At 57.4% G+C, this 41,564-nt stretch carries 39 protein-coding genes; 7 read left to right on the top strand and 32 right to left on the bottom strand.

Annotated features, from left to right (window positions below; translation table 11 throughout):
- The first annotated feature begins 162 nt into the window (after positions 1 to 162).
- Complete coding sequence (locus tag ACFFK0_RS27220) at positions 163 to 837, top strand: putative endonuclease domain-containing protein (protein WP_377473911.1); 675 nt, start codon at positions 163 to 165, stop codon at positions 835 to 837.
- 919 nt (positions 838 to 1,756) lie between these two features.
- On the opposite strand, the gene efp is transcribed toward ACFFK0_RS27220, so the two are convergent.
- The 4 genes from efp to ACFFK0_RS27200 form a co-directional block, all read right to left on the bottom strand.
- On the bottom strand, positions 1,757 to 2,314 hold the full coding sequence (efp, locus tag ACFFK0_RS27215; RefSeq protein ID WP_377473909.1) for an elongation factor P: 558 nt from the start codon (positions 2,312 to 2,314) through the stop codon (positions 1,757 to 1,759).
- Positions 2,315 to 2,332: 18 nt separating this feature from the next.
- Complete coding sequence (locus tag ACFFK0_RS27210) at positions 2,333 to 3,409, bottom strand: M24 family metallopeptidase (protein ID WP_377473906.1); 1,077 nt, start codon at positions 3,407 to 3,409, stop codon at positions 2,333 to 2,335.
- A gap of 5 nt (positions 3,410 to 3,414) precedes the next feature.
- Positions 3,415 to 3,864 carry a type II 3-dehydroquinate dehydratase gene (gene aroQ / locus ACFFK0_RS27205; RefSeq protein WP_377473905.1) on the bottom strand — a complete coding sequence of 150 codons (450 nt, stop codon included), beginning with the start codon at positions 3,862 to 3,864 and terminating at the stop codon, positions 3,415 to 3,417.
- A 77-nt stretch (positions 3,865 to 3,941) separates the two neighbouring features.
- Positions 3,942 to 4,469, bottom strand: a complete 528-nt coding sequence (locus ACFFK0_RS27200) for a YqhR family membrane protein (protein WP_377473903.1) — start codon at positions 4,467 to 4,469, stop codon at positions 3,942 to 3,944.
- A 219-nt stretch (positions 4,470 to 4,688) separates the two neighbouring features.
- On the opposite strand from ACFFK0_RS27200, the gene ACFFK0_RS27195 reads away from it, so the two are divergent.
- Positions 4,689 to 5,561, top strand: coding sequence for a DUF1385 domain-containing protein (locus ACFFK0_RS27195; RefSeq protein WP_377473918.1), 873 nt, complete (start codon positions 4,689 to 4,691; stop codon positions 5,559 to 5,561).
- 31 nt (positions 5,562 to 5,592) lie between these two features.
- The gene (locus tag ACFFK0_RS27190) at positions 5,593 to 5,844 is read left to right on the top strand and encodes a hypothetical protein (RefSeq protein WP_377473900.1); all 252 of its coding nucleotides are present in this window, start codon (positions 5,593 to 5,595) and stop codon (positions 5,842 to 5,844) included.
- A 91-nt stretch (positions 5,845 to 5,935) separates the two neighbouring features.
- Here the strand turns inward: ACFFK0_RS27190 and ACFFK0_RS27185 are convergent, their stop codons facing one another.
- Positions 5,936 to 6,217 (bottom strand): hypothetical protein, encoded by a 282-nt coding sequence (locus ACFFK0_RS27185; protein WP_377473898.1) that lies wholly within the window; start codon positions 6,215 to 6,217, stop codon positions 5,936 to 5,938.
- Between the two features lie 296 nt (positions 6,218 to 6,513).
- Between ACFFK0_RS27185 and ACFFK0_RS27180 the strand changes: the two genes are divergently transcribed.
- Positions 6,514 to 6,663 (top strand): hypothetical protein, encoded by a 150-nt coding sequence (locus ACFFK0_RS27180; protein ID WP_377473896.1) that lies wholly within the window; start codon positions 6,514 to 6,516, stop codon positions 6,661 to 6,663.
- A gap of 131 nt (positions 6,664 to 6,794) precedes the next feature.
- Here ACFFK0_RS27180 and ACFFK0_RS27175 read toward each other — a convergent pair whose 3' ends face one another.
- From ACFFK0_RS27175 to ACFFK0_RS27155, 5 genes are all read right to left on the bottom strand, one after another.
- Complete coding sequence (locus tag ACFFK0_RS27175; RefSeq protein WP_377473894.1) at positions 6,795 to 7,091, bottom strand: stage VI sporulation protein F; 297 nt, start codon at positions 7,089 to 7,091, stop codon at positions 6,795 to 6,797.
- 79 nt (positions 7,092 to 7,170) lie between these two features.
- Entirely contained in the window at positions 7,171 to 9,222 is a 2,052-nt protein-coding gene (gene recG, locus ACFFK0_RS27170; RefSeq protein WP_377473892.1) for an ATP-dependent DNA helicase RecG, read from the bottom strand.
- Between the two features lie 41 nt (positions 9,223 to 9,263).
- Complete coding sequence (locus tag ACFFK0_RS27165) at positions 9,264 to 10,127, bottom strand: fatty acid kinase binding subunit FakB (RefSeq protein ID WP_377473889.1); 864 nt, start codon at positions 10,125 to 10,127, stop codon at positions 9,264 to 9,266.
- Between the two features lie 21 nt (positions 10,128 to 10,148).
- Complete coding sequence (locus tag ACFFK0_RS27160; RefSeq protein WP_377473888.1) at positions 10,149 to 11,927, bottom strand: fatty acid kinase ATP-binding subunit FakA; 1,779 nt, start codon at positions 11,925 to 11,927, stop codon at positions 10,149 to 10,151.
- 35 nt (positions 11,928 to 11,962) lie between these two features.
- On the bottom strand, positions 11,963 to 12,322 hold the full coding sequence (locus tag ACFFK0_RS27155) for an Asp23/Gls24 family envelope stress response protein (RefSeq protein ID WP_377473886.1): 360 nt from the start codon (positions 12,320 to 12,322) through the stop codon (positions 11,963 to 11,965).
- A gap of 213 nt (positions 12,323 to 12,535) precedes the next feature.
- Between ACFFK0_RS27155 and rpmB the strand changes: the two genes are divergently transcribed.
- The gene (gene rpmB / locus ACFFK0_RS27150) at positions 12,536 to 12,724 is read left to right on the top strand and encodes a 50S ribosomal protein L28 (protein WP_041047225.1); all 189 of its coding nucleotides are present in this window, start codon (positions 12,536 to 12,538) and stop codon (positions 12,722 to 12,724) included.
- Between the two features lie 148 nt (positions 12,725 to 12,872).
- Here rpmB and spoVM read toward each other — a convergent pair whose 3' ends face one another.
- A complete protein-coding gene (gene spoVM / locus ACFFK0_RS27145) occupies positions 12,873 to 12,953 on the bottom strand; it encodes a stage V sporulation protein SpoVM (protein ID WP_014652194.1) in 81 nt (26 codons plus the stop codon).
- Positions 12,954 to 13,378: 425 nt separating this feature from the next.
- Here spoVM and ACFFK0_RS27140 point away from each other — a divergent pair, with 425 nt between their 5' ends.
- The gene (locus tag ACFFK0_RS27140; RefSeq protein WP_377473884.1) at positions 13,379 to 13,882 is read left to right on the top strand and encodes a C40 family peptidase; all 504 of its coding nucleotides are present in this window, start codon (positions 13,379 to 13,381) and stop codon (positions 13,880 to 13,882) included.
- A gap of 66 nt (positions 13,883 to 13,948) precedes the next feature.
- On the opposite strand, the gene rpe is transcribed toward ACFFK0_RS27140, so the two are convergent.
- The 17 genes from rpe to ACFFK0_RS27055 all read right to left on the bottom strand — a co-directional run bounded on the left by rpe (position 13,949) and on the right by ACFFK0_RS27055 (position 34,780).
- Positions 13,949 to 14,602: a ribulose-phosphate 3-epimerase gene (gene rpe / locus ACFFK0_RS27135; protein ID WP_377473882.1), complete on the bottom strand. Its 654-nt coding sequence runs from the start codon at positions 14,600 to 14,602 to the stop codon at positions 13,949 to 13,951.
- Between the two features lie 3 nt (positions 14,603 to 14,605).
- The gene (gene rsgA / locus ACFFK0_RS27130; protein ID WP_377473880.1) at positions 14,606 to 15,520 is read right to left on the bottom strand and encodes a ribosome small subunit-dependent GTPase A; all 915 of its coding nucleotides are present in this window, start codon (positions 15,518 to 15,520) and stop codon (positions 14,606 to 14,608) included.
- On the bottom strand, positions 15,520 to 17,685 hold the full coding sequence (gene pknB / locus ACFFK0_RS27125; protein ID WP_377473878.1) for a Stk1 family PASTA domain-containing Ser/Thr kinase: 2,166 nt from the start codon (positions 17,683 to 17,685) through the stop codon (positions 15,520 to 15,522). Before pknB ends, rsgA begins: the two co-directional genes overlap by 1 nt.
- Positions 17,682 to 18,434 carry a Stp1/IreP family PP2C-type Ser/Thr phosphatase gene (locus tag ACFFK0_RS27120; protein ID WP_377473876.1) on the bottom strand — a complete coding sequence of 251 codons (753 nt, stop codon included), beginning with the start codon at positions 18,432 to 18,434 and terminating at the stop codon, positions 17,682 to 17,684. Before ACFFK0_RS27120 ends, pknB begins: the two co-directional genes overlap by 4 nt.
- 17 nt (positions 18,435 to 18,451) lie before the next feature.
- Positions 18,452 to 19,558, bottom strand: a complete 1,107-nt coding sequence (gene rlmN / locus ACFFK0_RS27115) for a dual-specificity RNA methyltransferase RlmN (RefSeq protein WP_377473874.1) — start codon at positions 19,556 to 19,558, stop codon at positions 18,452 to 18,454.
- Between the two features lie 66 nt (positions 19,559 to 19,624).
- Entirely contained in the window at positions 19,625 to 21,424 is a 1,800-nt protein-coding gene (gene rsmB / locus ACFFK0_RS27110) for a 16S rRNA (cytosine(967)-C(5))-methyltransferase RsmB (protein WP_377473872.1), read from the bottom strand.
- 95 nt (positions 21,425 to 21,519) lie between these two features.
- Positions 21,520 to 22,452, bottom strand: a complete 933-nt coding sequence (gene fmt, locus ACFFK0_RS27105; RefSeq protein ID WP_377473915.1) for a methionyl-tRNA formyltransferase — start codon at positions 22,450 to 22,452, stop codon at positions 21,520 to 21,522.
- A gap of 14 nt (positions 22,453 to 22,466) precedes the next feature.
- Complete coding sequence (def, locus tag ACFFK0_RS27100) at positions 22,467 to 22,958, bottom strand: peptide deformylase (protein WP_377473869.1); 492 nt, start codon at positions 22,956 to 22,958, stop codon at positions 22,467 to 22,469.
- 51 nt (positions 22,959 to 23,009) lie between these two features.
- Positions 23,010 to 25,517, bottom strand: coding sequence for a primosomal protein N' (priA, locus tag ACFFK0_RS27095; protein ID WP_377473867.1), 2,508 nt, complete (start codon positions 25,515 to 25,517; stop codon positions 23,010 to 23,012).
- Positions 25,517 to 26,755 carry a bifunctional phosphopantothenoylcysteine decarboxylase/phosphopantothenate--cysteine ligase CoaBC gene (gene coaBC / locus ACFFK0_RS27090; RefSeq protein WP_377473865.1) on the bottom strand — a complete coding sequence of 413 codons (1,239 nt, stop codon included), beginning with the start codon at positions 26,753 to 26,755 and terminating at the stop codon, positions 25,517 to 25,519. Before coaBC ends, priA begins: the two co-directional genes overlap by 1 nt.
- Positions 26,756 to 26,866: 111 nt before the next feature.
- Complete coding sequence (gene rpoZ, locus ACFFK0_RS27085; RefSeq protein WP_377473863.1) at positions 26,867 to 27,085, bottom strand: DNA-directed RNA polymerase subunit omega; 219 nt, start codon at positions 27,083 to 27,085, stop codon at positions 26,867 to 26,869.
- 5 nt (positions 27,086 to 27,090) lie between these two features.
- Positions 27,091 to 27,732, bottom strand: coding sequence for a guanylate kinase (gene gmk / locus ACFFK0_RS27080; protein ID WP_377473861.1), 642 nt, complete (start codon positions 27,730 to 27,732; stop codon positions 27,091 to 27,093).
- Complete coding sequence (remA, locus tag ACFFK0_RS27075) at positions 27,722 to 27,982, bottom strand: extracellular matrix/biofilm regulator RemA (protein WP_036707683.1); 261 nt, start codon at positions 27,980 to 27,982, stop codon at positions 27,722 to 27,724. The genes gmk and remA overlap by 11 nt, the downstream gene beginning before the upstream one ends.
- Positions 27,983 to 28,012: 30 nt before the next feature.
- Complete coding sequence (locus tag ACFFK0_RS27070) at positions 28,013 to 28,894, bottom strand: YicC/YloC family endoribonuclease (protein ID WP_377473858.1); 882 nt, start codon at positions 28,892 to 28,894, stop codon at positions 28,013 to 28,015.
- Between the two features lie 70 nt (positions 28,895 to 28,964).
- A complete protein-coding gene (locus tag ACFFK0_RS27065) occupies positions 28,965 to 30,854 on the bottom strand; it encodes a bifunctional homocysteine S-methyltransferase/methylenetetrahydrofolate reductase (RefSeq protein ID WP_377473855.1) in 1,890 nt (629 codons plus the stop codon).
- Positions 30,851 to 31,723: a diaminopimelate epimerase gene (gene dapF, locus ACFFK0_RS27060; RefSeq protein ID WP_377473853.1), complete on the bottom strand. Its 873-nt coding sequence runs from the start codon at positions 31,721 to 31,723 to the stop codon at positions 30,851 to 30,853. The genes ACFFK0_RS27065 and dapF overlap by 4 nt, the downstream gene beginning before the upstream one ends.
- Positions 31,724 to 31,993: 270 nt before the next feature.
- Positions 31,994 to 34,780 (bottom strand): calcium-translocating P-type ATPase, SERCA-type, encoded by a 2,787-nt coding sequence (locus ACFFK0_RS27055; RefSeq protein WP_377473851.1) that lies wholly within the window; start codon positions 34,778 to 34,780, stop codon positions 31,994 to 31,996.
- Positions 34,781 to 34,998: 218 nt separating this feature from the next.
- On the opposite strand from ACFFK0_RS27055, the gene ACFFK0_RS27050 reads away from it, so the two are divergent.
- Positions 34,999 to 36,768 (top strand): Rqc2 family fibronectin-binding protein, encoded by a 1,770-nt coding sequence (locus ACFFK0_RS27050; protein ID WP_377473849.1) that lies wholly within the window; start codon positions 34,999 to 35,001, stop codon positions 36,766 to 36,768.
- Positions 36,769 to 37,307: 539 nt separating this feature from the next.
- On the opposite strand, the gene ACFFK0_RS27045 is transcribed toward ACFFK0_RS27050, so the two are convergent.
- From ACFFK0_RS27045 to ACFFK0_RS27030, 4 genes are all read right to left on the bottom strand, one after another.
- A complete protein-coding gene (locus tag ACFFK0_RS27045; protein WP_377473847.1) occupies positions 37,308 to 38,615 on the bottom strand; it encodes a UDP-glucose dehydrogenase family protein in 1,308 nt (435 codons plus the stop codon).
- A 33-nt stretch (positions 38,616 to 38,648) separates the two neighbouring features.
- Positions 38,649 to 39,542, bottom strand: coding sequence for a UTP--glucose-1-phosphate uridylyltransferase GalU (gene galU, locus ACFFK0_RS27040; RefSeq protein ID WP_377473845.1), 894 nt, complete (start codon positions 39,540 to 39,542; stop codon positions 38,649 to 38,651).
- Positions 39,539 to 40,396 (bottom strand): PHP domain-containing protein, encoded by an 858-nt coding sequence (locus tag ACFFK0_RS27035; RefSeq protein ID WP_377473843.1) that lies wholly within the window; start codon positions 40,394 to 40,396, stop codon positions 39,539 to 39,541. Before ACFFK0_RS27035 ends, galU begins: the two co-directional genes overlap by 4 nt.
- A gap of 92 nt (positions 40,397 to 40,488) precedes the next feature.
- A complete protein-coding gene (locus ACFFK0_RS27030; RefSeq protein ID WP_377473913.1) occupies positions 40,489 to 41,400 on the bottom strand; it encodes a selenium metabolism-associated LysR family transcriptional regulator in 912 nt (303 codons plus the stop codon).
- Between the last annotated feature and the right edge of the window lie 164 nt (positions 41,401 to 41,564).

Genomic DNA, 41,564 nt, shown 5'->3' with positions numbered 1-41,564 from the left:
ACATTATTAGTAAATATTTAATGTGGGTTTTTCGTGATAACTTTTATGCAATGCCAGTGATAAGCACAACGTTATTAACGGTCGTGAAGCACACGCCGTCTGCGAGGTCAGGGTATACCTGATTCGTAGGCGGCTTTTTTATTTTCTAGCGGAGGTTGTTGTATGTTTTTTTCCGAAGCATTCCAGCAATGGCTAGATCATCACGTTTCGTCACGCCAAAGCGAGGCGAAACGAAGATTGGCGAAAGGACTAGGCCATGCCGAGAAGTTGTTTCTTGAGAAAGTGTGGTGGCCGGCGTACGGTCATTTTCACGGTCTGATCCCGGAATATGAGGTGAATGATTTTCGTGACGGGAAGCGATTCATCGACTTTGTGTACATATGCGGTCCGCTCAAGCTGGCAATTGAAATTGACGGTTACGGTCCTCATCTGCAGAACATTACTAGAGATCAGTTTGCCGACCAATGTATACGGCAAAATCATCTGATTTTAGATGATTGGCTGATTTTGCGCTTTTCCTACGATATGGTGAATGAACGTCCACGTATGTGCCAGCAAATGATTCAGCAATTTTTGGGGAAATGGCTCGGAACGACGGCGGAAGCAAAACGCTCGTGGACAATTGAAGAACGTGAGGTGTTACGGCTGACGGTTCGTAAAGGATCGCATGTAACGCCCAAGGAAGCAGCCGAAGCTCTCTGTATTCCAGACAAACGGTCCCGCAAAATTATGCAGACCTTGGTTGCCAAAGGGGCACTTATTACGGCTGGCAAAGGAACCAAGAGAATATACAGCTATACTCTCAGTCCTAATATCAAGTTGGAAGACTTAAGATAATTAGCTCGCCCGCACGGACGTCCTTCGGATACCTGTTGCGTGCCATCTCACTTGCCCCCACCGCCAACAACGCCCTTTTGGGCTTTGTTGCGCCGCCTCTCACTCCTCCAGACTACCAACAAAGCCCTTTTGGGCCTTGTTGCGCCGCAACTCGCTCCTCCAGACTACCAATAACGCCCGTTTGGGCCTTGTTGTGCCGCAACTCGCTCCTCCAGACTACCAATAACGCCCGTTTGGGCTTTGTTGCGCCGCCTCTCACTCCCAGACTACCAATAACGCCCGTTTGGGCTTTGTTGCGCCGCCTCTCACTCCTCCAGACTACCAATAACGCCCGTTTGGGCCTTGTTGTGCTTCCTCTCACTCCCCCACACTACCAACAACGCCCGTTTGGGCCTTGTTGTGCCGCAACTCGCTCCTCCAGACTACCAATAACGCCCGTTTGGGCTCTGTTGCGCCGCCTCTCACTCCTCCAGACTACCAATAACGCCCGTTTGGGCTCTGTTGCGCCGCCTCTCACTCCTCCAGACTACCAATAACGCCCGTTTGGGCTTTGTTGCGCCGCCTCTCACTCCTCCAGACTACCAATAACGCCCGTTTGGGCCTTGTTACACCGCACCTCGCTCCTCCACACCGCCAACAACGCCCTCTTGGGCCTTGTTGCTATGCACCTCGCTCCTCCACACTGCCAACTACGCCCTTTTGGTCCTTGTTGCGCCACACCCCGCTCCGCCTCATTCCTCCACACTACCTACAACGCCCGTTTGGGCCATGACTGGTAAAATAAGCCTCAAGAAAGCCTTGCACCCTCCCGTCGTTCGGACTTCATTGAAAAAACAAATACTTTCAGACACCAAATAGCAAAAGAACCCCTCGCACAGATCATCCGATCCATGCAAGGGGTTCTCCGACACTACGCAAATTATGCGCGGGAGATATAGTTGCCTTCGTTCGTGCCGATCAGCAGAACGTCGCCTTCGTTAATGAACAGCGGCACCTGAACGTTCAGACCGGTTTCGAGCTTCGCGTTCTTCGTTGCGCCCGTTGCCGTGTTGCCCTTGATGCCCGGCTCGGTTTCAACAACCTTCAGCTCAACGGAGTTCGGCAGCTGAATACCGAGAATTTCGCCCTGATACTCAGCGATCTTAATGTTCATATTCTCCAGCAGGAAATTAACTTCCCACTCCAGCTGTTTCTTGTCCAGCGTAATTTGATCGTATGTAGAGGTATCCATGAACGTATACTCATTGCCTGTATTGTACAGGAACTGCATCTCACGGTGCTCGATCTGCGCACGATTTACGTTCTCGCCGGCGCGGAACGTACGCTCAACGGTATTGCCGTTGCGCAGGTTTTTCAGCTTGGAGCGCACGAATGCGGCACCCTTGCCTGGCTTCACGTGCTGGAAATCGATAACGGTAAACAAATCGCCCTCTACTTCAATGGTCAAGCCTGTCTTAAAATCGTTGACTGAAATCACTGGAGTTCCTCCTGACGGTTAGTCGAGTATAATGAATTGCTTCGTCGATTGGGTAAGAATGCGGATGCCGGTCTCCGTAAAGACTACATCGTCTTCGATGCGCACGCCGCCGAAGCCGGGCAAGTAAATGCCGGGCTCGACCGTCATCGTCATACCGGGCTCAAGCACGGTTTCGTCACCTGTCGACAGCCGCGGCGATTCATGGATTTCCATGCCGAGACTGTGGCCGGTGCCGTGCCCGAAATTGTCGCCGAAGCCGTATTTCACAATGATGTCCCTGGCCAGTGCGTCGCCCTCGCGGCCTGTCATGCCCGGCTTCAGCCCGTTCAGGCAGGAGAGCTGAGCTTCCAGCACCCGGTCGTAAATTTCTCTGTGTTTGTCGGTAGGCTTGCCAAGAACGACCGTACGCGTAATATCCGAGCAATATCCTTTATAATACGCGCCGAAGTCCAATTTGACAAACTCGTCCTTCTGAAGCACCCTCTCGCTGGCTCTGCCGTGCGGCAGCGCCGACCGTTCGCCGGAGGCGACGATCGTATCGAACGATGTGGAGGTTCCGCCGTTAGACCGGATGAACATTTCGATTTCCAGTGCGATGTCGAGCTCCTTCACGCCCGGCTTCAGCTTGGTCAAAATGTGGCTGAACGTCCGGTCCGCAAGCTCCGCCGCTTCCTGCATAATTTGCAGCTCGTTGGCGTCTTTGATCATCCGCAGCTTCTCGACGACGCGGTCCGTCGGCACGAGCTCTACACCCTGCAGCGCTGCCGAATAAGCGACATAAGCGCCGTAAGACACATGCTGCTGCTCGAAGCCGAGCCGCTTGACGCCTTCTTCCCGGAGAAGCTCGTGAATTTTGTCCATGTGCTTGCCGGCTGCGTGCTCGACGATCTCATAATCCGGCGCTTGCTGACCGGCTTGTGTCACGTAGCGGAAATCGGTCAACAGCACCGCTCTCCGGTCCGTGACCACAACGAAACCGGCCGTGCCGACAAAGCCAGTCATATAGGTCCGGTTCACATCGCTTGCGATGAGCATCGCATCGACGGAGAGCTCGGACATCAAGGCGCGAAGCCGTTCCAAACGCTGTACGTACATATCAATCACCCGTTCTTTTCTTGTGAGAAATAGTGATGCAGCGCCCGTAAGCCTAGCTCGTAACCGAAAGCGCCGAAGCCGGCGATTTGTCCGACAACGACCGGAGCGGTAACCGAATGGTGCCGAAACTCTTCGCGCTTATGGATGTTGGAAATATGCACCTCTACAGCCGGCAGCTGAACCGCCGATAGCGCATCCCGGATCGCATACGAATAGTGGGTGAAAGCCCCCGGATTGATTATGATTCCTTGCACCGTTCCGTATGCGGCATGAATACGGTCGATCAGGGCACCTTCGTGATTCGACTGAAAGAACTCGACTTCAAGACCCAATTCTGCGGCCAGCCGAGCAACCTGCTCCTCAATCGTCTTCAGCGTCACGCTCCCGTACACTCCGGGCTCGCGAATGCCGAGCATATTCAGATTGGGTCCGTTTAACACGAGCACCTTATTCACCGGCAGGCCTCCCGATCGCATGAAAGCTCATAAATAACCGATGCCCATTTTACCATAAGTTGCTTCATCGTGTATAGTCACTTCAGCAAGCTGCCCAGCACGTTATCCGATTCGCGGTTCCGCTCGTCGGTAAATTCAACGGAAATGGAGTACCCGATAAACAAACCCCACAGGGCATACAAGCATACGTCGGTAATGATCGAATTCCAGCCGATCTCGTAAAGCCACGGCAGCATGCCGGTCATCGGGCCAACCAATAAATACAGAAGTCCCCACCATAACAAGCCGTACATCAGTCCGATCCAGGGGCCTTTCACTTTAAATAGAAACGCCGCATACAGCTCCGCCGCAACGATGGAAAATATGATGAAAGCCCCCCATCCGACTACGCCTCCCCACGGCGTGGTCAAAAAGTCGTGCCGGAAAAAAAACTCGACCAGAAACCCGGGTACGACATCGGTAAAGCGAAAATAATATTCAACAATCCGCAAGCCCCCCCAAATGAGCCCGGCAAAAAAGCCGATGTAAGCCCCAAACAGCCACCGGTTTGTCGGTTTCTTGTTTTCACTCCAATTCCGAATGTGCCTCGTATACGTTTCCGACATATCCGCAAGTCACTCCCCTTTTTAATCCTGAATCAACTGCCCGAAGCCAAGGATGGCAGCCTTTAGTATGCGCAGGAGACGTTTCCCGTAACCGCCGCGGTGGCAAATGGCGTCCGAATTCGCTACAATAGAGCCATACCGTAATTCATAAAAAAGAAGGTGTCCTCATTGTCGCAACCTACAGCGATTTACGGCGGTCAGGCCGTGATTGAAGGCGTTATGTTCGCAGGCCAAACCGTACACGTGACCGCGGTGCGCAGGAAGGATCAGACGATCGACTTCCTGGAAGTGCCGAAGCAAGATAAAGCCTGGGTGAACTCGCTTAAAAAAATTCCGCTCATCCGCGGCATTGTCGGTATTATCGAAGCCAGTGCGAAGGGCGCGGCCCATCTCAACTTCTCCGCGGAGAAATTCGCCGAAGGCGAGAATGAGATTCCGGAGGAAGTCGAAGCCAAAGCCGGCTTCAGTCTGTCCATGCTGCTTGGCGTCGCCTTTGTCGGCGTTCTGTCATTCCTGTTCGGCAAATTCGTATTCACGCTCGTGCCGGTCTTTATCGAGCAGGCGCTGTTCGGTCACATGTTCGAGAGCCGCGTCGGCCATACGCTAATTGAAGGCGTCATCAAGATAGTGCTGTTGGTCGGCTACATTTACGCGATTTCCTTGACGCCGATGATCAAACGTCTGTTTCAATACCATGGCGCCGAGCATAAAGTCATCTCCGCTTACGAAGCCGGTGTCGAGCTAACGGTCGAGAACGTACAAAAATTCAGCACTCTGCATTACCGGTGCGGCTCCAGCTTTATCGTCTTCACGGTCATCGTCGGCGTGCTCATTTATTCGCTGGTCCCTTACGAAACGCTGTGGGAACGCGTCGTCCAGCGGCTCATCCTGCTCCCGGTCGTCATTGGCGTTTCCTATGAAGTGCTGCGCTTCACGAACTCCTTGCGGGACGTTCCGGTGCTGCGGTATTTAGGATATCCCGGACTATGGCTCCAGAAGCTGACGACGAAGGAGCCCGACAATTCACAGGTTGAGGTGTCCATTGCATCGTTCAACCGGATGCGGGAAGTCGACCGCCTCTCCGCACAATAACGTATGACTGCATGATGAAGGAGGTTTTCTCATGAGAGGCCGCTACTCTATCGGAACGTATATCATTTTCGGACTGCTTGCGATCGGTTTGCTCTTCAGCCTGACCACCATCTTTATTCCGATCCTCGTGCTCGGCGCGATATTCCTACTGTATAAATTTCCGCCTTCCACATGGAGAAAAGTAACCATGTACCGTAAAGACGACGGCAAACGGCACCGCAAGGCGCGCTACCGGGTTATCCACGGCACCAAACGCGACGATGATCCGCCTCGCTATCACTAATTCGCTGCTGTAAAACAAAAAAAGATCGCCGACCCGCTACCTGCGAGACGAGCGATCTTTTTTTGTGTGAATCGGTCCGTCAAGATGATGGTCAGCCAACCGCGGCGCCGGCTTCCGTAAAAATTTTGTCCGCGAATCCTTTGATCGTTCCACAGCCGACCAGCATCGGCTTGGAAACGCAAGTCAGCAGCAGCGTTCCGCTGCGGCTGTCCCAGCCGTATTGAAAGCCGACCTGCATGCCTGCCACCTTAATGTTGAAGCTTCCCGAAGGCGTCCCCGGAATGGAAAAGCCCTGCCGCCGTCCTAGCGCCTGCAGCGATTGAAATACGCCCGGCGTCACATTGCGATACGTCCACGCATTGCATGCTGCCATCGTTATCCGCCCTCTCATTTGGTAGATCGTTACCAGTATATGAGCAGGCGCTTGTACAACTTTCTTCCAAAATCTTTTCAGCTACCGAATGATCCCGGCAGCTCAGAATCAGCCCTACCACATCCTTCGGTACCTCTGCGCATATCATATGGCTTCCTGGGCGTCAAGCGAATGTCCGGCCAATACATAAGGAGGCTTCCTGCCCCGGTTGCGCCGCCGTTACCGTAACCGGACCGGTCGTAGACAACGATTTGGACATACGGCGAATAGCCGCCATACAGCGGGGAGAAGTCGACGTGCGGACCGGCCGTTCCCCAGCCGGCAACAAGGACGACGGTCTTGACACCCGTGCCTTGGGTATACAGACGCTTGCGGAAGCCATTGACGGTATCGAACTTACCGGGAGGCCGGTCACCTTGACGATCTTGCCTGCTGCCGGCCGTTGATACAGAACGCCGGAACCTCTCATCGGCGCAAACGGGACGACCGATCCCAATTTTAATACGCGAATGATGCGATACCGCTTGGAGCGGAGCCGATTGGTATATTTTTGGATGTGGTGCAGTATATCACACACCTAAAGCTTGCGAAACATGGCATATAGCTTGATCATATGCAGCGCATTATTCGGATCGATTTCTTGATCGACAATGAAGCGGGTCATCCGGTCCTGCTGCTCAGGAGAGATCGGCTCGCCGAGCGTACTTGATACGCGGCCGATCAGCTTGCGAACGGTAACCGCGTTTTGCAAATCCATCTTCGTCACGCCTTCGGCAATCCGCTTCACGCGTTCGCGCCCCGGCTGCTTCTTCGCCTTCTTCTTAAGCCGCTCCACAAGAGCAGGGTCAATGCCGTAATCGCGAAAATTTTGCACGATAACCACCTCCGTGGTTTATCGTATGAATAAAGCGCCGCTGCTTAGAATCGCGCGGCGCTTCTTCTTACATACACATTCAATCGAGCGGGTCCCCTTCAAACAGCTGCTGCCGCTGCAAATAATCGCGAAGCGGTATGTACACGGCCGCAGTCCAAAACTCCGAATCGGCCACAAGCGCGGCGGCATCGTCGCGGGCCCGCTCCATCGTCTCAAAGTCGAGCGACAAGTCCGCCACGCGAAAATCCGGCATGCCGCTCTGCTTCGTTCCGAAGAAATCGCCCGGTCCGCGCAGCTCGAGATCGCGGCGTGCAATCTCGAAGCCGTCGTTCGTCTCCGTCATCGCTTTCATCCGCTCCTTGCCGACGTCCGTCTTTGGATCAGAAATCAGCACGCAGTACGATTGATGCTCGCCGCGTCCAACCCGTCCGCGCAGCTGGTGCAGCTGCGACAACCCGAACCGGTCCGCATCATAGATGACCATCAGCGTGGCGTTCGGTACATCAACACCGACCTCGATTACCGTTGTCGACACAAGCACATGCAGCCCGTTATCTTTGAACGCCCGCATGACTTCATCCTTCTCGGCTGCGCTCATCCGTCCGTGGAGCAGCCCGACCCGCAAGCTCGGAAAATGCTGCTGAAGCTGAACATGGACGTCGATCGCATTTTGCACATCCAGCTTCTCGGATTCTTCGATGAGCGGACAGATCACATAGGATTGCCGTCCGGCCTCCGCTTCCCTTGCGATGAAGCCGAGTACCCGTTCCAGCATTGAATGCTTGACCCAGTAAGTCTCGATCGGCTTGCGGCCCTTCGGCAGCTCACGAAGCGTCGAAACATCCATATCGCCGAACGCGGTGATCGCCAGCGTCCGCGGAATCGGTGTCGCCGTCATCGTAAGGACATCCGGGTTCATCCCCTTGCGGCGCAAAATGCTTCGCTGCTGGACGCCGAAGCGATGCTGTTCGTCGGTGACGACAAGACCGAGTCGCCGAAAAAACACATCCTCCTGAATGAGCGCATGCGTGCCGACTACAACATCGATAAGCCCCATCTGCAAAGACGCGAGAACTTCACGGCGCTGCTTGTCCGTGAGCGATCCGGTCAGCAAAGCGGTTTGAATGCCGTAAGGTTCAAACAGCTTGTCGAGCGACCGCTTGTGCTGCTCGGCAAGAATTTCGGTAGGCACCATGAGCGAGCCTTGATTGCCTGCGGTATAGGCAGCATATAACGCTGCCGCGGCCACAACCGTCTTCCCCGCTCCGACATCTCCTTGCAGAAGCCGGTTCATCGCGTAAGGCTCTTGCAAGTCACGCAATATATCGGCGAGTACGTTCTTCTGCGATTCCGTAAGCGTGAACGGAAGCGCCCGCACGAAAGCCCGCACCTTCGGCAGATCGACCTGCTGCGCCAAGCCGTCCGTCCGCGACCGGTTCACCGCCCGGAACGCATGCAGCTTCAGCTGAAACAAGAACAGCTCCTCATAGACAATGCGCCGGCGCGCACGCTGGCCGTGCTCCGTCCCGTCCGGATGATGCAGGGCGGAAATCGCTTCACTACGCGGCATTAGATCGTATTTGCGCAGGAGAAACTCGGGCAGCACCTCGCGTACGAGCGCCCCGAACTGCTGCAGCGCCTGGGAGATCGCTTTACGGATCCACTTCTGGGTGATGGCTCCGCCGACGGAGTATACCGGCTGCAGCGTTCCCGCATTTGCGTTCCGTTTGCCGGGAAATTCCGTCTCGGACACGGTAATTTGAAGCCGCTTCTGGTCCCATTTGCCCGTCAAGACGAGCTCCAGACCGGACGACAGCTTGTCTTTCAGAAACTTCTGATTAAACCAAACCGCGCTTATAAAAAAACGATCCACGACCACTTTGCACAGCATTCGAGATTTCGAACGGCCGTACATCTGGAGGACGGGATCGCTGGCAAGCGTACCTTGAATCGTAATTTTCTCTCCATCCTTCACTTGGGACAAATCGCGAATGGAGTAATCCTCGTACCGGAACGGATAATATTCAATCAGGTCACCCACGGAGCGGATTCCGAATTCGGCAAGCTCCGCCGCCTTTTCCTTCCCCACGCCGCGGACTTCACTGACCGGAATTTGGTATAAATCTCTCATAAGACCTCCAGAGGGCAGGCCGCCAGGCAGCCTCCCCCTCGTTATACTTCAACAGGGCACACAAACGCCGCAACGACTCCAGGACCGGTATGAGCGCCGATAACAGGGCCCAGCGTAACGTAACTGACCTTATCGACAGGAATCCGCTCCCGGATCAACGCTTCAAGCTCCGCTGCCGCCTCGGGATGGTTCGCATGCGCGATATGAAGCTGAATCGGAACTCCGCTCAAGTCGGCTTCGAGCATCTCCACCATGCGCGACATCGCCTTCTTGTGTCCGCGTATCCGATCGACTGCAGCTACCTCTCCGTCTTTGTCGATGGACAAGATCGGCTTGATGTTCAGCAGTGCGCCGAGAATGGCGGAAGCTTTGCCGATGCGGCCGCCCTTCTTGAGAAATTCCAGCGTATCCACCAGAAAATAAATATGAAACTGCTCGCGCATCCGACGAATCAGCTCCAGGCAAGTATCCAGTCCGGCGCCGTCCTTAGCGGCTTCAGCCGCAGCAACGACTAGAGCGCCAATCCCGTAGGATGCCGACTTGGAGTCGACAACCGTCACCTGTTCTTCGCCTTCCAGCATCGATTTTGCCAATACGGCCGACTGGTACGTGCCGCTCAAAGCGGAAGAGAGATGAACCGAAACGATCTGTACGTCCGGCCCTTCCTCTTCAATAATTTTCTTATACGTATCGAGAAACTCCAGCGGCGACGGCTGCGACGTCGTCGGCAGCGTCGCGGACGCGGTCAGCTTCTCGTAGAATTGGTCCGATCTCAGGGTAACGCCGTCAAGATAGGCTTCGTCACCAAAATGAATTTTGAGCGGCACCATGGTGATATTAAGCCGTTCCAGCAGCGGCTGCGGAATATCCGCCGTACTATCGGTCACTAAACGAATCCGGCTCATGCGAACGCCTCCTTAAGCTAGCTACTCCACCGAGAAAATATAAGCATAGAGCGGCTGTCCGCCCGGATGCGTCTCCACTTCGACCGACGGCGCCGCTTCCGCAATATAAGCGGCGAGTGCCTCCGTATCTTCTTCCTTTGCGTCGGCCCCCGTCAGAATCGTGACAATTTCGCTGTCCTCCGTTATCATCGCGCCGAGCAGCTTCTTGCAAGCGTCCAGCAGCACCGGTTCGGAGGCAACGATCTGTCCTTCGCGGATCCCGATAAATTCGCCTTCCTTGATCTCCATCCCGTCGATCGTCGTATCGCGCACGGCAAATGTCACTTGCCCGGAGACGATACGGGTCAGCGCATCCTTCATCGCAGCTTCGTTGCGCTTGGCATCGGCATTTTCCTGGAATGCCAGCACCGCTGCAAGGCCCTGCGGAATCGTCTTGGTCGGAATGACGACGATCTGTTTGTCTTCTATCAGTTCCACAGCTTGCTGGGCTGCTAAAATAATATTGGAGTTGTTAGGCAATACAAACACCGTATCCGCCTCAATGCTGCGGGCTGCATTCACGATATCCTCCGTACTCGGATTCATCGTTTGCCCTCCGGACAGGACGACGTCAACACCGACGCTCGTCAATATTTCCGAAATGCCGTCACCCATGGCAACGGCAACAAAGCCGAATGGCTTGCGTGCCGCAGAAGCTTTGGCATAGGCGTTTACCGGCGTAATCGGCAGCCCGTATGCCGCCTCTTCCGCATTGTCCGCAGCTTCCTCCATAATGATATGAGCGTGCTGATCGCGCATATTTTCAATCTTGATCCGGCTCAAATCGCCGTATTTCATCGCCAGATTCATCACGTCGCCCGGAAGCTCCGCGTGAATATGCACTTTGACAAGCTCATCGTCGGATACGACCAGAAGCGAGTCCCCGAATTCGCTAAGCTGCTGGCGGAATTTGCCTTCTTCAAATGTAAAGCCCTTTGTTTTGCCCGGCGTCACGTGAAGCATAAACTCCGTGCAATAGCCATGCTCGATATCTTCGGCACTCATCTTCGCTTGTGCTCGCTTTGGCTCGTGCCCGCCTTGCCCATGAAGCTCGGCCGCCAAATTACGGCCTGCAACGGCCCCGGGCTCGGCGAATGAAGCGAAAGCGGCAACGGGCGCAATGCCTGTCGGCGCTTTATCTCCGCGGAGTACGGCCAGAAAACCCTCATAAATATAAATAAGGCCTTGTCCTCCCGCATCGACGACACCGACCTGCTTCAGCACCGGCAGCATATCCGGCGTTCTCGCGAGCGTCTCCTTGCCCTTATCCAGCACTTCCTCCATCAGTTCGAGTATGTCGGAAGCGCGCTTGGCTACTTGCAGGCCGTGTTTGGCCGCTTCGCGGGAAACGGTCAGAATCGTGCCTTCCACAGGCCTGACGACCGCCTTGTAAGCCGTGTCGACGCCATTCTGCAGCGCTGCCGCAAACTGCTGTACATTCGCCGACTCCAGTTCTTGAACACCTTTGGCGAAGCCGCGAAACAGCTGGGACAAGATTACGCCGGAATTGCCGCGCGCACCCATGAGCAGCCCCTTGGACAAGGCTTCGGCCGCTTTCCCCAGGTGTGACGAAGGACGTTTGCGAAGCTCCTCCACACCGGAGGTCACGGTCAAATTCATATTTGTTCCGGTATCTCCGTCCGGGACCGGGAACACGTTCAAGGCATTCACGTTCTCGGCGTGGGTGCGCAGCGCATCCGCGCCTGCGAACACGAGCTCCATGAAATCGTGGCCGTTCAAAGAACTAAAGCGCTTACTCAATCTAGTAGTCTCCTTCCATAGGTGAGCGCTAGGGGCTAACGGGCAACGCGGACCCCTTGCACGAAAATATTAACTCCATCGACCTGCAGCCCAATGACGTCGTTAAGCACATACTTCACGCGGTTCTGCACCTGATGAGCGACTTCGGAGATTTTCGTGCCGTAACTGACAATAATATATAAATCGATTTCAACCTTATCTTGTTCGCGGCGCACTTCCACACCGCGGCTTAGGTTATCTCGTCCAAGCAGCTCGGCAATGCCGTCCTTCAACTGCTTGCGGGAGGCCATGCCGACAAGTCCGTAGCATTCGAGCGCTGCGGAACCCGCCAAATTCGCCACCACATCGTTCGTGATCAGTACTTTGCCAAGTTCTTGCGTGAGTTCGATCGTCATCTGCGTTCCTCTCCTTCTTGGGGAGCTTTCCTTTGGGTAGACGGACTAATGTCATTGTACACTAATCGACAAAAGAAATAAACGTCAAATCCCGACGAATTGCGTTGACTCTGCTAATTTTATTATGCTATTATGGTTAAGTGTGTCTTAGCTGAAGCAAGAAACCGTCCTACCAGTGACAGGTTTGCAGCGATACTTGGAGGAGGTGGAGTCATGTCCCGCAAATGTTTCATTACCGGCAAATCCCGTGGAACGGGAAACCACGTTTCCCACGCGAACAACAAAAACCGTCGTACTTGGGGCGTTAACGTGCAAAAGGTGCGCATCATGGTTGATGGTAAGCCTAAGCGCGTATACGTCAGCGCTCGTGCGCTGAAGTCCGGCAAGATCGCCCGCGTTTAATCGTTATTCTTCCCAACAGAAGCAGCAAAAAGCACCGGATGCCGGTGCTTTTTTTTGCGTTGCAGCCATTCAGCCGCTGCAAGCCTCGCTTCATGAAGTACGCATGGGCGCTATGGTGCGTAAGTACGCGAAACGGCACAGACAGCGGCTAGTTTTTGCTGAACGTGTTAAGTACGGCTTTGACGAAACCTCCCAAAAACTTCGGGAGTTTGATCGTGTAAAATTTCATCCTCTACCCCTCCTCCAAAGTTCGCCTGTAGCAAACTCTTAATTCGTTACTGACAATATATGCCCACCCAGCGAAAACGTGCTTGGATCATCCCGGCAAAACATACAGGCGGTCCTAACACCGCTGCGCAGCCGCTGCCCCGTAACGACTCCAGAGATTGATGCATGCAAGAGGTCCGGCTCTCGTGTACATCTATATGCCGTCAGGGATGAGCTTATTCCTTGGCAGCTTGTGCAGCCCTCCGGGGCTTGTCAAGGGATTTTTCTCATTTCGTTCTAATCGAATTCTCATCAAGAGCGGTTCAACGCATACGGGGTCTGCTCCGGGACGCATTCTGACAAAATATAGCACCGGATGTTTGTGTTAACCTGTTCTCAGGCAACGAAACGCCAAGTTCAAGACATCGTTGAAGGAGGACACGGAACATGATGATCAGAAAGACCCCTTTGTACAAATGGTCGGTCGCGTTATCCGTGGCTGTCGCCCTCTTGACCGGCATGTCGGCCGGTGCTGATTCCGCAGCCGCTGCATCAACCTATACGCAGAGCGCAAGAACAGGAGCTCAAATCGTTTCAACGGCAAAATCGTACCTTGGCAAAGTCACCTATCGCTATGGAGTTCGCAATCCGGGCAGACTTCAATTCGACTGCTCCGCATACACGCAATACGTGTTCAAACGCGTCGGCATCACAATTCCTTGGGGAAGCCGAGCGCAAGCCAAAGCCGGCGTATTTGTGCCGAAATCGCGGCTGCAGCCGGGCGATCTCGTTTTCTTCAGCGTCGGTACGCCGGGAAGAATCGATCACGTCGGCATCTATGTCGGCGGCGGGCAATTCATTTCCAATTCGCCCAGCAAAGGAGTAAGCATCTCGAAGTTTACCGATTCGTACTGGAAAACCCGCTATATCACGGCTCGCCGGGTACGTTAAGCTGCAAAAAAGAAAGCGGCTGCCTTCATCATTCGTGTTGATGAAGGCAGCCGCTTTGGCGTCTGGTTAACGGACTCGAAGCCTTTGGATCGCATCGGCCCGGTCAGGCTCGGCGAAGACGGCGTTGCCGGCGACAAGTACATCGGCCCCCGCTTCGACGACGAGAGGCGCCGTCGATTCGTTCACGCCGCCGTCAACCTCGATGTGCAGGCCGCGTAAACCGCGCTCGTCGGCCGCGGCGCGCAGATTACGGATTTTCGGGAGTACGTTATGTATGAATTTCTGGCCGCCGAAGCCGGGATTTACCGTCATCAGCAGAACAAGATCAAGCGATTCGTCGAGCACATGCTCGATCGTCGTCAGCGGCGTTGCCGGGTTCAGCACGACGCCCGTACGGACGCCCTGCTCCCGGATCAGGTCCAGCGTGCGGTGCAGATGACGGCACGCCTCTACATGCACCGATATCAGATCGGCGCCCGCTTTGGCGAACGCCGGGATGTAACGCTCCGGCTCCTCGATCATCAAGTGCACGTCCAGCGGCAGCTTGGTATGCGGCCGAATCGCTTCTACAACCAGCGGTCCGAGCGTAATGTTCGGCACGAAGCGGCCGTCCATCACGTCGACATGAATCCAGTCGGCTCCGCCCCGCTCCACATCAGCGATCTCCTCGCCAAGCTTGGCGAAGTCCGCCGACAATATCGACGGTGCTATACGCAGCATCGTTCAGTACCTCCTTGGCCTGTCTCGAATGATTTGCAGGAATTGCAAATAATGCTCGTAACGGGAAGCCGCGACGCCTCCCCGCTCTGCGGCGGCGCGTACTTCGCAGCTCGGTTCGTGCAGATGCAGGCATCCGCGGAATTTACACTGCTCGGAAAGCGGTACGAATTCCGGAAAGCAGCCGCCGAGCTGCTCCGCCTCGATTTCGGCAAAATCAAGCTGACTGAAGCCCGGCGTATCCGCCACCCAGCCTCCGCCGCCCAACGGCAGCAGCTCCACATGTCGGGTCGTATGCTTGCCTCGGCCGAGCTTCATCGAGATCGCGTTCGTCTCCAGGTCAATACCCGGGATCAGCGCGTTAAGCAGCGAGGACTTGCCAACACCGGACTGGCCGGCTATGACGGTCAATTCCCCGGCCAGCCGCGCCGCAATCGGCTCCAGGCCTTGCTTGAACTTGGAGCTCGTCTCGAACATCTCATAGCCGATACTGCGATACAGCGACGCGGCGCTGCTCACCGCCTCGGACAGCTGTGCGTCCGCTGCTGACTCGAGCAGATCAAGCTTCGTAAAGCAGATGACCGGCGTAAGTCCCGCATGTTCAATATGAACCAGAAACTTGTCCAGCAGCTGTTGATTCAGATCCGGCTCAACAACGGAGAACGCCAGCAAAGCGATTCTCATATTAGCTATCGGAGGGCGGATGAGCTCTGACGATCTGGGGCTCACCTCGGTTACCGTGCCCTCGCCGTTCTCCGTACGTTCGAACTCGACCCGGTCGCCGACGAGCGGACTCAAGCCCTTTTTCTTGAAAATGCCTCTCGCGCGGCACTGCACTAGCTCTCCGTTTGCCAGCTCATTTCCGTCTTCCAATACATAGTAAAAGCCGCTTAAAGCTTTCACGATTATACCCTTGGCCATCAGTTCCGGCCTCCTGATGTCGCGGCGGTACCGCCTGTGCCCGTAGCCGGAGTGGCCGGCCCGTTCGGCGTCGATCCGCCCGGTGTCGTCGTTCCGCCGGTTCCCGGCTTCGTTCCGTTCGTCGATGGCTGCGTTCCGGTACCGGTTTCCGGCTTGGACTGCTGATTTAAGTAATCCTGATACGTCTTCGTTACGATATTCACCAGCTCGTTGTCTCTCTTCACTTGAATCGAAGCGCGTTTATCCGGCGCTACCGTAACTTTCACGTCAACCGATGTCGGCTTTGACGCTTTCAGCGTTCTGTAATCGAGATTATCGCCGGTTGCGTCGCTCACCGTAATTTTAAAGGTCGATTCTTTGCCTTCTTCCTTCGGTTCGAGCGTAACCGGTACGGTCAGCTGGCCCGAATCTGCGGGAGGCCCGCTGGAGACGGTCAGTTTGATCGTTTCGTTCGGTGAAACGTCCTCGCCAGCTTTATACGGAAATTGACTTACGACTTTATCCTTGGCCATCGTAAAGTTTGTTTCATACTTGATCGCGGCTTCGTCAAGCTTCAGCTTGTTATCGGTAAGAATTTTACGCGCCTCCGTCAACGTCTTGCCGACCAGGTCCGGCATCTTGAACGTTTCCTTCCCCTTGCTGACTTTTAACCGCACCGATACCGTCTTCGGATCTACGGATTCATCGACGCCCGGAAACTGCTGCATGACAGTGTCAACCGCCGCCGTATCGGAGAACTCCGAATCCACCTGAATTTGCGTGTTGGGATCCAATCCCAGACCTTGCAGCCTGTCGCGCGCATCCTTTAAATTCGAGCCGATCAAGCTTGGCATCTTTTGCTTCGCCGCACCGGTACTCACGTAAATCGTAACCGTGCGCGACTTCGTCTTCATGTTCGGTTCCGGATCTTGACGGATGACGGTGTCCTTCGGCACCTTCTCATCCGACTCCTCCTTCACCGATGGATCGAGATTCGATTCCTTGAGCTTCAGCTGCGCCTGAGCCGAATTCATACCGACAACGCTAGGGACCGTAATATCCGGCACCGTAAAGATTGATTTCACCCAGCCGACCGCGTACCACATCCCGCCCAATATGAGCAGCAAAATGACGATCCACACCGTCGGCTTAATCCAGCCGCGCCTTCGAACAGGCTCGTCGCGCCACTCGGCCCGCTGCTCCTGGAGAGGCTCGGAACGCTCGCTGCGTTCGGCTCGATCATTTCGCTCCGACCGTTCCGGCGGAAGGGTATATTGATTCGGGCGAATGGCCGGAATGACGCGCGTGCTCTCCTCATCGATACCGTCTTCATCGTGCCAAAACATAATTTTCGGCTCATTTCGACGATCCGGCTGCAGGCACGTCTCCAGGTCGGCCAGCATTTCGGTTGCCGACTGATAACGTTCCTCCGGCTTCTTGCGCATGGCCTTCAAAATAATGTTTTCGACGCTCTGCGGAATGAGAGGATTCACCGAACGCGGCTCCTCCACGTCCTCCTGCAGATGCTTCAGCGCTACCGAGATCGGGCTTTCGCCAAGGAACGGCAGCCGACCGGTCAGCATTTGATACAGGACGATGCCTAGCGAATACAGATCCGATTTTTCCCCGGTGGACGTCCCTTTGGCATGCTCCGGCGAGAAGTAATGGACCGAACCGACTACGGAACCCGTCTGTGTTATGGTCGAGGACGTAGCCGCGCGGGCAATGCCGAAATCGGTCACTTTGATGCGCCCGTTTTTCCCGATAAGGATGTTGTGCGGCTTAATGTCCCGGTGAATAATCTCGTTATGATGCGCGTGCTCCAGAGCGTCGCAAATTTGCGATGCGTACCGGACCGCTTCCTCGACCTGCAGCGGCGCACGCTCTTTAATGAGATCGTTTAACGTAACGCCTTCTATGTACTCCATGACGATATAATGGATATCGCCTTCTTGTCCAACATCATAAATACTGACGACGTTCGGGTGGGATAACGAAGCTGCGGCTTGCGCCTCGCGGCGGAAGCGGCGGATGAACTCCTCGTCGTGAACGTATTGCTGGCGCAGCACCTTAACGGCCACTTTGCGATGCAATAAATGATCTAGTCCCAAATAAACCAATGCCATGCCGCCGCCACCGATGCGCTCCAATATCTCGTAGCGTCCTCCGAGCTTCTTGCCGATCAACCCCGATCCCCTCCTTCCGCACCGTTCTTGATTAGGACAACCGTCACATTATCGTCTCCGCCCGCATCAAGAGCACTATGAATCAATCGCAGCGCCATCCGGTCGAGATCCGGCTCGCCGCGAACCACTTCCAGAATCGAATCGTCGTCGACAAGCCCATGCAAGCCGTCGCTGCACAACAGCAGCAAATTACCGGCCTTCCACGGCACCAGGCGCAGATCGACTTCAACGGTCGGGTCCGTCCCGAGGGCCCGGATAATCACATTGCGCCTCGGATGATGAGCAGCCTCCTCAGGCGTAATGTGACCGTTCTTCACGAGCTCGTTCACGAGAGAGTGGTCTTCCGTCAGCTGTTCCATCCCGGCGTCGCTGATCAGGTAAGCGCGACTGTCGCCGATATGTCCGATTATAGCGGTCTGTCCGTTCGCTACGGCGCTGACGACGGTTGTGCCCATGCCGTGGTAATTTTCCCTGCCCAGCGCAAACTCATATATGTTTTCGTTGGCGACTTCAATGGCGCGGCGCAGTTCTTCGGCGCAGTCGTCCGCCGCAAGCTCGGGGGACAGCCGCTGCAGCTCGCGCTGAATGATGTCGACAGCCATTTGACTGGCAACGTCGCCGGCCTGCTGACCGCCCATGCCGTCAGCCACGACCGCGACAGACCAGCCGCCCGGCACATGCCGGACGACCGCGCGGTCTTCGTTTACAAGACGAATGTTGCCGATATCGGTACGACTAACCAAATGCATTCGACAGCTCACCTCCGCTACTTCTTCAGTTCCAGATGCTTGGCCCTTAATTGTCCGCACGCTGCGGCGATATCGCTGCCCTGCTCGCGGCGGATCGTGGCGTTCACTTTATGATTCTGGAGAATGCGCTGGAAGTTGAAAATATCGTTCTTCGTCGAACGAACGAAGTTGCGTTCCGCCACAAAGTTGACGGGAATCAGATTCACATGGGACAGCGGCATGCCGGACAATACTTGCGCAAGCTCTTCGGCGTGCTCCGCCTGGTCGTTCACCCCGCCCATCAGCGCATACTCGAATGTGATGCGACGGCCGGTCTTTTCAATGTAATACTTGCAGGCGGCGATCAGATCGGCGAACGGAAACCTCCGGTTCACCGGCATGAGCTTCGAGCGCAGCGCGTCGTTCGGCGCGTGAATCGAAATCGCCAGGTTCACCTGCATATTCTCGTCGGCGAACTTATAGATATTCGGCACGATGCCGCTCGTCGACACGGTAATATGGCGCTGGCCAATATTCAGGCCCTTCGGATGGGTCATTACCCGCAAAAACTTCATCGTGGCGTCGTAATTTTCAAACGGTTCGCCGATCCCCATAATGACGATGCTCGATACGCGTTCACCGGAATCGTCCAGCATCTTCTGCGCCTTGATCACCTGCGCGATAATTTCGCCGGGGCGCAGATCGCGCTTCAAGCCGCCAAGCGTCGACGCGCAGAACGTGCAGCCGATCCGGCAGCCGACCTGGGTCGTGACGCATACCGAATTGCCGTAGCTGTGCTTCATGATCACCGTTTCGATCGCGTTCTTGTCGGCCAGCTCGAACAGAAACTTCACCGTTCCGTCCGTCGACTGATATTTGGCGATCTCCGTCAGCGTGACAAACTGGAAGCCCGCTTCCAGCTTGTCGCGGAGCGATTTCGGCAAATTGGTCATTTCCTCGAAGGAGGACACCCGTTTGACGTGCAGCCATTCGAAAATTTGGCCGGCGCGAAACTTGGCTTCTCCCGCCGCTGCGATCCAATCCTGCCAGTCCTCCAGTGTATAGTCGTAAACGAACGGCTTCAGGTCGGGCGGCAGCTGCTTCGACTTCGGGGGTGTGTTCGTTGCTTGATTTTGCTCTTCCATCGTTAATCACAACCTAACTGTTAGGCATTCAATCTATTGTACCACATTATGGCGCACGATGCGTTCTTATGAGCGGTTAGCTTTGCGCATGCGTGCAATAAAGAATCCGTCGCTTCCGAACTGATGCGGCAAAATGGTGACCATGCCGGTGAACGGCAAGAGCGGCTCTGGCAGCCGGACGGGACTGGCCTTGTCGAGCGCAAACTCGGTGTGATTCGCCAGAAAGGCTTGGACCGTATCCTCGTTCTCCTCGCGCTCGATCGTACATGTGCTGTAAACCAGCACGCCGCCTGGCTTCAAGAGCGGATGAATGCTCTCCAAAATCTCGCGCTGAATCGCATTGATCGCCGGAATATCGTCCGGCATCTTCGCCCACTTCAAATCAGGCTTGCGCCGGATGACACCGAAGCCGCTGCACGGCGCGTCGAGCAGAATGCAGTCGAACGATTCGGGCGGGAACCGGTGCGCGAGCTCTCGGGCGTCGGCACATATCGTACGAATGTTGGTCAGACCAAGACGCTGCGCCTGCTCGTCGATCAGCTTGATTTTGTGCTCGTGCACATCGCTCGCCCAGACGGCGCCTTCGCCGCGCAGCTTCTCGGCGATATGCGTCGTCTTGCCGCCGGGCGCCGCGCAGCAGTCGAGCACGGCCATGCCGGGCTCTGGCGCCAGCAGCTCGGCCACGAGCATCGAGCTCTCGTCCTGGATCGAGAGCTCCCCCGCGGCGAACTGCGGCAGCATCGCCGCCGAGCCGCCGCCGCGCAGCACGAGCCCCTGCGGGGCGAGCTCGCTTGGCGCGGCGTCGACGCCCTGCTGCTGCAGCTCGTGCAGCAGCTCCTCGCGCGAACCGCGCAGCGCGTTCGCGCGCACGCTGGTGTGCGGCGGGGTGTTGCCCGCCGCGCAGATCCGTTCGGCCGTCTCAAGGCCGAACCGGTCGATCCAGCGCTGGCACAGCCACGCTGGGTACGAATGGCGGAGCGCCAGCGCCTCCGCCGGAGTCAGGCCGCGGCCGTCCACGGTCAGGCCGCCGCCGTCGCGCTCGCGAATGACCGTTCGCAGCGTGCCGTTCACCATGCCGGCGATGCCGGCATGGCCGCGCCGCTTCGCGAGGTTCACCGCCTCGCTGACCGCGGCGTGATCCGGCACGCGCTCCAAATACGCGAGCTGATAGTAGCTGAGCCGCAGCAGGCTGCGCACCCACGGCTCCAGCTTGGCAAGACCGCCGCGGACGAACCGCCCGAGAAAATGATCGATCGTGTTCAGACGTTGGATCGTCCCGTAGACGAGCTCCGTCGCCAGCGCCGCATCGGGGCGGGACAAGCCGCTGCGCTGCAGCGTCTGGTTCAGCAGCAGGTTGCTGTAGGCTCCCTGCTCGTCAACGCCGGTCAAGACGTCGAGCGCAACCGATCTCGCCGAAGCGGGCCCTCCGCCTCGCTTCGGCCGCCTGCCGCCCACGGCCTTCCCCGCCGCAGCGGGCCCGCCTGCGGAGGCAGGTCCCCCGATCCTCACGGCCGGACCTCCGTCCTTGTTCGCCGAAACCCGCTGCCCGGCTGCCCCTAGCCCGGACATCCGCTCGGTCCGGTTCGCCGCGCCGATGCCGTCACCACGTTTTGATCCCGTGCCGTCGCCGCTAAAGCCAATGCTCCCAGCTCCAACGCCGTCACCGCGACTTGCTCCCGCAGCTTTGTCAGAGCCGCGTCCTGCAACCGCACGGCTGCCGGCACCTCTGCCTTTTCCGCCGCCGCTTCCGGAACCACGCACTTTTTCCATACTGTTGCCTGCATCGTTTCCTGCTCCCGCACCGGATTCGGCGCGTCTTGCTCCCGCACCAATCCGGTTCGCGGGCGTTGCCTTGTTGTCCGTCATGCCATCCCTCGGTTTCCCTGAATGTTTCTTCGGCGAATACAGGGGCAGGGAAGCACCCGCAAAGGGGCTTCCCTGCCAAAAGCTTATCGCCGCGATCAGCCCAGCACCGTGCCGGGCTTCATCGCCCCGCCGTTCCGCAATTCGGCCGCCGGCATCGCTTTCTTCCCGGCCGGCTGCAGCTCCTTCAGCCACAGCGTCCCGGCGCCCGTCTGCACCTCAACGCCGCGCTCCGTCACCTGCAGCACCGTACCCGGCGCCGCAGCCGCGGCCGCATGGGCGCCAGTACCGGCGGAAGGCTTCTCGCTTCCCCACAGCTTCAGCACTTCGCCGTTCCAAAGCGTATATGCGCCCGGGAACGGATTGAGGCCGCGAATATGGTTCCAGATCGCCACCGCGCTGCGGCTCCAGTCGACGAGCTCCTGCTCGCGCTTAATGTTCGGCGAATAGATCGCTTCCGCATCGTTCTGCGGCTCCGCCGCTATCGTCCCCGCCAGTAAGCCTGGCAGCGTCCGCCTCAGCAGCTCAGCCCCGGCGGCGCTGAGCTTTCCGAACATCGTGCCGGTCGTATCGTCGTCCCCGATCGGCAGCTCGACCTTGGAAATCATATCGCCGGTATCGAGGCCTTCCTCCATGTACATGATCGTTACGCCCGTCACCGGATCGCCGTTCATGACGGCATAATGAATCGGAGCGCCGCCCCGGTATTTCGGCAGCAGCGAAGCGTGCACGTTGATGCAGCCGAGACGAGGCGCCTCCAGCACTGCCTTCGGCAGGATTTGTCCGTATGCAGCCGTCACGATCAAATCCGGCTGCAGCGCGCGAATGCGCTCCACCGCGTCGGAGCCGCGCAGCTTCTCCGGCTGCAGCACCTCCAGTCCGTGCGCCAGCGCCTCCACCTTGACCGGTGGCGGCGTCAGCACCCGCTTGCGGCCCTTCGGCCGGTCCGGCTGCGTCACGACAGCGGCAATCTCGTGGCCCTCTTCAAGCAGGACGCGCAGCGGAGCGACCGCAAACTCCGGCGTACCCATGAATACGATTCTGCTCACTCCGCCTTCACGCCGCTTCCGTCTTCTTCCACCCGGTATACCGTCTGCGCCAAATCGGTGAACAGCACGCCGTTCAAATGGTCGACTTCATGCATAATGCAGCGCGCCAGCAGCTCGGTGCCCTTGATCTCGATCGGCTCTCCGAACCGGTTTTGCCCTTTCACGGTCACGTTCATCGGCCGCAGCACGTCGCCGCGCAAATTCGGTATGCTGAGGCAGCCTTCAGGACCCAGCTGTTCCCCGCTCGTCTCCACGATCTCCGGATTGACGAGCTCGATCAGCCCGCCGTGCTCCTCGCCGCAATCCATGACGATCACGCGCTTGAGAATGCCGACCTGCGGCGCGGCCAGCCCGACGCCTTCGGCGTCATACATCGTCTCGGCCATATCGTCGAGCAGCTTATGCAAATTGGCGTTAAAATTCCGCACCGCCACCGTCTTCTCCCGAAGCACCGGATCGGGGTCCTTCACGATCAATCGAATTGCCATGATGAACAGCACCTGCCTTTATGTTATCCAAAATTATTGCATTCATTTTCCTTACATGAGCAGCTGCGGGTCGACATCGACGCTGATCTGCAGCTTTTCCTTCGCCATCTGCTCCTCAAACGCAGCGACGGATCTTCGCACAATGCGGCTTGCGACCGCATCTCCCCGATATTTTACCATGCAGCGGAACCGATATCTATCTTTGATGCGCGCAATCGGTGCCGCTACCGGGCCAAGCACATCGAACGTGAATCCGTCCTCGCCGCTTTGCCGCGCCGCCAGCGCCTGCTCCTTGAGCCGCTGCGCCAGCGCGTCGGAGATTCTCATCAGCCTCGGCACTTCCTCGTGGGATAGCGTGATGTTGATGAGCCGGGCGTAAGGCGGATAGCCGTTCGCGCGCCGGTGCTCCAGCTCCGTCTCCAGAAACGCGGCGTAGTCGTGCCCGGCCGCCGCCGCAATACTGTAATGCTCGGGCGTATACGTTTGCACGATCACCTCGCCGGGCAGCGTATGCCGACCGGCTCTCCCCGCTACCTGCGTCAGCAGCTGAAACGTCCGTTCCCCCGCGCGAAAATCGGGCAGATTCAGCACCGTATCGGCGGCGATAACCCCAACCAGCGTCACATCGGGAAAATCAAGCCCCTTGGCTACCATCTGCGTGCCGAGCAGCACATCCGCTTTCTTCTCGCCGAACATTGTAAGCCATTTTTCATGGGAGCCCTTCTCGCTTGTCGTATCGACATCCATGCGGATGACCCGAATGCCCGGAAACAGCTTGACGAGTTCCTCCTCGACCCGCTGCGTACCGGTGCCGAAATGGCGGATATGCTCGCTCTGACAGTCCGGACATTGCGATTTCTCGCGTTCCGCATATCCGCAATAATGACAGCGCAGCGTACGCGAATTTTGATGATATGTCAGCGCAATGTCGCAATGCGGACATCCGGCGACGTAGCCGCACGAACGGCACATGACGAAGGTCGCATAGCCGCGCCGGTTCAGGAGCAGTACGATCTGTTCTTTCTTGTGTAACCGTTCTTCGATCGCTTTATGCAGCGCACCGCTGAACATCGACCGGTTGCCGTTCTTCAGCTCCTCGCGCATGTCGACGAGCTGAACGGGCGGAAGCGGCCGGCCTAGCGCTCTCGTATGCATTTCCAGCAGCCGGAATTTGCGGCCGCCTTCGCGCGTCGTTGCAAACACGCTTTCCAGCGACGGCGTCGCGGAGCCCAGCACGACGGCGGCACCGGCCGCCTCGGCACGGCGAATCGCCACGTCACGCGCATGATATTTCGGACTTTCCTCCTGCTTGTAAGACGATTCATGTTCTTCGTCGATAATGATCAGACCCAGCTTCGTGAACGGTGCGAAAATCGCCGAGCGGGCGCCGATAACGACGCGCACTTCCTTGCGGACGATGCGCCGCCATTCATCGTACCGTTCGCCGTGCGACAGCCGGCTGTGCAGGACGGCGACGTCGTCGCCGAACCGCCCCTTGAAGCGCTGCACCATTTGCGGCGTGAGCGATATTTCCGGCACGAGCACGATCGCTTCCTTGCCCAGCTCCAAACAGCGCTGAATCGATTGCAAATACACTTCCGTCTTACCGCTCCCCGTCACGCCCTGCAGCAGGAACACTTCATGCCGGCCGTCAGCCAGCGTTCCGCATACCGCCTCGTACACGTGCGACTGCTCCTCCGTCAGCGGCAGCGGCTGCGTGCGGGCGAAGTCCCGCTTTGCATACGGGTCCCGCTGCACCTCCACGTCCCGGAGCTCGACAAGACCTTTCGCTTCCAAGCTCTTCACAACCGACGACGTTACGCCGACGGCATGCAGCAGCTCTGTCAGACGCTGCGGCCTGAGCCCTTCCGCAAGCAGCGCATCGAGGACGTCCTTCTGCTTCTGGAAGCGGGCGGGAAGCGCGCTCGCCGCCTCGCGCAGCTCCGCTTCCGTACCGCATGGAAACACCGTTAGCGCCGTCTTCACGCTCATCCGGTCCTGCACGCGCTGACGTTCCTCCAGCACACCTTCGGCCAGCATCGATTTCAGCAGCGACGCCGAGCCCGGGAACCGCTCCAGCAGCGCTTCCGCCGTCGCCTCCCCGCGTGCCCGCAGCCAATCGGCCAGCTCCGCGCGAACAGGATCCGTCGGCAGCAGCTCCGGCTGTGCAGCCTCTTCCCTCCGCCGCCACACATCCTCGCGCAAGACGACGACTTTATCGTATTTCGCCTTGAGCGCCCCCGGTACCATAACCTGCAGAGCGGCGATCTCCGGACACAAATATTTGCCGCTCATCCAGCGGGCGAGCTCGACCAGCTCCGGCGTCAGCGGCGGTGTCATATCGAGCACCCGTCTCACCGTCCTCAGCTTTGAACGGTCGATTCCGGCAGGAGCCTCCGCCGAGACGCCGACAACGAACCCTTGCAGCACCCGAGGCCCGAACGGCACCTCCACCCGCGAGCCGACCTCGACGCATGCCTCCAGCTCAAGAGGCACTTCATAGTCGAAAGGCCGATCGGTCGGTCTGGCTGGAACGTCGACAATTACCTGAGCATACATTAGGAGCCCTCCAGGGGCGGCTCTGCCGCTTCCGAACGCCGCAAACGAGCGGCGGCGAGCTCCAGCAAACGCTCCGCCACTTCCAGCTTATGCAGCAGGGGCAGCGCCTCGACGTTCCCGTTACGATCGAATATCCGCACCTCGTTCGTTTCCGTCCCGAAGCCGGAGCCGGGCTTCGACACATCGTTCGCGACAAGCAAATCGCAATTTTTCCTTACCAGCTTGTCCATCGCATGCTCTTCGAGCCGCTCCGTTTCGGCGGCGAAGCCGACCAGCACTTGGCCGTCCTTTTTGCGCGACCCGAGCGTTTGCAGAATATCCGGATTTTTCACAAGCTCCAGCGTCATCGTGTGCTCGGATTTCTTGATCTTCTGATCAGCCTTCATCGCAGGACGGTAATCCGCTACCGCCGCAGCCTTGACGATAATGTCGCTGCTGCCGGCTTCCGCCAGCACCGCCTCCAGCATGTCCTGCGCCGACTGCACGCGAATGACGTTCACACCGCCGGGCAGCGGGCCCTCCGTGCGTCCGGCGACGAGCGTCACTTCCGCTCCCATCCGGCGCGCAGTCTCCGCAATCGCAAAGCCCATCCGCCCGGAGGAGTCGTTGGTCAGAAAGCGAACCGGATCGATGCGCTCTACCGTGCCGCCGGCCGTTATCAGCACCTTGCGGCCGGCCAGCAGCTGCGCACCCCCGGCATAGCGCTCCAATGCCGCCAAGATCGCCTCCGGCTCTTCCAACCGGCCTCGTCCGACGTAGCCGCAAGCGAGCTGGCCGACGCCCGGCTCAATGAAACGAACGCCCCGCTGGCGCAGCGTCTCCATGTTCTTCATGACGGCCGCATTCTCGTACATGTGCACATTCATCGCCGGAGCGATGAACAGCGGCGCAGTCGTCGCCAGCAGCGTCGTACTGAGCATATCGTCGCCGAGACCAAGCGCCAGCTTGCCGATCAGGTTCGCCGTAGCCGGCGCGATGACGAACAGATCGGCATGATCGGCCAGATCGATATGGGCTACGACGGACGCATCTTTCTCGTCGAAGGTGTCCACATACACATCGTGACGGGACAAAGTCTGAAACGTCAGCGGCGCTACGAACTGAACGGCCGATTTCGTCATAATAACCCGCACGTCGGCGCCGGCCTGGGTCAGCTTGCTGCATAGCGCCGCCGCTTTGTAAGCCGCGATGCCGCCGCAAACGCCAAGCACGATTCGTTTACCCCGCAAGCTCGACATCTCTTTTTTCCCCCTTCACCGTACCAAATCCCCCACAATTGACCACACTATCCACAGAAATATGGCTCGCGTAATTTCCTGTACAAGAAAAAAATAACAACCCTAAGGTTGTTACTCTTCCCCTGTTTCTTGCGGCTGAATTTTCTCGTAGGAAATGTAATCACCGTACATCTCTTCCAACGCGATGCCCACTTGCTTGTGCGACTTGTAGTTTTTCAGATCCGACTTCGCTCCGTCGCGCAGCCCTCTGGCACGCTTGGATGCGGCAACGACCAGCGAATACTTGCTGTCGACTTTGTCTAGCAATTTATCAATCGATGGGTACAGCATATTCGTCACTTCACCTCGTCAATCCACTCTGATATGTTCGGGAACAGTCTTTCGCGCCGGCAGTGCTCGGCCGTAATGATCGCCATGATTTTGCTGCAGGCATTCTCGACCTGATCGTTCACGACGGCGTAGTTATAATGCTCCAGCAGGGCGATCTCATCTCTGGCTACGGAAAGCCGGGAAGCGATCAGCTCGGCCGAGTCGGTTCCCCGGGTTACGAGCCTATTCTGCAGCTCGCTCAAGCTCGGCGGCATCAAGAAAATAAAGACGCCCTCCGGAAACTTCTGCTTCACCTTCAGGGCACCCTGCACTTCGATTTCAAGGATAACGTCTTTGCCGGTGGCCAGCGTATCCTCGACAAACTTGCGCGGCGTGCCGTAATAATTGCCTACATATTCCGCCCATTCCAGCATCTCTTCGTTCTCGATCAGCTGTTTGAACTCTTCCTTCGATTTGAAGAAATAGTTCACGCCCTCCATTTCCCCGGTACGGGGCATGCGCGTTGTGGCGGATACCGAATATATGAGCTCCGGCGCCGATTTGCGCAGCGCAGAGCACACGGTTCCCTTGCCGACTCCGGACGGACCGGAAATGACGACCAGTATTCCCTGTGTGCGCGTGCCGGAAGCAACTTTATTACTCGTCATGATCATCGTCCTTGCTAGAGAGTCGGTGTGCTACGGTCTCCGGCTGAACCGCCGAAAGAATGACATGGTCGCTGTCGGTAATAATTACGGCCCGGGTTCTGCGCCCGTAGGTGGCGTCGATCAGCATGTGTCGGTCGCGCGCTTCTTGAATGATCCGTTTGATAGGCGCCGATTCCGGGCTCACGATGGAAATAATTCGATTGGCCGACACGATGTTGCCAAAGCCGATGTTGATGAGTTTAATAGCCACCTCAAGCTCCTCCTCATGAAACCCGTCGTATTATTCGATGTTCTGCACTTGCTCCCGCATCTTCTCAAGCTCCGCCTTCGTCTCGATCACGCAGCCGGACAGCTCGCCGCTTGCCGATTTGGAGCCGATGGTGTTAACCTCGCGGTTCATTTCCTGTATGAGAAAATCAAGCTTGCGCCCGACCGCTTCGTCCGCACCCAGCAGTGTTCGAAACTGCTGAATGTGACTGCCCAGCCGGGTCAGCTCCTCATCGATGTTGGATCGGTCGGCCATGAAGGCGACTTCCGCGGCGAGCCGCTGTTCATCCGGAGCGGCCTCGCTCTGCAAGAGCTCTCGGATCCGTTCCCGCAGCTTGGCGGCGTATTCTTTCACGGATCGCGGCGCGATGGAAGACATCTGCTGTCTCCACCGTTCGACGGTATCCAGTCTTGTCTGCAAATCGGCAGCCAAATAACGCCCCTCCGCTTCCCGCATTCCATTCAAAGCGTCCAGCGCCGTCTGCAAAGCTTGAACCGCCGTATCGATGCCGTTGTCCTTATCTTCATGCGTTCCGCTCGGAACGACAATATTCGGAAGCGAGAGCAGGTGATTGAGCGTGAGCCGATCGTTCAGCCCGAACCTTGCTTGCAGCTGCTGCGCCGCATCGGCGTAAGCGTCCGCTAGCGCCCAGTCGATCTGTACGCCGCCGGCCCCGCCCGGTCCGCGCTCCAACGCTACGCTGACGTCAAACCGGCCGCGCCTAGCTGCGCGCTGTACCGTCTTCCGCAGCGGGTCTTCCCAGCTTTGAAATTCGCGCGGCAGCCGGAAGACCGTTTCCAAGTAGCGATGGTTTACAGATCTGACATCAATCGTCAGCCGATTCCCCGCCCATTCCGCCTCCGCTTGTCCGAATCCGGTCATGCTCCGCATCATATGGCGCTCACATCCATTACCCTATTGTAAAACATTTTGCAAGAGGGGACAAGTGGAAATACACCGCCGGTTATACGAGCTTCCGGTCGGGCGCCTTCTCCCAGACATAGCGGGTCAGCTCCACGCTCATCTCGTAATTCAAGAACGGGGTGATCAAATAAATTCCGTTAAAATACGACATTGCCGCATCCAGCAGCTCCTTGGCGATTTCGACGCCGACGCGTCTGCCGGTTTCGCCCTCCAGCCCGGCCATCCGCGCGCGAACCTCGTCCGACAGCTGAATGCCCGGCACTTCGTTGTGCAAATATTCCGCATTGCGTCCGCTTGCGAGCGGCATGATGCCGAGGAATATCGGCACTTTCAAGTGGCGGGTCGACTCATGCACGCGCTCGATCAGCTTCGGATCGTACACAGGCTGCGTCATGATGTAATCGGCTCCCGCTTCGATTTTGCGTTCCAGCCGTTCGACCGCCTTGCCCAAATGCTTCACGTTCGGATTGAACGCCGCTCCGACCACGAATCGCGCCCGCTGCTTGAGCGGCTTGCCGGAGAAGGCGATACCGTCGTTGAGCTGCTTGATCATGCGGATAATTTCGAACGAGGTCAGATCGTACACGGAGCTTGAGCCCGGCAAATCGCCGAACTTGGCCGGATCGCCGGTCACTGCGAGCACATGGTCGATACCGAGCGCGTGCAAGCCCATCATGTGCGATTGGGTGCCGATCAAGTTGCGGTCGCGGCACGCAATATGAATGAGCGGCCTAAGTCCGGCCTTCTCGCTGACAAGATAGCCAAGCGCCAAGTTGCTCATTCTTGTAACGGCCATCGAATTGTCGGCCAGCGTAAGCGCATCCGCTCCCGCTTCCTTCAATGAGGCCGCCCCTGCCATGAACTTCTCGATGCTCAAATCGCGCGGAGGATCCAGCTCGACGATGACCGTATGCCGCTCTTTGACAAGATCAAGAATCGACGGCTCCGCCGGACGTCCCGTCTCGGCCGTGTTCCCCTGAGCAGCTGCGGCTGGGGGCGCCGTAACCTGTACGGCAGCCGAAACATCGGCTGGCTTCACAGCGGCAATCGCTTCCGAACCCGGCTTATAGCCGCGCAGCGCGCTGGCGACGGCGGCGATATGCTCCGGCGTCGTTCCGCAGCAGCCGCCGATTATCCGCACGCCGAGATCGGCAAACCGCTGGGCGCTCGTGGCGAAATAGTCCGGCGCCGCTGCGAAGGAGTATTTGCCGTCTACGTAGTCGGGCATACCCGCATTCGGAAACACGGATGTAAACAATCCATCCGGAATGGCCAGCTTCTCCAGCGCGCGCATAATTCCGTTCGGGCCGCTGCGGCAGTTGAAGCCGACGACGTCCGCGCCGGCATCCCGCAGCCGCAGGAACGCCTCGTGCAGCGGCACGCCGTCCTGAGTCGAGCCCGTACCGTCTGTCGCGAACTGGCCGATCACCGGCAAATCGCTCGTCCGCCGTACCAGCTTGAGGGCGAGCAGCAGCTCCTCGAGATCGTAGAACGTCTCGAGCAGCACGCCGTCGACTCCGCTGTCCAGCAGAACGGCGATCTGCTCCTGCAGCGCCGCCTCCACATCCGCGGTACGGACATTTTTCCGCTTGCCCGCCCGGATGGAGCCGATGGCGCCGACCACATAGGCACGGTCCCCAGCGGCTTCCCGCGCCAGCTTCACGCCGGCCCGGTTGATCGCTTCGACGTCTCCCTCCAGCCCGAACTTGGAAAGCTTCTCCCGGTTGGCCGAGAACGTGTTCGTCTCGATCAGCTTCGCCCCGGCTTCCACATACCGGCGGTGTACGCCCCGAATGACATCCGGCTGCTCGACATTCAGCTCTTCATACGAGATGCCGACCGGAAAGCCCATTTGATATAAATATGTTCCCATTGCGCCGTCACCGACAAGCAGGTCTTGGCGCAGCGCCTCTCGAAGTCCCGCCATCATCGCGCACCCGCCTTTGCCAAGACGTTACCCGGCACCTCGCCTGTAAACACGATTTCCGCCGGCCCCGTCATGTAAATGCGGTTATTCCGCTCGTTCCATTCGATCAGCAGATCGCCGCCCTTCAGCGATACGGTCGCTGTCCGCTCCGTCTGCCCCGCCAGCACGGCGGCGACGAGCGTCGCGCATGCTCCTGTGCCGCATGCCAGCGTCGGCCCGGCGCCGCGCTCCCATACCCGCATTTCGGCATGGCTGCGGCTGCGCACCGTTACGAACTCGACATTGGCCCTGCGCGGGAAATACGGATGCGTCTCCAGCTTCGGCCCCCACGTATGGAGATCGAACTCGGCGGCATCGTCGACAAAAATAACGCAATGAGGATTCCCCATCGAAACGGCGGTGAAGCGGAACTGCCGTCCTTCGGCCTCTATCGGATAATCCTTGACCGGGTTGCCGTCAATCGTCGTCGGCACAAGCCTGCCTTCGAGTACGGGCTCGCCCATATCGACGCGCACCTGGACGACGCGGCCGTCATCGCCGAGCGTAAGCTGAACGGGCTGCGCCCCCGCCCCCTTCGTCTCGATAGTCAGTTCCGTTCTATTCCTGTCCACTAGAGCGTTATCGTAAACGTATTTGGCTACGCAGCGAATTGCGTTGCCGCACTGCTCCGCCTCCGAACCGTCTGCGTTGATAATGCGCATCGTATAATCGGCGATGTCGGACGGCAGAACGAACACGAGTCCGTCGGCCCCGATGCCGAAGTTGCGGTCACAGAGACGCACCGCCAGCTCGGCGGCATGCTCCGGCAGCCGCTCCTCGCCTCCGACAACGATAAAATCGTTCCCCAAGCCTTGCAGCTTCGTAAATTTCATGGCGACCACTCCCAATACCGGTTCGATAGATTCCGGTTCTATATTAGCCCCTATCATATCGCAAAAATTTATGTATATCTAGTCAATATCGCCCTGCAATCGTTCCGGCGACAGCCAACTTTCCTCATTTTCCGCTAATTTTCCATCTTTGCCGGGGCATCCAAGATATAGTTGATTGTAAGCATCCGGTGCGTTCGAATCAACTAAGAAAAAAAAGAATGACAAGCGCACGAGGGCGCCCGTCATCCTTAAGCAAGTCCTTTGAAAAGTTTAGCGCAGGCTCGGCTTGGCGTTGCCGCCTTTGACACCGAATTTCAGCTCCGGCTTGCGCGGACGGCTCATGACGCTGCCGATACCCATCAGGAACGTCGGAATGCCGGCGGCGATCAGCACCATAATCCAATCCTTCGTGCCCAGCGGCACCGTCTTGAAGATCGGCTGCAGCTGCTCGATGTACATGACGCCAAGCATCAATACGAGCGACGACAGCACTGCCAGCACCAAGTACCCGTTCTGCAGCGGATTGCGGTGGAAAATCGAGCGCGAGCTGCGGCAGTCGAACACATGGATCAACTGAGCCATAACGAGCGTGGCGAAGGCGACGCTTTGCGCATGGGCCAAGTTGTTCGGATGCTGCGGATCGTTCACCAGCGCGATCCAGAACGCCGCCAGCGTGCACAGACCAATCAGAATGCCTCGCGAAATAATTTTCCAGCCCAGCCGTCTCGCAAAAATATTTTCCTTCGCCGACCGCGGCTTCTGCGTCATCAAATCTTTCTCGGCCTGATCGATGCCCAGCGCCATAGCCGGCAAGCCGTCGGTGACCAGGTTGACCCACAGGATCTGGATCGGCAGCAGCGGCAGCGGCAGTCCGGCCATCATCGCGAAGAACATCGTCAAAATTTCGCCGACGTTGGACGCGAGTAAATAACGGATAAATTTGCGGATGTTCTCGTAAATGCCGCGGCCTTCCTCGATCGCCGCCACAATCGTGGCGAAGTTGTCGTCGCTTAAGATCAGCGCGGACGCCTCCTTCGACACGTCTGTGCCCGAGATGCCCATCGCGATGCCGATATCGGCGGCTTTGATCGCCGGCGCATCGTTAACGCCGTCGCCGGTCATCGCTACGACGTGGCCTTTGCGCTGCAGCGACTTGACGATCCGCAGCTTATGTTCCGGAGATACGCGGGCATATACGAAAATATCGTCGACGCGGCGGTCCAGCTCGTCGTCGTCCATCGTCGCCAGCTGCTGGCCGTTCACGACCAGGCCGCCCGCCGGCAGCATCCCTAGCTCCTTCGCGATCGCCTCCGCCGTCGTCTGATGGTCGCCCGTAATCATGACCGTCTTAATGCCGGCTTTACGGCACTTGGAGATCGCTTCGCGGACTTCGCGGCGCGGCGGATCGATCATGCCCGTCAGGCCGACAAAGACAAGCTGCTGCTCGACGTCGTCATACTCCGCGCACCGGTCCGTCGATCTCAAATCGCGGTAAGCCAGCCCGAGTACGCGCAGCGCCGACTTCGCCATCCCTTCGTTCGCCGCCATCACTTTCGCCTTGAGGGTTGGCGTGAACGGGATAACCTTGCCTTCCCATAGCACATAGGAGCAGTGCTGCAGCAGCACGTCCGGCGCACCCTTCGTGCATACCATCCGGCCGCCGCCGTGCGACACGATGACCGACATCCGCTTTCGCTCCGAATCGAACGGGAACTCGCCTGTCCGCTCAAAGCTTTCGCGAAGCTTCTCCGGCGTGAAGCCGGCCTTGGCGCCGAGAACGACCAGAGCTCCTTCCGTCGGATCGCCGTTAATCGTCCATGCGGTTTCCGGAGCATCCTTGCTCTTTTTCTTGCGTCCCTCCAGCTCCTCTTGCCGCAGCACGGCGTTGTTGCATAGTACCGACACCTGCAGCAGCTTGGCCAGCATCGGTTCCTTACCGGCTTCGACGACGGCCCCTTCGCTCGTGATCGACCCGTGCGGCGCGTACCCGTCTCCGCTCACTTCCAGCACTTGGCCGCTCACCCACAAGTGGGTGACCGTCATTTTATTTTGCGTAAGCGTTCCGGTCTTGTCCGAGCAAATGACGGAGGCGCAGCCCAGCGTTTCGACCGACGGCAGCTTGCGGACGATCGCCTTGCGCTTGATCATCCGCTGCACGCCCAATGCGAGAGCAATCGTTACGATCGCCGGCAGGCCTTCCGGAATCGCAGCGACCGCGAGCGATACACCGGCGAGGAACATCGCGTATGGCGGTTGACCGTGCAGTATACCGGCCAGTACGACGACAATCGTGAGGGCGACGGCGACACCGATCAAGATTTTGCCCAATTGCTCGAGTCTGTGCTGCAGCGGCGTTTCCATCGAGTCCGTGTTCTGGATCAGATCGGCGATCTTGCCCATCTCCGTCTCCATCCCCGTACGAACGATGACTCCCTTTGCCGTCCCCTGCGTCAGCATCGTCCCCATGAAGCCGAGATTCCGCTGATCGCCAAGCGGTACATCCTCATGATCAAGCGGCGAAACATGCTTCGCTACCGGAACCGATTCGCCGGTAAGCGCCGATTCTTCGACGTAAACACCGTTGGCTTCAAAGAAGCGAAGGTCCGCCGGAATACGGTCTCCGCTCTCCAGGAGGACGATATCGCCCGGCACCAGTTCGCTAGCCGCGATCTGGTGCACCTCGCCTTCCCGCAGCACTTTCGCGTTCGGCGCCGAAAGCTCCTTCAGCGCCCGCAAGCTGCGCTCCGCCCGGAACTCCTGAATAAAGCCGAGCACACCGTTCATGATAATGATGGCAATGATCGTGATCGCATCGAGATATTCCCCGAGCAGCCCGGAGATGAGCGTGGCTCCCATCAGCACGAGCACCATGAAATCCTTGAATTGATTCAAGAACAGCGTAACGGGAGAAATTTTCTTCCCCTCGGATAGTTCGTTGCGACCGATACGCTCCTGGCGGCTTCTTGCTTCATCCCATGGCAATCCCGTACGCGGATCGACGCCGTGCGCACGGGCAGCCTCCTCCGCCGTCATCTGGTACCACGTCTTCTGACTCATCGGATTCCCTCCTACTCTGATCGTGACAACCTGTCTTACGAGCTATATGTATTCAGACAAGCTGCAAAATATCCCAACCGATCGGCGGACGAAATCGTTCTCAGCCGTTCCTTCCCTTACGTTTTGCCGCGAAATGTGGCATTATAGGATACAGTGTCACAGCAGAAGCCCGGGATTCCGATCCCGGGGTCTCTAGAAATAGAACGGAGTTGTTTCCTTTGGCATTAGACGGCATTGTCATCCATGCGCTTGTTCACGAGCTTCAAGCTTTCGTCGGCGGCCGGATCGTCAAGGTTCATCAGCCGACCGATCACGATATCGTCATGCAGCTGCGGTCCCAACGGCAGAACGCCAAACTGCTGCTCTCGGCGAATCCGACCTATCCGCGCTTGCATATAACGGAGCGCTCTTATACGAACCCTGCCGAAGCGCCGATGTTTTGCATGCTGCTGCGCAAGCACTGTGAAGGCGCGGTCATTGAACGGATCGAACAGGTCGGCATGGAGCGGATCGTCCGGTTTCGTTTCAAGCAGCGCGACGAGCTCGGCGACGTCAGCGACAAATCGCTGATCGTGGAAATTATGGGCCGGCACAGCAATATCATTTTACTCGACAGCGCTACGGATACGATCATTGACGGCATCCATCATGTTACCCCTGCCATCTCCTCTTACCGGATCGTCATGCCGGGCACAGCCTATACGGCGCCGCCCGAACAGAATAAAGCTAATCCGCTCGAATTGAACGAGGAACGCTTTGACGCGCTCTGGCACGGCACCGTGCTCGGGGAATCGGCGGAATCCAGGCTCGTTGCGCTGTTCAGCGGGATTTCGCCGCTTATCGCGAAAGAAGTCGTGTTTCGGGCTGCAGGCCAAGCGAATGCCGGCGGCGTAGAACCGTCGCCCGACGCAGTTCGGCGGCAGTTATTGCTGCTGGCGGACGATGTCCGCGCCGATCGCTATGCACCGCAGGTGGCGGTCGATTCCCGTACGGGCCGTATGGCGTTTTCCGTCACGGAGCTGTCGCACTTGTCCGGAGCCGGCGGAGAAGTCAAGATATTCGCTTCCGTCAGCGAATGCCTGGAAGCCTTCTACGGAGAGAAGGCCGAACGCGATACGGTCAAGCAGAAGACCGGCGACCTGCTGCGGTTTTTAACGAACGAGCGGAGCAAGAACGTCAAGAAGCTGGAAAAGCTGGAGCAAACGCTCGAGGAAAGCCGCGACGCCGACAAGCAGCGCATCTACGGGGAGCTGCTCAATGCTCATCTGCATCAGCTGGCTAAAGGTGACAAGGAAGCGGAAGTCGTTAACTATTACGAAGAAGAGCAGCCTGTCATCCGCATTCCGCTTGACCCTTTGCTGACACCGTCCGAGAATGCCCAGCGCTACTTCAAGAAATATGCAAAAATGCGCAATAGCGTCGCCGTCATTCAGGAGCAGCTGAGCGAAACGCATGACGAGATCCGCTATCTCGATACGCTGCTGCAGCAGCTCGGCGCGGCTGCCCTCGCCGACATCGACGAAATCCGCGACGAGCTCGTCGAGCAAGGATATTTGAAGGAACGGGGACGCAAGCAGCCCGGACGCAAGAAGAAAAACGGCAAGCCGTCGCTGACGCGGTTCGAATCCAGCGAAGGAGTACCGCTGTACGTCGGCAAGAACAACACGCAGAACGAGTATTTGACGAACCGGTTCGCCCAGCCTAACGATACATGGCTTCACACGAAGGACATCCCCGGCTCTCACGTCGTCATCCGCGGCAGCGAATTCGGCGAAGCGACGCTGCACGAAGCTGCACTGCTCGCCGCCTACTTCTCTCAGGCGCGGGAGTCGAGCCAAGTGCCGGTCGATTACACGCTCATCCGGCACGTCCACAAGCCGAGCGGCGCGAAGCCCGGCTTCGTCATCTACGAGCGGCAGAAGACGCTGTATGTAACGCCGGACGAGTCGCTGTTCAAGGAGCTCGCGGTGCGGCAAAAGCGGGAATAAATTGAGCTGATACGCACGTGTCCTAGGACGCCATTTCCCCTCTCGCTTCCAGCAGGAAGCGAGAGGGTTTTGTTTTTGTTACGGGACAATTACCTTTGCTTCATGGGAAGAATTGACTCAGCAGTCACTTTCGCGATCAAGTGCATGCCCAAGCCGAGCATACCTCATTATTGCCGCTCTGTTGATTTGCTGTCAGCTTATTTCGGTGAGCAAAGTAACGTATTCATGTACTGCCAAGACCAATGGGTTTGCGCGCGCTGAATTTCGCTGCCCACTCGGATACCTGCGGGTAAGTGCCGTTACGCGATCATAACGATGTTTTACATCGTTAACGCACAAGCCAACGCCTAGCCTGATGTAAACGCCGTGTCTTTCCAGATCAAAATCAAAAGCTGACCGCAAAGGGCCGAAATCTCCCCTTTCGATCAGCTTCTTCATCTCCTGTATGTCATCTGGAGCGGTGCACTTACATCATTACAGAGTGGAACGGTGACTGACTTCCCGATCATATTGAGTCGAATCACCGTCAGTAGCAAGCATCATCGCTCTTCCCTGCCGACCGACACATAACGGAAGCCGAGCGTCGCCATATCGGAGGGCGCGAATACGTTACGACCATCGATAATGATCGGCGATGCGAGCAGCTGCTTCACCCTGGTGAGCTCCAATGCCCTTACCGTGTCCCATTCGGTCGTGATAATCATCGCATCGGCGCCCGTAATCGCTTCATAAGGATCGGTCGTCAGGATCGTCTCGGGCAGCAGCGGCCTCGCATGACCAACCGCCACCGGATCGTAAGCGCGAACGGCAGCTCCTCTTGATTGCAGCATTTCGATAATATCAAGAGCCGGAGCGTCGCGCAAATCGTCCGTATTCGGCTTGAAGGCGAGCCCCATAACCGCCAGCTTCTTTCCCTCAAGGGATCCGTTCAGCGCCGACGCAACCTTTTCCACAAACCGCTGTCTTTGCAGCTGATTGACTTCGATAACGGAGCGCAATATTTTGAAATCGTAGTCTACCGCTTCGGCAATGCGCAGCTGAGCTCTTGTATCCTTAGGGAAACACGACCCGCCGTAACCGATGCCTGCATTCAGGAAATGCGGACCGATCCGGCGGTCCATGCCCATCCCTTTGGCGACGAGCTGAATGTCCGCCCCTACCTTCTCACAGACGTGCGCCATTTCGTTGATAAATGAAATTTTCGCCGCAAGGAACGCATTGGAAGCATATTTAATCAGCTCGGCGCTAGAGTTGTCGGTATGCAGCACAGGTGCGCCAAACGGCTTATGCAGCTCTGCAATGCGTTCCGCCGCAGCTCTGCTGGCGGAGCCGATGACGAGACGGTCCATGTGGAACGTGTCGTGGATCGCGGAGCCCTCGCGCAAAAACTCGGGGACGGAGACGATATCGAATTCGATCGGCTCCGCCATCTTTTCCTTCAGCCATGCCGCGGCCGACGCATGAGTGCCTACAGGCACTGTGCTTTTGATGACAATGCATTTATACCCGGCCATGTGCTCCGCAATTTGCTCGAATACGGTGCGCACCTGGGTCATGTCCACATCGCCGTTGTCAAGAGGGGGAGTACCGACAGCGACGAATACGATGTCGGACGAAGAAACAGCACTGCCGATATCCGAAGTAAATGCCAGCCGTTCTTGCTCCAGGCCGCTGCGCACCATATCGGATAGGCCGGGCTCATAAATCGGTATGTCGCCATGCTTTAAGCGGGCAACCTTCGCATCATCCTTATCGACACAAATCACCTTATGACCGATTGCCGCCAGACATGCCCCGGACACGAGTCCGACGTACCCAGTACCGATTACAGCCACCTTCTCCGCCACCGCTATCCCTCCGCTTCGGTCATTGCTGTGTAATTATTGTCTGTTCAGCTTGTCCGCCAGTTCCGTCAAATACGTTCGTAAATACGGCGCCAGTTCTTCGCGCTGCAGCGCCAGTTCTATCGTCGCTTCAATGTAACCGAGCTTATCGCCGACGTCATAACGCTTGCCTTCGATCGGATAAGCGGTCATCGGCCGGCGGCTGTTCAGAATGCGCAGTGCGTCCGTAAGCTGGATTTCGCCGCCTCGTCCGGGAGGCAAGGCCTCAAGAATATCGAATATTTCAGGCTCGATCACATAACGCCCGATAACGGCCATATTGGATGGAGCTTGATCGCGCTGCGGCTTCTCTACGAGATCGAGAATGGATGGATACGCAAGGCCGTTAGCCCCCTCAGCCGGGCTGACGATCCCGTACTTGTCCACATCCTCCCAAGGCACTTCCTGCACACCGATGACGGAAGCCTGAACCTCGTTGTAGATGTCGATCATGCACTTCAGCGTCGGCGGCGTCGACTGGATGATATCGTCGCCCAGCAGCACCGCGAACGGCTCGTCGCCGATAAATTTCCGCGCGCACAAAATCGCATGACCTAAACCGAGCGGTTCCTTTTGCCGTATATAATGGACATCGGCCAGATTGGAGACGCTCTGCACGATTTCCAGCAGCTTGACGCTTCCTTTCTCCGAAAGCGTGCTTTCGAGCTCGGCCGATTTGTCGAAATGATCTTCTATCGCGCGCTTATGACGGCCTGTCACAATAATAATATCCTCAATGCCGGATGCCATCGCTTCTTCAACAATATATTGAATCGCCGGCTTATCGACGATCGGCAGCATTTCTTTCGGCTGCGCCTTCGTAGCCGGAAGAAATCTGGTGCCGAGTCCGGCGGCTGGTATAATCGCTTTGCGTACTTTGGATGTAATCATCGTTGTTTAATCCCCTTTCGCGTCTCTAGCTGTGCAATGACACTAGCGTCAATTCGTTTCGAGCCGAGCGCCGCATGAAACGGCGTACCGTCCCGATAACCGTGAAAATCCGAGCCTGCCGTCGCGAGCAGCCCCCACCGTTTTGCAATCGACGCGTACTTCCGTTCCTCCTCAGGACTGTGATCGGCATGGTACGCCTCGATGCCGGCCAAGCCGCGCTGCGCCAGCTCTTCTACCAGATCATCGTCGTCATATAACCCGGGATGAGCAAGCACGGGAGCGCCGCCGGCTTCGCGTATCCAAGCAATCGCCGTTTCCGGTGTAATCCGCTCGACATTCGCATAAGCGGCAGCTCCCGAAGCAAGAAACCGGTCGAACGCTTCCTGCACGGTGGCGACATAGCCCTTCCGCAGCAGCGCGGCAGCGATGTGAGGCCTGCCGATCGTATCATCCTTGCGCTTTACGGCAGCCGTCTCCGCCTTCACTTCCTCCATGGTCAGATGTATGCCTAACGCAGCGAGCTTTTCCAAAATCAATACATTGCGAAGGTCGCGCGTTTCTCTCAGCTCGGAAAGGCGTCGCAGCAGCGTCTCATCTTCGATATCGATCCAATACCCGAGCACATGGATATCTTGGCCGCCGGAAACGGTACTGATCTCAACTCCGGGCACGACCTGCACGCCCAATCTGCTTCCCGCCTCCAGCGCCTCGCGGACGCCCGAAACCGTATCGTGGTCTGTGATCGCGATAGCGGCGAGTCCGGCCTCCGCAGCCAGCCTAACGTTATCTGCCGGAGACTGGGTACCGTCGGATGCGGTCGTATGCGTATGTAAATCGGCGAAAATGCCGTTCATCTTCCAAGCTCCTTCATGAAAGTAGTCTCATCCTATCACTTCGGTGTTAACGGAAAGTTGTCGTAGCGTTAATAGATTGTAAATATTGGAGACTATAACCATTGTCCCAAATCGCGCTCACGCAAAAACGTCAGAAAGCTGACCGCCGAAATCGGCAGCAGCGTCGTGTTCAAGTATATGGAGTAGAAGCTGCGGCGGAAGGCCACCCCTTCGATGTCCAGCACCTTCACGAGACCGAGCGCCACCTCATGCTTGACCGATGATTGCGACAGAATGGAAATGCCTAAACCGTTCTCTACCGCCGACTTTACCGCCCCAGTGCTGCCCAGCTCCATAACGATGCGCATCGACTCTGTGTCGATCCCGCAGCCCGACAGCTCCTCTTCCATAACCCGGCGCGTCCCCGAGCCTTTCTCCCTCAGGACGAACGGATACTTGATCATTTCGGAGGCCGTCACCTTCTCTAACGCGCAAAGCGGGTGATTCGCCGGTACGATCAGCTTAAGCTCGTCGCTCAGCACAGGCTCGACGTGCACGTCGGGATGGTGTACCGCCGCCTCGACCAGGCCGAACGTGAGCTGGTGGTTCAAAATTTCCTCAAGAATCTGCGTCGTATTCATGACCTTCATCGATACGGAGATGTTCGGATATTCCTTATTGAACGGACCCAGCAGCCGCGGGAGCACATATTCGCCGACGGTCAAGCTCGCTCCGAGCTGCAGCCGTCCCTCCACCATCGTAGTAAACCTCGACATCGCAGCTTCCGTCTCCCTGACCAGCTCTATGCTGCGCTTGGCGTACGGCAGCAGCGCCCGTCCGGCTTCGGAAAGCTCGATCCGCTTCGTCGAACGATGGAACAGCTTTACGCCCAAGTAGTCTTCAAGCGACTGCACCTGCATGGTAACCGCCGGTTGCGTCATGTGCAATGAAGCAGCAGCATGGGAGAAGGAGCCTTTCTCAGATACGGTATAAAATATATGAAGTTGATGAAAATTGATCGCCACGCCGTACCCACCGCCCACGTTACGTTTTCCTCATTATAGCAAAAATCGGGCGCGAACTGAAAACGCTATTCCGCATCCGAAATAAAAAGAGCATGCGCACCGTTGAACTGCTCCCCGTCAAGTGGACAGTGGAAATAATATAAAGTTAATTAGGCGGCCTTAGT

Source organism: Paenibacillus chartarius, assembly GCF_042432825.1.
GTDB lineage: Bacteria > Bacillota > Bacilli > Paenibacillales > NBRC-103111 > Gordoniibacillus > Gordoniibacillus chartarius.
This window is presented reverse-complemented; position numbering and strand designations above follow the sequence as displayed.

Excerpts from the sequence above, each read along its gene's own strand:
- ACFFK0_RS27190 (WP_377473900.1), top strand. The coding sequence starts at position 5,593 with ATGAGAGGCCGCTACTCTATCGGAACGTATATCATTTTCGGACTGCTT.
- recG (WP_377473892.1), bottom strand. The coding sequence starts at position 9,222 with ATGAGAGATTTATACCAAATTCCGGTCAGTGAAGTCCGCGGCGTGGGG.
- priA (WP_377473867.1), bottom strand. The coding sequence starts at position 25,517 with ATGTATGCTCAGGTAATTGTCGACGTTCCAGCCAGACCGACCGATCGG.
- ACFFK0_RS27220 (WP_377473911.1), top strand. The coding sequence starts at position 163 with ATGTTTTTTTCCGAAGCATTCCAGCAATGGCTAGATCATCACGTTTCG.
- ACFFK0_RS27165 (WP_377473889.1), bottom strand. The coding sequence starts at position 10,127 with ATGAGCCGGATTCGTTTAGTGACCGATAGTACGGCGGATATTCCGCAG.
- fmt (WP_377473915.1), bottom strand. The coding sequence starts at position 22,452 with ATGGGTACGCCGGAGTTTGCGGTCGCTCCGCTGCGCGTCCTGCTTGAA.
- rsgA (WP_377473880.1), bottom strand. The coding sequence starts at position 15,520 with ATGGCCAAGGGTATAATCGTGAAAGCTTTAAGCGGCTTTTACTATGTA.
- rsmB (WP_377473872.1), bottom strand. The coding sequence starts at position 21,424 with ATGACGGACAACAAGGCAACGCCCGCGAACCGGATTGGTGCGGGAGCA.
- ACFFK0_RS27210 (WP_377473906.1), bottom strand. The coding sequence starts at position 3,409 with ATGTACGTACAGCGTTTGGAACGGCTTCGCGCCTTGATGTCCGAGCTC.
- ACFFK0_RS27185 (WP_377473898.1), bottom strand. The coding sequence starts at position 6,217 with ATGGCAGCATGCAATGCGTGGACGTATCGCAATGTGACGCCGGGCGTA.
- rlmN (WP_377473874.1), bottom strand. The coding sequence starts at position 19,558 with ATGGAAGAGCAAAATCAAGCAACGAACACACCCCCGAAGTCGAAGCAG.
- rpe (WP_377473882.1), bottom strand. The coding sequence starts at position 14,602 with ATGCTGCGTATAGCACCGTCGATATTGTCGGCGGACTTCGCCAAGCTT.
- coaBC (WP_377473865.1), bottom strand. The coding sequence starts at position 26,755 with ATGTCGAGCTTGCGGGGTAAACGAATCGTGCTTGGCGTTTGCGGCGGC.
- rpoZ (WP_377473863.1), bottom strand. The coding sequence starts at position 27,085 with ATGCTGTACCCATCGATTGATAAATTGCTAGACAAAGTCGACAGCAAG.
- gmk (WP_377473861.1), bottom strand. The coding sequence starts at position 27,732 with ATGACGAGTAATAAAGTTGCTTCCGGCACGCGCACACAGGGAATACTG.
- rpmB (WP_041047225.1), top strand. The coding sequence starts at position 12,536 with ATGTCCCGCAAATGTTTCATTACCGGCAAATCCCGTGGAACGGGAAAC.
- ACFFK0_RS27140 (WP_377473884.1), top strand. The coding sequence starts at position 13,379 with ATGATGATCAGAAAGACCCCTTTGTACAAATGGTCGGTCGCGTTATCC.
- ACFFK0_RS27055 (WP_377473851.1), bottom strand. The coding sequence starts at position 34,780 with ATGAGTCAGAAGACGTGGTACCAGATGACGGCGGAGGAGGCTGCCCGT.
- ACFFK0_RS27070 (WP_377473858.1), bottom strand. The coding sequence starts at position 28,894 with ATGATGCGGAGCATGACCGGATTCGGACAAGCGGAGGCGGAATGGGCG.
- ACFFK0_RS27195 (WP_377473918.1), top strand. The coding sequence starts at position 4,689 with ATGTTCGCAGGCCAAACCGTACACGTGACCGCGGTGCGCAGGAAGGAT.
- ACFFK0_RS27120 (WP_377473876.1), bottom strand. The coding sequence starts at position 18,434 with ATGCATTTGGTTAGTCGTACCGATATCGGCAACATTCGTCTTGTAAAC.
- def (WP_377473869.1), bottom strand. The coding sequence starts at position 22,958 with ATGGCAATTCGATTGATCGTGAAGGACCCCGATCCGGTGCTTCGGGAG.
- spoVM (WP_014652194.1), bottom strand. The coding sequence starts at position 12,953 with ATGAAATTTTACACGATCAAACTCCCGAAGTTTTTGGGAGGTTTCGTC.
- galU (WP_377473845.1), bottom strand. The coding sequence starts at position 39,542 with ATGATTACATCCAAAGTACGCAAAGCGATTATACCAGCCGCCGGACTC.
- ACFFK0_RS27065 (WP_377473855.1), bottom strand. The coding sequence starts at position 30,854 with ATGATGGCGGGACTTCGAGAGGCGCTGCGCCAAGACCTGCTTGTCGGT.
- ACFFK0_RS27200 (WP_377473903.1), bottom strand. The coding sequence starts at position 4,469 with ATGTCGGAAACGTATACGAGGCACATTCGGAATTGGAGTGAAAACAAG.
- ACFFK0_RS27035 (WP_377473843.1), bottom strand. The coding sequence starts at position 40,396 with ATGAACGGCATTTTCGCCGATTTACATACGCATACGACCGCATCCGAC.
- ACFFK0_RS27155 (WP_377473886.1), bottom strand. The coding sequence starts at position 12,322 with ATGACGATCGAACTCACGCAAGAACTTGGCAAAGTACTGATCACGAAC.
- dapF (WP_377473853.1), bottom strand. The coding sequence starts at position 31,723 with ATGAAATTTACGAAGCTGCAAGGCTTGGGGAACGATTTTATCGTTGTC.